Annotated in this window: 46 protein-coding genes and 1 tRNA gene (1 of these 47 running past the window's edge); 22 read left to right on the top strand and 25 right to left on the bottom strand. The window is 67.6% G+C overall.

The features are described 5' to 3' along the window. The 4 genes from DU478_RS12800 to DU478_RS12785 form a co-directional block, all read right to left on the bottom strand. Positions 1–484 carry the beginning of an FAD-binding protein gene (locus DU478_RS12800; RefSeq protein WP_114511360.1) on the bottom strand. 1,004 nt of this gene lie to the left of the window's left edge, so the window shows 484 of its 1,488 coding nt (coding positions 1–484); it begins with the start codon at positions 482–484; its stop codon lies off the left edge, out of view. Between the two features lie 309 nt (positions 485–793). Next, positions 794–1,858, bottom strand: coding sequence for a hybrid-cluster NAD(P)-dependent oxidoreductase (locus DU478_RS12795; RefSeq protein WP_233501231.1), 1,065 nt, complete (start codon positions 1,856–1,858; stop codon positions 794–796). A 13-nt stretch (positions 1,859–1,871) separates the two neighbouring features. Next, positions 1,872–3,107 (bottom strand): aromatic ring-hydroxylating oxygenase subunit alpha, encoded by a 1,236-nt coding sequence (locus DU478_RS12790; RefSeq protein WP_114511358.1) that lies wholly within the window; start codon positions 3,105–3,107, stop codon positions 1,872–1,874. Positions 3,108–3,242: 135 nt separating this feature from the next. Then, complete coding sequence (locus DU478_RS12785; protein ID WP_114511357.1) at positions 3,243–5,300, bottom strand: NADH:flavin oxidoreductase; 2,058 nt, start codon at positions 5,298–5,300, stop codon at positions 3,243–3,245. 156 nt (positions 5,301–5,456) lie between these two features. Here DU478_RS12785 and DU478_RS12780 point away from each other — a divergent pair, with 156 nt between their 5' ends. Beyond that, positions 5,457–6,344, top strand: coding sequence for a LysR substrate-binding domain-containing protein (locus DU478_RS12780; protein WP_114511356.1), 888 nt, complete (start codon positions 5,457–5,459; stop codon positions 6,342–6,344). Positions 6,345–6,416: 72 nt separating this feature from the next. Here the strand turns inward: DU478_RS12780 and DU478_RS12775 are convergent, their stop codons facing one another. Continuing rightward, positions 6,417–9,410, bottom strand: coding sequence for a cytochrome P460 family protein (locus DU478_RS12775; protein ID WP_199488338.1), 2,994 nt, complete (start codon positions 9,408–9,410; stop codon positions 6,417–6,419). 174 nt (positions 9,411–9,584) lie between these two features. Here DU478_RS12775 and DU478_RS12770 point away from each other — a divergent pair. The 5 genes from DU478_RS12770 (at position 9,585) to DU478_RS12735 (ending at position 16,415) form a co-directional block, all read left to right on the top strand. After that, positions 9,585–9,658: transfer RNA gene (locus DU478_RS12770), tRNA-Gly, on the top strand. A 142-nt stretch (positions 9,659–9,800) separates the two neighbouring features. Further along, a complete protein-coding gene (locus DU478_RS12765) occupies positions 9,801–10,100 on the top strand; it encodes a hypothetical protein (RefSeq protein WP_114511354.1) in 300 nt (99 codons plus the stop codon). Between the two features lie 139 nt (positions 10,101–10,239). Next, the gene (locus DU478_RS12760) at positions 10,240–12,039 is read left to right on the top strand and encodes an ABC transporter transmembrane domain-containing protein (protein ID WP_114511353.1); all 1,800 of its coding nucleotides are present in this window, start codon (positions 10,240–10,242) and stop codon (positions 12,037–12,039) included. 178 nt (positions 12,040–12,217) lie between these two features. Next, the gene (locus DU478_RS22900) at positions 12,218–14,362 is read left to right on the top strand and encodes a CAP domain-containing protein (protein ID WP_158545775.1); all 2,145 of its coding nucleotides are present in this window, start codon (positions 12,218–12,220) and stop codon (positions 14,360–14,362) included. 154 nt (positions 14,363–14,516) lie between these two features. Further along, positions 14,517–16,415: an acyl-CoA synthetase gene (locus tag DU478_RS12735; protein ID WP_114511352.1), complete on the top strand. Its 1,899-nt coding sequence runs from the start codon at positions 14,517–14,519 to the stop codon at positions 16,413–16,415. Positions 16,416–16,636: 221 nt separating this feature from the next. Here DU478_RS12735 and DU478_RS12730 read toward each other — a convergent pair whose 3' ends face one another. The 7 genes from DU478_RS12730 to pcaD form a co-directional block, all read right to left on the bottom strand. Further along, positions 16,637–16,930 (bottom strand): ArsR/SmtB family transcription factor, encoded by a 294-nt coding sequence (locus DU478_RS12730; RefSeq protein WP_114511457.1) that lies wholly within the window; start codon positions 16,928–16,930, stop codon positions 16,637–16,639. Positions 16,931–17,036: 106 nt separating this feature from the next. Further along, positions 17,037–18,269 carry a mandelate racemase/muconate lactonizing enzyme family protein gene (locus DU478_RS12725; RefSeq protein WP_114511351.1) on the bottom strand — a complete coding sequence of 411 codons (1,233 nt, stop codon included), beginning with the start codon at positions 18,267–18,269 and terminating at the stop codon, positions 17,037–17,039. A 113-nt stretch (positions 18,270–18,382) separates the two neighbouring features. Beyond that, positions 18,383–19,462, bottom strand: coding sequence for an alcohol dehydrogenase catalytic domain-containing protein (locus DU478_RS12720; RefSeq protein WP_114511350.1), 1,080 nt, complete (start codon positions 19,460–19,462; stop codon positions 18,383–18,385). Between the two features lie 80 nt (positions 19,463–19,542). Continuing rightward, positions 19,543–20,763, bottom strand: coding sequence for a TCR/Tet family MFS transporter (locus DU478_RS12715; protein ID WP_114511349.1), 1,221 nt, complete (start codon positions 20,761–20,763; stop codon positions 19,543–19,545). 4 nt (positions 20,764–20,767) lie between these two features. After that, positions 20,768–22,090 (bottom strand): lyase family protein, encoded by a 1,323-nt coding sequence (locus tag DU478_RS12710; protein ID WP_114511348.1) that lies wholly within the window; start codon positions 22,088–22,090, stop codon positions 20,768–20,770. Positions 22,091–22,373: 283 nt separating this feature from the next. Next, positions 22,374–23,108, bottom strand: a complete 735-nt coding sequence (locus DU478_RS12705) for an alpha/beta fold hydrolase (protein ID WP_114511347.1) — start codon at positions 23,106–23,108, stop codon at positions 22,374–22,376. Next, complete coding sequence (gene pcaD, locus DU478_RS12700; RefSeq protein ID WP_114511346.1) at positions 23,108–23,899, bottom strand: 3-oxoadipate enol-lactonase; 792 nt, start codon at positions 23,897–23,899, stop codon at positions 23,108–23,110. The genes DU478_RS12705 and pcaD overlap by 1 nt, the downstream gene beginning before the upstream one ends. 220 nt (positions 23,900–24,119) lie before the next feature. Here pcaD and DU478_RS12695 point away from each other — a divergent pair, with 220 nt between their 5' ends. The 10 genes from DU478_RS12695 (at position 24,120) to DU478_RS12650 (ending at position 35,757) form a co-directional block, all read left to right on the top strand. Further along, entirely contained in the window at positions 24,120–25,163 is a 1,044-nt protein-coding gene (locus DU478_RS12695) for a C4-dicarboxylate TRAP transporter substrate-binding protein (RefSeq protein ID WP_114511345.1), read from the top strand. Positions 25,164–25,343: 180 nt separating this feature from the next. Continuing rightward, complete coding sequence (locus tag DU478_RS12690; RefSeq protein WP_114511344.1) at positions 25,344–25,856, top strand: TRAP transporter small permease; 513 nt, start codon at positions 25,344–25,346, stop codon at positions 25,854–25,856. A gap of 3 nt (positions 25,857–25,859) precedes the next feature. Next, entirely contained in the window at positions 25,860–27,197 is a 1,338-nt protein-coding gene (locus DU478_RS12685; RefSeq protein WP_114511343.1) for a TRAP transporter large permease, read from the top strand. A 2-nt stretch (positions 27,198–27,199) separates the two neighbouring features. Then, complete coding sequence (locus DU478_RS12680) at positions 27,200–28,015, top strand: IclR family transcriptional regulator (protein ID WP_114511342.1); 816 nt, start codon at positions 27,200–27,202, stop codon at positions 28,013–28,015. A 19-nt stretch (positions 28,016–28,034) separates the two neighbouring features. Then, positions 28,035–30,122 carry a 3-hydroxyacyl-CoA dehydrogenase NAD-binding domain-containing protein gene (locus tag DU478_RS12675; protein WP_114511341.1) on the top strand — a complete coding sequence of 696 codons (2,088 nt, stop codon included), beginning with the start codon at positions 28,035–28,037 and terminating at the stop codon, positions 30,120–30,122. 14 nt (positions 30,123–30,136) lie between these two features. Continuing rightward, positions 30,137–31,312, top strand: coding sequence for an acetyl-CoA C-acyltransferase (locus tag DU478_RS12670; RefSeq protein WP_114511340.1), 1,176 nt, complete (start codon positions 30,137–30,139; stop codon positions 31,310–31,312). A 13-nt stretch (positions 31,313–31,325) separates the two neighbouring features. Then, a complete protein-coding gene (locus DU478_RS12665) occupies positions 31,326–32,522 on the top strand; it encodes an acyl-CoA dehydrogenase family protein (RefSeq protein ID WP_114511339.1) in 1,197 nt (398 codons plus the stop codon). A 57-nt stretch (positions 32,523–32,579) separates the two neighbouring features. Beyond that, positions 32,580–33,710: an acyl-CoA dehydrogenase family protein gene (locus DU478_RS12660; RefSeq protein ID WP_114511338.1), complete on the top strand. Its 1,131-nt coding sequence runs from the start codon at positions 32,580–32,582 to the stop codon at positions 33,708–33,710. Further along, complete coding sequence (locus DU478_RS12655; RefSeq protein ID WP_233501227.1) at positions 33,664–34,137, top strand: PaaI family thioesterase; 474 nt, start codon at positions 33,664–33,666, stop codon at positions 34,135–34,137. The genes DU478_RS12660 and DU478_RS12655 overlap by 47 nt, the downstream gene beginning before the upstream one ends. 126 nt (positions 34,138–34,263) lie before the next feature. Continuing rightward, entirely contained in the window at positions 34,264–35,757 is a 1,494-nt protein-coding gene (locus DU478_RS12650) for a class I adenylate-forming enzyme family protein (RefSeq protein ID WP_114511336.1), read from the top strand. A 492-nt stretch (positions 35,758–36,249) separates the two neighbouring features. Here the strand turns inward: DU478_RS12650 and DU478_RS12645 are convergent, their stop codons facing one another. Next, entirely contained in the window at positions 36,250–36,960 is a 711-nt protein-coding gene (locus DU478_RS12645; RefSeq protein WP_114511335.1) for a ThuA domain-containing protein, read from the bottom strand. Beyond that, positions 36,957–37,823 (bottom strand): NAD(P)-dependent oxidoreductase, encoded by an 867-nt coding sequence (locus DU478_RS12640; RefSeq protein ID WP_114511456.1) that lies wholly within the window; start codon positions 37,821–37,823, stop codon positions 36,957–36,959. The genes DU478_RS12645 and DU478_RS12640 overlap by 4 nt, the downstream gene beginning before the upstream one ends. A 594-nt stretch (positions 37,824–38,417) precedes the next feature. On the opposite strand from DU478_RS12640, the gene DU478_RS12635 reads away from it, so the two are divergent. Next, positions 38,418–41,222 (top strand): Rne/Rng family ribonuclease, encoded by a 2,805-nt coding sequence (locus DU478_RS12635; protein ID WP_114511334.1) that lies wholly within the window; start codon positions 38,418–38,420, stop codon positions 41,220–41,222. A gap of 159 nt (positions 41,223–41,381) precedes the next feature. On the opposite strand, the gene DU478_RS12630 is transcribed toward DU478_RS12635, so the two are convergent. The 7 genes from DU478_RS12630 to DU478_RS12600 all read right to left on the bottom strand — a co-directional run bounded on the left by DU478_RS12630 (position 41,382) and on the right by DU478_RS12600 (position 49,159). Next, positions 41,382–42,797 carry a 3'-5' exonuclease gene (locus tag DU478_RS12630; RefSeq protein WP_114511333.1) on the bottom strand — a complete coding sequence of 472 codons (1,416 nt, stop codon included), beginning with the start codon at positions 42,795–42,797 and terminating at the stop codon, positions 41,382–41,384. Positions 42,798–42,801: 4 nt separating this feature from the next. Further along, positions 42,802–43,299, bottom strand: coding sequence for a hypothetical protein (locus tag DU478_RS12625; protein WP_114511332.1), 498 nt, complete (start codon positions 43,297–43,299; stop codon positions 42,802–42,804). Between the two features lie 26 nt (positions 43,300–43,325). Further along, complete coding sequence (locus tag DU478_RS12620; protein WP_114511331.1) at positions 43,326–45,134, bottom strand: DUF294 nucleotidyltransferase-like domain-containing protein; 1,809 nt, start codon at positions 45,132–45,134, stop codon at positions 43,326–43,328. Positions 45,135–45,215: 81 nt separating this feature from the next. Further along, positions 45,216–46,808, bottom strand: a complete 1,593-nt coding sequence (locus DU478_RS12615; RefSeq protein WP_114511330.1) for an ATP-dependent DNA ligase — start codon at positions 46,806–46,808, stop codon at positions 45,216–45,218. Further along, a complete protein-coding gene (locus DU478_RS12610) occupies positions 46,805–47,815 on the bottom strand; it encodes a ligase-associated DNA damage response exonuclease (protein ID WP_114511329.1) in 1,011 nt (336 codons plus the stop codon). The genes DU478_RS12615 and DU478_RS12610 overlap by 4 nt, the downstream gene beginning before the upstream one ends. A 91-nt stretch (positions 47,816–47,906) precedes the next feature. Further along, positions 47,907–48,869, bottom strand: a complete 963-nt coding sequence (locus tag DU478_RS12605; protein WP_114511328.1) for an alpha/beta fold hydrolase — start codon at positions 48,867–48,869, stop codon at positions 47,907–47,909. Continuing rightward, positions 48,869–49,159: an SCP2 sterol-binding domain-containing protein gene (locus DU478_RS12600; RefSeq protein WP_114511327.1), complete on the bottom strand. Its 291-nt coding sequence runs from the start codon at positions 49,157–49,159 to the stop codon at positions 48,869–48,871. The genes DU478_RS12605 and DU478_RS12600 overlap by 1 nt, the downstream gene beginning before the upstream one ends. Before the next feature lie 108 nt (positions 49,160–49,267). Here DU478_RS12600 and DU478_RS12595 point away from each other — a divergent pair, with 108 nt between their 5' ends. The 5 genes from DU478_RS12595 (at position 49,268) to DU478_RS12575 (ending at position 54,436) form a co-directional block, all read left to right on the top strand. Continuing rightward, positions 49,268–49,846 (top strand): tetratricopeptide repeat protein, encoded by a 579-nt coding sequence (locus DU478_RS12595; protein ID WP_233501225.1) that lies wholly within the window; start codon positions 49,268–49,270, stop codon positions 49,844–49,846. Between the two features lie 21 nt (positions 49,847–49,867). Continuing rightward, positions 49,868–52,867 (top strand): helicase-related protein, encoded by a 3,000-nt coding sequence (locus DU478_RS12590; protein ID WP_114511326.1) that lies wholly within the window; start codon positions 49,868–49,870, stop codon positions 52,865–52,867. Next, positions 52,868–53,257 carry an RNA-binding S4 domain-containing protein gene (locus tag DU478_RS12585; RefSeq protein ID WP_114511325.1) on the top strand — a complete coding sequence of 130 codons (390 nt, stop codon included), beginning with the start codon at positions 52,868–52,870 and terminating at the stop codon, positions 53,255–53,257. It abuts the gene before it with no gap. Positions 53,258–53,306: 49 nt separating this feature from the next. After that, positions 53,307–53,642 carry a ferredoxin FdxA gene (gene fdxA / locus DU478_RS12580; RefSeq protein ID WP_114511324.1) on the top strand — a complete coding sequence of 112 codons (336 nt, stop codon included), beginning with the start codon at positions 53,307–53,309 and terminating at the stop codon, positions 53,640–53,642. Between the two features lie 284 nt (positions 53,643–53,926). Further along, complete coding sequence (locus DU478_RS12575; protein WP_114511323.1) at positions 53,927–54,436, top strand: CarD family transcriptional regulator; 510 nt, start codon at positions 53,927–53,929, stop codon at positions 54,434–54,436. 140 nt (positions 54,437–54,576) lie between these two features. Here DU478_RS12575 and DU478_RS12570 read toward each other — a convergent pair whose 3' ends face one another. The 4 genes from DU478_RS12570 to DU478_RS12555 form a co-directional block, all read right to left on the bottom strand. After that, a complete protein-coding gene (locus DU478_RS12570; protein ID WP_114511322.1) occupies positions 54,577–56,361 on the bottom strand; it encodes a sodium:solute symporter family protein in 1,785 nt (594 codons plus the stop codon). A 3-nt stretch (positions 56,362–56,364) separates the two neighbouring features. Further along, entirely contained in the window at positions 56,365–56,652 is a 288-nt protein-coding gene (locus DU478_RS12565; RefSeq protein WP_114511321.1) for a DUF4212 domain-containing protein, read from the bottom strand. A gap of 37 nt (positions 56,653–56,689) precedes the next feature. Further along, complete coding sequence (locus tag DU478_RS12560) at positions 56,690–57,376, bottom strand: adenylate kinase (RefSeq protein ID WP_114511320.1); 687 nt, start codon at positions 57,374–57,376, stop codon at positions 56,690–56,692. Between the two features lie 5 nt (positions 57,377–57,381). Further along, the coding region (locus DU478_RS12555; protein WP_407703162.1) for an AMP-binding enzyme at positions 57,382–57,671 on the bottom strand (290 nt) is incomplete at its 5' end.

The raw sequence follows: 57,671 nt of genomic DNA, 5'->3' as shown, positions 1-57,671 counted from the left end.
CGGCGACGCCGAAATCGTTGTTGGATTGCATGACCTTGGGGCCGAACCCCTGCGGATCGAGCGCCGCGATCACCTGTGCCCAGCGCGCGCCGGCGCTCACCTGCATCGTCTCTGCGGCGCTGTCCAATTCGACGAAACCGTTGTCGACGGTGATCGCATGGCCGTTCCGGGGGATCGACTGCCCGCCCATGGAATGCCGCGCCGCCGACAGCGCCACGGGGCGGCCCGCGGTGCGCGCTTCGGCAATCTCAACCCGCAGGGCGGCGATCAGGGCGTCGTCGGGATCGTCCGTGCGGGTGATGTGGCGGAAGATCGGTGTCTGGCTGAGCCCCGAGGCGTCGTTCAGCGTGCGCCCGGTGCCGGTGGGCTTGAGGCTGCGCGTCCCGGCGAGCGTCGGGTTCGCGGCGGAATAGCGGTGCGTGAGGTAGCCGCCGATCAGGGCGCCGGTGCCCAGCAGAGCGGCACGTCGGGTAAAGGTCTTCATGCTCTGGAACTGCGCTTGTTCTTGTTGGCGGCAGTCTGGCGAGGTTGGATGGCCGGCGCAAGACGGGGCGTGGTGGGGTATTCCTGACCGAGGGGTGCGCCGGGCTTTTTCCGGGCACGGACTCAAGGCCGCTTGCGGCCGCCGTGCGGGCATCATGCCCAAGGCATGCCTTTGGCGTGGTGGGCGGCGCTTTGGCCGGTCTTGGTGCAAAGCTGAGGCGGCGTGCGGGTGTGGCGGGCATAAAGTGCCAAGCACGACCGGCGGGATGGGCCACCCCGCGGGTCGGCGCTGGCACGGGAAACCTCGCCCCTAGACCGCCACCTCGACCTTGCCCACGGGCTTGGAGCAGCAGGCGAGGATGTAGCCCTCGGCGATGTCGTCCTCGGTGATGCCGCCGTTGTGGACCATGTGCACCTCTCCGGCGGTTTTCCGCACCTTGCAGGTGCCGCAGACGCCGAAATTGCAGCCCGACGGAATGTTGAGCCCCGAGGACTTGGCGATCGCCAGCACCGTGTCGGTCTCCAGGCAGGTGGCCGAGACGCCGGAATTGGCAAAGACGATCTCGGCCTTGGCCTCGTCGCCCGGTACGTAATCCTCGAGCTCCGGCACCTCGTCGATGGTGGTGGCGGCGGCGTGGAAATTCTCCTGGTGGTAGTTCTCCATGTCGTAGCCGAGCGAGATCAGCATCTCGCGCACCGAATCCATGAAGCTCTCCGGCCCGCAGCAATAGACCTCGCGTTCGAGGTAGTCGGGCGCCATCAGGCCCAGCATCAGCTGGTTGAAGCGGCCGCGATAGCCGGTCCAGGCGTCGAACGGGTCCTCGTCCTTGACCACGAAGGCCAGCTTCAGCCCAGGCGAGCGGCTGGCCATGTATTCCAACCGCCGCCGGAAGATCAGCTCGGACGGACGCCGCGCCACCGAGATGAAGGTGATGTCCGGCATCTCGCCACGTTCCCAGAGGAAGTTGGTCATCGAATGCAACGGCGTCACCCCGGACCCGGCGCCGATGAAGAGGTACTTGCCATCGGGCTGCGGCGGCAGGTGAAACACGCCCGCCGGCCCGTGCGCAGTGATGCGCGTGCCGATGGTCAGGTGGTCCAGCATCCAGCGCACGCCGATGCTGCCCTCCTGCACCTTGACGGTAATCGACACGTAGGCGGTCGAGGTGGGCGAGGACGAGATGGTGAAGGTCCGGCTGACCGGGTTGCCCGGCACCGGCAGGTCGAGGGTCAGGAACTGGCCCGCGCGAAAGTGGAACCGTGCGCCCGACGGGGGGCGGAAGCTGAAGGTCATCACCCCCGGCGCCTCGGGAATCACCGAGACGCATTCCAGCACCTCGGTGTCCTTCCAGACCGGAGCGTCGTCGCGCGGCATCGGGATCATCGGCTTACTCCGCCGCCATCATCCGGCGGCCGGTCAGGCGGCGCTGCATGGTGCGCGCGTACCAGTCGACGAACTGGATCACGCCCGATTCCTGCACGCGGCTGTAGGGGCCGGGTTCGTAGGCGGGCGAATTGACGCCCTTCTGGTTTTCCTCGACCACGGCGCGGTCCTCGGCATTGGTGTTCTCCCAGACCTCGGTCAGGCGCTGCAGGTCGTAATCCTGCCCCTCGACCGCGTCTTTGTGCACCAGCCAGGTGGTCGTCACCTCGGTCTGGGTGTCGCTGATCGGCAGCATCCGGAAGATCATGTTCTGGTCAGACAGGAAGTGGTTCCACGAGTTCGGGTAGTGGAAGAAAAGCAGCGACCCGGCGTTGTCGAAGGGCACGTCGCCGACGCGTTTCGACACCGCCGGTTTGCCGTCCATCGTGTAGGAACAGGCGTTGCCCAGGAACGGGATGCGGATGAAACGCCACTGCTCGTCATGGGCGATGGTGAATTTCGACGGCAGCCCGGCATCCTCGCAGCGGGCGATATGCGCCTCAAGCTGCGGAGCGCCCTTGCCGTCGGCGCCGCCAAAGAGGTTGGGGTCTTCCGGGAAGGTGCGGCAGAGCGACGGATGCGAGCCCGCGCAGTGATAGCATTCGCGGTTGTTCTCCATCACCAGCTTCCAGTTGCCCTGTTCGACGATGGTGGACTGGTGCGCGACCTTGCAGTCGTTGAGCTTGTGTGGCGCCAGGTACTTTTCGGCCACCGCGCGGAAGGGCGCGAAATCCGGCGCTTCCTCGGCGAGGCAGATGAAGACCATGCCCGCGACTTCCTCGCAATGCACGGATTTCAGGGGGAAATCCGCGGGCTTGAAGTCCGGCCCCATCTCGCGCGCGAACAAGAGCGTGCCGTCCAGTTCATAGGTCCACTGGTGGTAGGGGCAGACCAGCTTGGGCGCGGTGCCGCGGGCGGCGGAGCAGATGCGGCTGCCGCGGTGACGGCAGGAGTTGTGGAAGGCGCGGATCTTGCCGTCGCCACCGCGCACGATGATCACGCCATAGGCGCCGATCTGCAGCGTGACGTAGCTGCCGGTCTTGGGCATCTCGACCGCGGCGCCCGCCACCAGCCACTCCCTGTACCAGATCTTGGCCAGGTCGATCTGGTAGAGATCGGGATCGGTATAGAACGGCTGATCCAGCGAGAAGTCGGGCTGGCGGGCCATCAGCATGGAAAGGACGTCGGCGTCACGGATCATGGGAAGTGTCCTTGTTGAGTCCCCCTCGGGGACGTGTCGGGGCCAGATGTACGGCGCGCCGCGCCGGCGCTCTGGCGAAAATGCGGCGGGTGTCGCGATCTTTCCGACATCGGACGGATCACGCCCCGCCGCGGTTCAGATATCCTTCATCAGCCGCAGCGCGTCATAGACCGCGGCATGGGTGTTGCGGGCGCTGACCGCGTCGCCGATGCGGTAAAGCGCAAAGCTGCCGTCGTGCTGTCCTGCGGGCTGCGGGCGGGCGGCGACCATGGCGTCCTGGTCCACCGCGCCGCGGTTGGTGCTGAGCGGCTTGAGGTCGAAATACAGCTCGTCCAGCGGGATCGTGCCATGGTTGACGACGATCTGGTCGAAGTCGCGCTCTTCGCGGTGCTTCGAATAGTCGGTGCCGATCACCGCCGTCAGCATGTTGCCGTTGCGGCGCACGTCCATGAGCCGGTAGGTCACGGTGAACTTGACGTCCTTGTCCTGCAGTCTGCGCATGTAGGGCACGAGGTTCATCGCCATCACGTCGGGCGCAAAGCTGCGGTCGGGGGTCATGACCTCGACATGCGCGCCGGTTTTGGCAATCTTCTCGGCGGCTTGCAGGGCAGGGTGATCGCCCGCGTCGTCGTAGACCAGCACCCGGGTTCCCGGCTTCACATCGCCCGAGATGATGTCCCAGCTCGACACCACGAGGTCGTTGCCGGTCTCCAGCACCTCGGTATGCGGCATGCCGCCGGTGGCGACGATCACCACGTCGGGGTTCAGCGCGGTGACGTCGTCGGCCTCGGCATAGGTGTTGAAGTGGAAGGCCACGTCGCGCGCCGCGCATTGCGCCATGCGCCAGTCGATGATGCCGATCATCTCGCGCCGCCGCTCGGACTGGGCGGTCAGGCGGATCTGGCCGCCGGGGTTGGGGGCGGCTTCGAACACCGTCACGTCGTGGCCACGCTCTGCGGCGACGCGCGCCGCTTCGAGCCCGGCGGGGCCGGTGCCGATAATGACAACCTTCTTTTTCACATCCGCGGGCGCGATCTCGTGCGGCATGGTCAATTCGCGGCCCGTCGCGGCATTGTGGGTGCAAAGCGCGTCGCCCGCCTGGTAGATCCGGTCGAGGCAGTAGTTGGCGCCGACGCAGGGGCGGATGTCGTCCTCGCGGCCCTCCATGATCTTCTTGACCACCATCGGATCCGCCATGTGCGCGCGGGTCATGCCGACCATGTCGAGCTGACCCGAGGCGATTGCGTGACGGGCGGTGGCCACGTCCGGGATGCGCGCGGCGTGGAAGGTGGGCAGGCCGACCTCGGCCCGGACACGGCCCGCAAAGTCGAGATGCGGCGCGGATGTCATGCCCTGCACCGGGATCACGTTCGTGAGCGCCGCATCGGTGTGTATCTGGCCGCGCACGACGTTCAGGAAATCGACGCCCGCCGCCTTGAACATCTGGCCGATGCGCAGGCCCTCCTCGGGGCCGATGCCGCCGGCGGCGGTCTCGTCGGCGGTGTAGCGCATCCCCAGCAGGAATCCGTCGCCCACCCGCTTGCGGCAGGCGCGATAGACCTCGAGCGCAAAGCGCGCCCGGTTCTCCAGGCTGCCGCCCCAGGGCGCGTCGAGCGCGTTGGTCAGCGGCGACATGAATTGGTCCATCAGATGGCCGTAGCATTCGAATTCGACCCCATCGAGGCCGGCGGCCTGCATCCGCTCTGCCGCATCGGCATAGTCGGTGATGATGCGGTCGATCTCCCAGTCCTCGATGATCTTGGGAAAGGCCCGGTGCGCCGGTTCGCGTTCGGGACCGGCGGCGACGATGGGCAGCCAGTCGCCCTTGTTCCAATGCGTCCGGCGGCCCAGATGGGTGAGCTGGATCATCACCGCACAGCCGTGTTCGTGGCAGTCATCGGTCAGCGCCTTCATCCACGGCACCACCTCGTCGCGGTACGCGAGGATGTTGTTGAACACGGGCGGAGAGTTGCGTGACACCGCCGCCGACCCCGCGGTCATGGTCAAGGCCACGCCGGCCCGGGCACGGGTGGCGTGGTAAAGCCGGTAACGGTCCTTGGGCATACCGTCCTCGGGATAGGCCGGTTCATGGCTGGTGGTCATGATCCGGTTCTTCAGCGTCAGGTGCTTGAGCTGGTAGGGCTGCAGCAGCGGATCGCGGGAGGGGACGGCGGCAAGGGCTGGCTGGGACATGAGTGGCTCCGCGTGAGGTGTTTCGCCCTCTCTGCGGTTTCGGGGCCGAGTCGCACAATGTCGAAAAAATTCATGGAGGCTTAGGCAGGCTAATGCCTCCGTGCCGGGGCCTGTGCTATAGGCATGGGGTTCGGGATCCATGGCGAAGGATAACTAATGGGGCGACGGCCATACGACCTGCCTTCCCTGAGCGCGCTCACCGCCTTCGAGGCGGCGGCGCGGCACGTCAGTTTCAAGCGTGCGGCGGTCGAGCTGAACGTGACTCCCGCCGCCGTCAGCCACCAGATCAAGGCGCTGGAGGCCGAGCTGGACCGCGTGCTCTTTCAGCGCAACCCGCGCGGGGTGGACCTGACCGAGGCGGGCGCGGTGCTGCTGGTCGCGCTGCAGCGCGGATTCGAGCAGATGTCGGACGGCATCGCGCAGATCCGCCTGCAACCGGACGCGGAGGCGGTGAGCATTCAGGTCACCACCGCGGTATCGTCGCTCTGGCTGACGCCGCGGCTGTCGCAATTCTGGAAAAGCCACGGCAACATCCCCGTGTCGCAGAACGTCACCGACACGCCGGGCGCGTCGATCCGCACGGATCTCACCATCGTCTACGGTGACATCGTCGACGACGCGGCAGACCGGCGGCTGCTGTTCAAGGACCGGATCTCGGCCATGGCGAGCCCTGACTTTGCCGACAGCGCAGGGATCACCGGCCTGCCGGACCTCGCGCGGCAGCCGCTCATCCATCTCAGCGCCGAGAACCGGACCTGGACCGGCTGGAACGGCTGGGCGGCGGCGCTGGGCTATGACGGTCATCTGGGCGGCGGCCTGCGGGTGAACAACTACTTCACCGCCCTGCAGGCCGCCTGCGACGGCATGGGCGTGGTGCTGGGATGGGAGATGATGACCCGCAGCATGATCGACAGCGGCAAGCTGGTGCGGGTGCTGCCGGACGTGGTGGATGCGCCGCTGGACTATTATATCGAGGCCCGCCGCGGCGCCCCCGCCCGGGCGCTGCAACTGCGCGACTGGCTGGTGGCCTCGGCGCGGGACTGACCGGGGCGGCGTGGTGGGTTGGAAACCCACCCTAAGCGATCTTCCGCCCGGCCTGGCGGGCCAGGACCGACGTCAGTCCACCGTCGCGCTGGCCGCCACCGTGCGCAGTTTCCAGCCCTCGATCAGCGTACCCCCGGTCTTGAGCCGCGAGGCGAGGTAGTAGAGCCGCTGCGTCGCCGGGCCGTTCGGGGCCGTCTCGAACCGCTGCTTGAGGTAGTAGGGCGGGATCGCCTGCGAATAGAGCGTTGCCGTCACCGTGACCCCGGATGGATCGGTGCCGTCTGGCAGGGCGATCTGGTAGCGCGTCACGTCCGAACCGGGCCGGAAATCCGGGTCGGTCGCGGCGCCGCCCTCGGGCAGGGTCGCCTTCATGAAGGCCGCCGTCACGGCGCTGTCGCCGAACTTCGCGGCAAAATCCGGCGTGCCGGGTGTGAGCGTGCCGTGCGGGGTCAGGCGGTTGTCCTTGGGGTGGAAATCGCGGTGCACGAAGCTCGAGGTGAAGACGCGCTCGGCATTCTGGCTCAGCTCCTCGTAAATCTGCACCTGCGTCTGGTCGGTGATCACCTCGTGATGCGGCTGGTAGAGCGCCTCTGTCGCGCCCTCGGGCACATGATCGAGAAATTCGGTCAGTAGCGGCTGCCCGTCCGGCCCGACGATGACGCCGGCGTCGTTGGAACAGCCCGAACACCAGAGCAGGCTGCCGTCCGCCGCCTCGGCCCGGACCTCCAGGAACGCCCGGCGGAAGCCCACGCCCGAGGGCAGGCGGTGGCCGGTCTTGTTGGTCAGCGACACCTCGGCGGTGACCTGCGCGCCTGTCCGAGACACCGTCAATGCGATCTCGGCGGTCTCGTTGCGGGCTTGCAATTCCATCGTGTCGAGCGACAGCTGTGCGCCGTTGGTGGCCGAGGTCATCGGGTCGGTGCGGCTCATCCCCATCTCGGTCGGGAACTGGCGGATCATCTCGATCATGAAGGCGTTCAGCCCGACGAAATTGTGCCGCTTGTAGCCTTCCCGGAACGGCACCGTCACGTCCTCGGTGGGCAGCAGGTTCTCCACCTCCGGCAGGGTCGCGTCCTGGATCGAGGCGATCTGCGTGGTCAGGCTGTCGAGCTTGATCTTGCCGTCCACGCTCTCGAAATTACCCTTCATGTGGCAATCCTGGCAGGACTGCGCGGTGCCGTCCTCGTTGTAGATCGAATTGACCCATTCCAGATAGGTCGCCTGTTCCACCGAATGCTGGAAGTCGAGCAATCCTTCGGGGAAGGTCACGCCGTATTCCGCGTTGAGGAAGGCGGCGCCGTTGCGGGCCGCATCGTTGAACACCTTTTGCTCGGCCTCCGTATACGGCTCGAGCGGTCTGTCCGTGGGCGCGTCGACATTGGGCAGGTTGATCGTGTGGCAGGCACCGCAGAGCTGGCTGTCGGTGATGTAGTCCGACTGTACCGGCGTGATGCCCATGGCGTTCTGCATCGGCTTCACTGCCACGTCCGCGAACGGCCCCTGCAGCTCGTCCGCCGGGTTCAGACGAAAGACGCCGGTCGTGCCGTTCATCAGGTAGGTGTCGAGCGTGTTGTACTCGGGCTGACCCTCGGCCCTTTCCGGCGGGGCGATGTGGTGGCAGACGGCGCAGGAGATGCCCTCACGCGCGAGGTTGCCGTATTCGTGGTAGTCGTATGTGCCGTCGGCGATCTGCTTGTCCAGTTCGTCCAGCGTCAGCGGGTCGTGCAGCAGGGTGTAGGACAGCTTGAAGTCGTTGGGGTCGAGCCCCTTCTCCGGTGCGGCATGAGCGTCGATCTGCAACTGCCGCTGGCCCATGGCGCCGTGGCACGAGAGGCACGTGGTGCCGAGGTTCGACGACAGCTCGGGCGTGCCGGCCTGTTCCAGCAGGGCGAACTCCGATTCGAGCTGGGCGAAGAAGATCGGGTCGCGCCCGGCCAGCCCCATTGGCGACCAGCGCCATTCGCCGTATTCCGAGATGTTGTAGCCGTCGCCGTAGTCGGGTCCGTCCTGCAGGAACATCGTGGTGCCGTAGGGCGGGCCGCCAAGCCCGCCGTGACAGCCCAGGCAGTTGTCCGAGGTCAGGAAATGCTGGGTGTCGTTCGGGCGCGCGGCGACATGGTCGAGCCACTGGCTGGGCAGGCGCTGCACCAGATCGGCTGACACGTCGATGCCTCCGGTCGGCGGAAACATCTCGGTGAAGACCGGGTTCACCGGCTCCGGGCTGGCCTTGGCCTTCAGGTCCGAATCCGCCAGCGGGTTGGCGTCGTGGAAGTAATCCTCGATCAGCTGCGCCTCGGTCTCGCCCATGGCGGGGCGCTGCCAGGGCGGCAGGTTGAAAGGGCCGGTGGGAAACTCCGACAGGTTTCGCCAGCTTTCGTCGACGCGAAAGATCAGCGGCTCGCCCGGGTAACCCTCGACGTTCGACAGCGCCGAAAAGATCAGCTCTTCGGCCGCGGAGGCATGGCACCGCATGCAGGTGCCCGCCGCGACCTGGCCCGTGGGCGGCGTGTACGGCGGCTCGAAACTGTCGAGCGTGGCGCCCTGGTTCACCGAGGCGAAGAACCAGCCGCCGTGGCTGAGGCTGCTGTCCTTGACCATCACGGTCCAGTTCAGGTTGTCGTCCTTGCGCAGGTAGGCCAACATCTCTTCCTCGACCTTTTCGGGGTCGTCGGGGTTCAGATGCTCCAGCATGGCGCGGTATTCGTTGTACCGGGCCGAAGGCGGCGTCACCATTTCCTTGACCACCATGGCGCCGTCGGGGATGGCGCCGGTGCGCCCGGCCTCGAGCCAGGCGAGCACTTCGGGCGAGTAGTAGATCCGCACTGCCGGATGTACGCCGTAGGAGGTGCTCAGGACGAAGGGCCCGGTGTCGCGCCAGCTCTTGTCGCGGGTCCAGTCCAGGTCGGCGAATTCACGGTCGGCGATGAACGGGTAGAGCGCGCGTTCGTAATCCAGCAGGGGCAGGGCAGAGGGCAGGGGCAGCCCGCCCGCACCGGTGGGGGTCTGCGCGGCAAGGGGCGCGGCGAGGACCAGGGACAGGGTGGCGGCAAGACCATGGCGCAGCATCGGAAATCTCCTCAATCAATGCCGTCAGCATGCGGGAGAAGGAGGTGCGGCACAACTTTAAATTGTCCCGAACCCGTGCCGAAGGCGAGTGGAAACAAACTGTTCAGACCTGGCGGATCGCCGGTGTCGAAGGCTTGACCTTCAAATTCCGATGGCCTACTTCTCGGCCACGACGCGGGCGTTGTGTAATGGTAAGACCTCAGCCTTCCAAGCTGATGATACGGGTTCGATTCCCGTCGCCCGCTCCATTCCTTCTTCTTTTACTGGATCCGTGACGCGCCTCCGCGGCGTACCGGGCGATCGTGCCGTGTCCTCCGAACAGGGGAGAGACAGCGCCGCCGCGACCGGCAATAAGCTTGGTGCAAGTCAATGGTTCAGAAAGACAATTCCATGAATATGAACTCTTTTGCGGCGTGCGCCCTGGCGCTCGGTCTGCTCAATTCTTTGTCCGGTTGCGGCACGGCGGCGGGTGCGGCGGGGACGGCCATCGCCAGTTCGGCGGCCAGCGGCGCCATGGCCAGCGGCAGCAACCGCGCGCGGTTCATGCGCCAGGATTGCGACCAGCTCGCAGCGGAGATCGCCAGCGCCAAACGGGCGATGATCAACCCGGTGGCGATCCCCTCGACCCGGGCCTACATCCGCGACGCCCGTGCAGTGGCCGACGAAAAAGGCTGCCCGCCGGACGCCTGAGCGAAGCCGTCCGGCGGCGCTCGAGGCGCACCGCCGGACGCCGTGGCGGCGGTGACGCCGCCCGGCCCGCGGCGACAGGGTGCTTGACCCCTGCCACCGGCGTGTTCAAAACACCCGGACACAGTCAGCAGGAGGGCGCATGGCCCGAGAGACCGCCCCGGCCAAAAGCCAGGAAGACCGCGAAAAATCGAAACGTCTGGGATCGCTGGCGGCGCTGGCGCCGTTCCTGACGCCCTACAAGACGCTTCTGACCGCGGCCCTGGTGGCGCTTGTCGCCACCGCCTGCATCTCTTTGATCCTGCCACTTGCAGTGCGCCGCGTGGTCGACACGTTCGAGGACGGCTCGGGCGTGCTGCTGAACCAGTATTTCGCCGCCGCCTTCGGCATCGCGGCGCTGCTCGCCATCGGCACGGCGCTACGCTACGCGCTGGTGACGCGGCTTGGCGAACGGGTGGTGGCCGACATCCGCATGGCGGTCTTCGACCGGGTCATCGGCCTGTCGCCCGTCTTCTACGAAAAGATCATGACCGGCGAAGTGCTGAGCCGCATCACCACCGACACCACGCTGATCCTGTCGGTGATCGGCTCGTCGATCTCCATCGCCCTGCGCAACGCGCTGATCTTCGTGGGCGGGCTGGTGCTGATGCTCTTCACCTCGTGGAAGCTGACGCTCATGGTGCTCCTGATCGTGCCCGCGGTGATCGTGCCGATCCTGACGCTGGGCCGCCGCCTGCGGGTGCTGAGCCGCGAGAACCAGGACTGGATCGCGGCCTCTTCGGGCAACGCCTCGGAATCGCTGGGGGCGGTGCAGACCGTTCAGGCGTTCACCCACGAGGCGATTTCGCGCAGCGCCTTTGCCGATGTCACCGAGAAAAGCTTTGACGCCGCGCGCCGCCGCATCTGGACCCGCGCGCTGATGACGGCCATCGTGATCATGCTGGTCTTTGCGGGTATCGTCGGCGTGCTCTGGATCGGCGCCTGGGACGTGCGCGCGGGCGACATGTCGCCGGGGTCGCTGGTGCAGTTCGTGATCTACGCGGTGATGGTCGCGGGATCGGTCGCGGCCCTCTCGGAGGTGATCGGCGAGTTGCAGCGCGCCGCCGGCGCCACCGAACGGCTGGTGGAGCTTCTGCACACCGACGATCTGGTGCGCGACCCGGAAACGCCGCAACCGCCGCCCAGCCCGGTCCGCGGCGCCATCGCCTTCGACGATGTGAGCTTCGCCTATCCCTCGCGCCCCGATACGGCGGCGCTGGACCACGTGAGCCTGAGCGTGGCTCCCGGCGAAACCGTGGCGCTGGTCGGTCCCTCGGGCGCGGGCAAGACCACGATCATCCAGCTGATCCAGCGTTTCTACGATCCCGACGAAGGCCAGATCACGCTCGACGGCGTGCCGCTGAACGGCATGGCGCGCAACGATTTCCGCCGCCACATCGCGCTGGTGCCGCAGGACCCGGTAATCTTTGCCGCCAGCGCCCGCGAGAACATCCGCTTCGGCCGGCCCGACGCCACCGATGCCGAGATCGAGGCGGCGGCGCAGGCGGCGGCGGCGCATGACTTCATCGAACGGCTGCCCGAAGGCTACGACAGCTGGCTGGGCGAACGCGGCGTGATGCTGTCGGGCGGGCAGAAACAGCGCATCGCGATCGCCCGCGCGATCCTGCGCGACGCGCCGGTGCTGCTTCTGGACGAGGCCACCAGCGCGCTCGATGCCGAAAGCGAACGGCTGGTGCAGACTGCTGTGGACCGCTTGGCCGAGACCCGCACGACGATCATCGTGGCGCACCGCCTGGCGACCGTGAAGAAGGCCGACCGCATCGTGGTCATGGATCAGGGCCGCATCGTCGCCACCGGCGCGCATGATGCGCTGGTGGCCGAAGGCGGGCTCTACGCGCGTCTTGCGCGGCTGCAATTCACCGACGGCATGGCGGCCGAGTGACGCAGGCGGGCCGGGCGGCAGGCGCGTCGTAACCGCACGCAGGCCGCCATGCCCGCGCCCCGGCGCAGACCACATTCCCGCCAGAAAGGATCACGCTTCCGCCCGGTTCGGTCCTTACTGGCGCCGTATCGCCTGCGCAGGCTAAGCTTTGTCCTGGGTCTGCAAGAGGTATGCGGTTTTGTCATTTTCAATTCGAGAGCAGCTTGCGGTCGAGTTGCTGAACCGGGCGCGGCTGGATCCCGCCGGGGAAGCCGCGCGCCTGGGGATCACCGATCGCGCCGAGGTGGCCGCGCTGTCGCTGCCCGACGGCCCGTTCCAGCCGCTTGCTCCGATTGCGGAACTGCGGGCCTCGGGCATCGCGCATTCACAGTGGATGCTCGACACGGACACCTTCAGCCACACCGGCGCGGGCGGCAGCAGCGCGGGTGACCGCATGGCCGAAGCCGGGTACGAATTTCGCGGCAGCTGGTCCTGGGGCGAAAACATTGCTTATCGCGGCTCCACCGGGGCGCTGAACCTCGACGAGGCGGTGTATTTCCTGCACGGCGCCCTGTTTCGCAGCGACGGCCATCGCGCCAACATCCTCAACGACACCTTCCGCGAGATCGGCGTGGGCTTCGTCGTGGGGGACTTCCGCGGCTACAACACGGCGATGGAGACACAGAATTTCGCCACCACCGCCGGGCGCAGTTTCCTGACCGGCGTGGCCTTCGAGGATGCAAATGGCGACGGGGTCTACTCGATCGGAGAGGGGCTGTCGGGGGTGCGCTTTGCCATCGGCGGCCAGTCCCAGACCAGCGCCGCGGCGGGAGGCTATGCGACGCGACTCGACGTGTCTGGACGCCAGGTGGCGACGGTCACCACCGCCGCATCCGTGATGCGGGTAGAGCTCGACCTCACCGGCGGCAACGTCAAGCTGGACGTGGTGGGTGAACGGCTGCTCTCCGCCTCGGCCGACATGTCGCTGTTGGGGACGGCGCCGCTCGACGGGCGATTGCTGGGCATCGGCGATCTGGCGCTGACCGGCAACGGCGCCGCCAACCGCCTGACGGGGAACGCCGGGGACAACCGGCTCGAGGGCGGCGCGGGCGACGATACGATTCTGGGTGGCGATGGCCAGGACAGCGCATATATCGACGCGGGCCTGTCCGGCATCACCGTGGAGGAAACCGCGGACGGCGTGTTCATCACCTCGTCCCAGGGGCGGGATTTCTATCAATCGGTGGAACGTTTCGTCTTCAACGACGCCGCGCTGTCGCGCGACGAGCTTGCCGCTGCGGCGGCCCAGGCGGCCCCGCCGCCCGAGCCTGTCTTCGTGCCGCCGGAGCCAGCACCTGCACCCGAGCCCGGGCCGACGCCCGAGCCAACGCCACCGGAACCGGAACCCGCACCCGAGCCGACGCCACCGGAGCCCGCGCCGGAACCGGCCCCGCAAGACAACCCGTCCGACCAGCAGGGGCAGGGCGACGAGGCGGACGGCCCGCCCCTCGCCACCGATCCGGTGCCGGTCCCGCTCGATACGCCGGGGCTGCAGCTGGGCACCGGCGGGCCGGACGGTCTGCGCGGCACCGACGGCGACGACGTGCTGGTCGGTCTGGACGGCGACGACAGGCTGCCGGGCGGCGTCGGCAACGACACGATCTACGGCGGCAGCGGCGACGACCGGCTGGGCGGCGGCGATGGCAACGATCTGATGGTCGGTGGCGCCGGCAATGATCGTGGCGGCGCGGGGTTCGGCGACGACACCATCGACGCCGGCGACGGCGACGACATCTTTTCCGGCGGCGCGGGGCACGACCACCTGACGGGCGGCGACGGCAATGACCGACTGGCAGGCAGCTGGGGCGTCGACACCATCTACGCGGGCGCCGGCAACGACAAGATCGGCGGCGGCCACGGTTGGGACGTCATCGACGCCGGAGACGGGAACGACACCGTCGGCGCGGGCGAGCACGATGACACCGTTCACGGCGGGTCCGGTCATGACCGCCTGGGCGGCGGCAGCGGCAACGATCTGCTCTTCGGCGGCACCGGCGACGACTCGCTCAACGGCGGACCCGGCGACGACACGCTCGAAGGCGGGGCGGGGGCCGATACCTTCGTGTTCAACGCGCTTTCGTCCGATGGCAACGATGTCATCCGCGACTTCGTCCATGGCGAGGACGTGCTGCGCCTGATCGGCCGCCCGGCGGTCGATCACATCGACAAGGTGACCATGATCCAGATGGCCCAGGGCACGCTGATCGACTTTGCCGATCACCGAATCCTGGTCGAAGGCGCGCAGATGGCCGATTTCGGCGCCGACGACTTCCTCTTCGGCTGACGGCGGGCGGCCCCTGGCCGTCCGCGCGCATCCGACGTTGCGTCAGAGCCGATGTGCCGCCGCGTCCACCGGCCTTGCGCCGGGCGCGTTTCCTTTCCACAGTGCCCGGGGAATGCCCGGACGACGCGGGCAGGGAGATCTGGGAGGACCCGCGATGACCTATGCGTCCATCGACGACCGCAATCGCATCGAAAACGAAATGCCCTGGGCCGAACGCGACCTGCCGCGCACGCTCTACGGCCTGCTGAGCCGCACCGCCGCAGCCTTTCCGGACCGTCCAGCGGTCAGCTACCAGCTGCTTTCTGGGCCCAAGGACAAGGCCGAGACGCTGAGCTGGGGCGCGCTGCGCGACAAGGTGGCCCAGGCCGCCAACCTCTTCCGCAGCCTCGGCATCGGCGAAACCGACGTGGTGGCCTACGTGCTGCCCAATGCCAACGAGACCATCCATACGCTGCTGGGCGGGGCGGTCGCGGGCATCGTCAACCCGATCAACCCGCTGCTGGAGCCCGAGCAGATCGGCGCCATCCTGCGCGAGACCGGGGCCAAGGTCGTGGTGACGCTGAAACCCTTCCCCAAGACCGACCTCGCGCAGAAGGTCTCCGAGGCTTGCCGCCATGCGCCCAATGTCCAGACCGTGCTCGAGGTCGATCTCAACCGCTATCTCACGCCGCCGAAATCCTGGATCGTGCCGCTGATCCGGCCCAAGGTCGCGGGTCAGCGCCACACCGACCTCAAGGATTTCAACAAGGAACTGGCGAAGCAGCCCAAGACCCTGCAATTCGAGGACAGCGGCACCGACCGCGTCGCCGCCTATTTCCACACCGGCGGCACCACAGGCATGCCCAAGGTGGCGCAGCACACCTACGACGGCATGATCTACAACGGCTGGCTCGGGCATGAACTTCTGTTCTCGGAACAGGACAGCATCATGTGCCCGCTGCCGCTGTTCCACGTCTTTGCCTGCCACGTTATTCTGATGGCGGCCATCGCCTCGGGCGCGCATGTGGTGTTTCCGACCCCGCAGGGCTACCGCGGCGAGGGCGTGTTCGACAATTTCTGGAAGCTCTGCGAGCGCTGGAAGACGACCTTCGTCATTACCGTGCCGACCGCCATCTCGGCGATGATGCAGCGCCCGGTCGATGCCGACATCTCGGCGGTCAAGACCGCTTTTTCCGGCTCCGCCCCGCTGCCGCTCGAGCTTTTCAAGCGGTTCGAGAAGGCCTGCGGCGTCACCATCTGCGAAGGCTACGGCCTGACCGAGGCCACCTGCCTCGTGTCGGTGAACCCGGTCGACGGCATGAAAAAGGTGGGCTCCATCGGCGTGCCGTTCCCGTACACGGACGTAAAGATCGTCAAGAAATCCGGCAACGGCCCCGAGGAATGCGGTATCGATGAAATCGGCGAGATCTGCGTCAGCAACCCCGGGGTCTACGCGGGCCACACCTATACGGAGGCCGACAAGAACGTCGACCTCTACTACTGGGACACGCATCTGCGCACCGGCGATCTGGGTCGCAAGGACAGCGACGGTTACCTCTGGATCACCGGGCGGGCCAAGGACCTCATCATCCGCGGCGGCCACAACATCGACCCCGCCGAGATCGAGGAAGCGCTGCAGGCACATCCGGCGGTGGCCTTCGCCGGCGCCATCGGCCAGCCCGACGCGCATTCGGGCGAGCTGCCCTGCGCCTTCGTCGAACTGGTGGACGGGGCCACGGTGACCGAAGAGGAATTGCTGGAGCACTGCCGCATCCATGTCCACGAACGCGCGGCACAGCCCAAGCACATGACCATCCTGACCGAGCTGCCCAAAACGGCGGTCGGCAAGGTCTTCAAGCCCGACCTGCGCAAGCACGCGATCACGCGGGTTTACAACGGCGCGCTGGAAAAGGCCGGCGTCGAGGCGCGCGTGGTTTCGGTGATCGACGACAAGAAACGCGGCCTGGTGGCGCAGCTGCAGGCCAACGGCGCCTCCGAGGCGCAGGTCTCGGATGTGCTGGGCGCCTTCACGCGGCCCTGGGAATGGGCCGAGGCGGCCAAAACCGCCGCCTGAGGCGCTTCGTTCCGTCGCGGCCGTGCGCAACGGCCGCGACACGTCCCGTCCACCAAGACGTTGTGGCCCCCATGCGCCGCGCTCCACCTACTCGGACCCCGTGCCCCTCGGAGCGTACGAGAAGCCCGGCTGCCCTCGCGCAACGCCCCTCGTTCTCCGGTTCCAAAAACCTCAGAGAGCAGGAGAGACGGCGTCTCTCGTATGGCGCAGCAATTTCGGCGTTAACGCGTCGCCTTGGCGCCGCAGAAGATGTCGTAAAGCAGCCCGATCACCCGCTGCGTCTGCGCGTCGGCGAGGCTGTAGTAGATCGTCTTGCCGTGGCGGCGGGGCCGGACCAGCCCTTCCTCGCGCAGGCGGGCGAGCATCTGGCTCACCGCGGCCTGGCGCATGTTCAGAAGCTCCTCGAGCTCGCCCACCGACTTTTCCCCGTCGCCGAGGTGGCACAGGATCATCAGCCGCCCCTCGTGCGCCAGCGTCTTGAGGTAGGCGGCGGCTGTGGCGGCGTTCTCTGCCATCTCCTCCCGGCTCCGGGCATCGGAGGTCGGGGCGATGGGGGTCTGGTCGGTCACGGCCCTGGTCCTTCTGGGGGTCGTTGCATAGTGAAGCGCGGGCCGCTCAAGATCAAGACTCGGGCGGCGGCGCGCCTCCGGCAAAGCTGTTGCCGTTCCGGTAGTCGCAGGGCGCCTCCTGCATCTCGAGGTGAAGGCCAGTACCGGTGTAGGGATGCGCGCGGGCAAGGTCCTCGTCCACCTCGATGCCGAGCCCGGGCGCGTCGGGCGGGACGATGAAGCCGTCCTCGACCCGGAGGCCGTTCCGGATGAGCGCGCTGTGGAAGGGTGTCTCGATGGTTTCGGCCATCAGCAGGTTCGGGATCGACGCGGCAAGCTGCACGTTGGCGGCCCATTCGACCGGACCCGCGTAGAGATGCGGCGCCATCTGGGCGTTGTAGACCTCGGCCATGGCGGCGATCTTCCGGGCCTCCCAGATGCCGCCGACGCGGCCCAGGGCGGGCTGCAGGATGCTCGCCGCGCCCTCGCGGAGGATCGGCGCGAACTCGGCCTTGGTGGTGAGCCGCTCGCCGGTGGCCACGGGCACCGGCTGGGCGCCGGCGACGCGGGCCATTTGCGCCACGGAATCGGGCGGCACCGGTTCCTCGAACCAGAGCGGCTGGTAGGGGGCGATGGCCTGCCCCAGCCGGATCGCACCGGCGGTGGTGAATTGGCCATGGGTGCCGAAGAGCAGGTCCGCCTTCGTGCCCACGGCCTCCCGGATCGCCCTGCAGAAGGCGACGGAGAGGTCGATATCGGTCATCGCAGGCATGTGCCCGCCGCGCATCGTGTAGGGCCCGGCGGGGTCGAACTTCACCGCAGTATAGCCGCGCCCCACGAGATCGAGCGCCGACTCGGCGGCCATCTCCGGGCTGGTCCAGAACTCCGCCATCCGGTGATGCGGCAGCGGATAGAGATAGGAATAGGCGCGGATCCGTTCGTTCATCATCCCGCCCAAAAGCGCCCAGACCGGACGGTCGCGGGCTTTGCCGAGGATATCCCAGCAGGCGATTTCAAGCCCCGAAAAGGCGCCCATGACGGTGAGGTCGGGCCGCTGGGTGAAGCCCGAGGAATAGGCGCGGCGAAACATGCGTTCGATGTTCTCGGGCGACTCGCCCTGCATGTGGCGTTCGAAGACGTCTTGGATCACCGCGCGCATGGCTTTCGGGCCGACCGAGGCGGCGTAGCATTCGCCCCAGCCGGCGATGCCGGTGTCGGTGGTGAGCTTCACCAGAATCCAGTAGCGCCCGCCCCAGCCCGGTGCGGGTGGAGCGGTGACGATGATGTCGAGGTCCCGGAGTTTCATCGTGGCGTTTCCTTTCCTGGGATCGGATCGCCGTTGGCGATCCGACCGGTGGGGGGCGCTGCCCCCCGCACCCCCCGGAGTTTACCGGCAAGATGAAGAGGGATCGGGGCGGTTTAGAACAGGATGACGTTGCGCTTGGCACCGCCGGTTTTCGTGTCGGCGATGGCGTCGTTGATCTGATCGAGGCTCCAGCGGCCCGAGACCAGTTCGTCGAGCTTGAGCCGGCCCTGGCGGTAGAGATCGGCCATCCAGGGGATGTCGCGGCGCAGCACCACGTCGCCCATCTTGGACCCGGTCATGCCCTGGCTCATGTAGGCCAGCATCACCGGTTCGTATTCGGCCATGGCGCCGGAATGCGGCATCCCGACCATGATCATCCGGCCGCCCCAGCCCAGGTAGCGCGGCGCGTCGTTATAGGCGGGGATGGCGCCCACGGTGACGATCACCGCATCGGCGCCGCGGCCCAGGGCCTTGTGCGCCTGCCGCCAGGGTGACTTGGCGCTGGCCAGCACCCCGTCGGTGGCGCCGAACTCCTTGGCGATGGCCAGTTTCTCGTCGGACATGTCGACGGCGACGATGCGGCGGGCGCCGGCGATGCGCGCGCCCTGGATCGCGTTGAGGCCGACACCGCCGGCGCCGATCACCACCACGTCCTCTCCGGCGCGGAGCTTCGCGGCGTTGACCACCGCGCCGATGCCGGTGATGACGCCGCAGGCCAGCAGCGCCACCGCCTCGGCGGGCATGTCCTCGGGCAGGGGGACGACCTGGCTCTGGTCCACCACCACCCGTTCGGCGAAGGCGCCGCAGTTCATCGCCTGCACCACCGACGTGCCATCGGCGCGGCTGAGCGGCGAGGGGCCGGGATTGGGCGTGTCGCAGATCGTCGGCCGCCCGCCGGCGCAGTTGGCGCAGGTGCCGCAGGCGCGGATGAGGGTGACCACCACGCGGTTGCCGAGCGCCAGACCCGCGACGCCGTCGCCCAGTGCGGTGATGCGGCCCGCGGCCTCGTGGCCGTAGACCGCCGGCAGGTCGCCGCCCCAGCCGCCCTCGGCGAAGTGGATGTCGGAATGGCAGATCGCGACGGCGTCGAGCGTGACCTCGATCTCGCCCGCCAGCGGCGCGCGCAGGTCGAGGGTTTCGATGGCGAGCGGGTCGTTGAAGCCGGTGCAGACGGCGGCCTTGATCTGGGGCATTTTGGCTCCTTGCGGGTTTGTGTCAGCCTGCGCTGCGGGCCGAGACGGCTCAAGCCGGAATGCGACGCGGGAGGGACGGTTTACGCAACGTCCGTATCGGGCGGTGCGGGCCGGCGCGCGGCGCTGAGGAAGACACCGAGCGCCAGCACGATGAGGCCCGCGGAGAGGACGAATGGCGCGCCGGGGAAGTAGAGCGTGGCCTCGGGTCGGGTGAAGGCGGCGAAGGTGGCGGTCATCAGCATCGGCGACAGGATCATCGCCACGGCGCCCGCCGAGGTCACGGCGCCCTGCAACTCGCCCTGCCGGTCCGGGCCGACCCGGTCGCTCATCAGCGCCTGAATGGCAGGCGTGATGACCGCGCCGAGCGCCGCTAGCGGGGTCAGGATCAGCGCGACGGTGCCGGAGGTGACGAAGGCGAGGGCGAGAAAGGCGGCGATGTCGAAGACAAGCCCGTAGATCAACGTGCCGCGGGTGCCGAGCGCGCGCAGGATGCGGCGGATGAGCCAGCCCTGGACCACCGCCATCATCACCCCGAAGAGGCCCAGCGACAGGCCGATCATGCCCGCGTCCCAGCCAAAGCGCGCCTGGCCGAAATAGGCCCAGATCGCCGGGTAGACGAAGAACGCCACCTGGTAAAGGAAATAGACCGTCAGCATCCGTCCGACGCCGGGTAGGCGGCCCAGGGCGCGGAAGGCCGAGAAGGGATTGGCACGGCGCCAGTCGAAGCTCCGGCGGATGCGGTCGGTCACGGTTTCGGGCAGGACGTAGTAGCCCAGCAGGCCGTTTGCAGCGGCGAGCAGGGCCGCGGCGACAAAAGGCGCGCGGGTGCCCCATTCGCCCAGCAGCCCGCCGATCAGCGGGCCGATGACGAAGCCGATCCCGAAGGCCGCACCGATCAGGCCGAAGTTCTGCGCCTTTTGCGCCGGTTCCGAGAGGTCGGCCATGGCAGCGGTGGCGGTGCTTTGCGTGGCCGCCGTGATGCCCCCCACCACGCGGCCCAGAAGCAGCAGCCAGATCGAGCCGGCCACCGCCATCACCAGGTAATCGGCGGCCATCACGCCCAGCGAGATCAGCAGCACGGGCCGCCGCCCGTAACGGTCCGACAGGTTGCCCACCAGCGGCCCGCATGCGAATTGCATCACCGCGAAGACCGTCGAGAGCACGCCGCCCCAAAGCGCCGCCTCGGCCAGGGTGCCGCCCGAGACCTCGCGCAGCAGGTCCGGCATCACCGGGATGATGAGGCCGACACCCATGGCGTCGATCATCACGGTGAGCATCAGGAAGGCGACTGGCAGGCGCATCGGCTCAGCCCGGCACGGCGTCGGCAAAGGCGCGGGCTTCGGCCGGGGCGGTGCCCAGTTGCAGGCGCGGCTCGAAGAGCCCCGCGTCCAGGTCGGGCCATTTCGCCAGCGCGGCGTCGCGCAGGTGGGTGCCGGAGGCCAGTGCCTCCTTGCAGAGCGCCTTGACCGCCGCCTGCGCCTCGGGGCGGGACATGCGGTCGGTCAGGGCGAAGGAGAGCGCCTCGGCGGCGAGCAGGCCCTGCGACGCGGCGAGCGTGCGCGCCATCGCATCGGTGTCGGGGGCCAGCGTCTCGGCCAGCGCATGGGCCTGGGTGAGACCGGCGGAGAGCGAAAGGCAGAGCGGCGGCAGGCTCATCCATTCGGTGAACCAGGCCGCCCCGTCGCGCTGCTGTCGGTGCAGGGCGGCGCTTTGCAACATGCCGTTCAGACCCTGCGCCTGCGCGGCCAGCGCCACCAGCACCGAAGGACCGACCGGGTTCTGTTTCTGTGGCATGGTCGAGGAGGCGCCAGCGCCGCCCAGCCGCACCTCGGCGATGCCGGACTGGGTGAGCAGGATCAGGTCTTCGCCGAACTTGCCGAGGGCGGTGGCGGCGCGGGTGATCCAGGCGGCGATCTGCGTGACGAGGCTGCGGTCGCTGTGCCAGGAGTGGCCGGGATCACGCAGCCCCAGCGCCGCGGCCAGGGCGGCGCGCAGGGCGGCGGGGTCCGGGCCGAGTGCTGTGGCGGTGCCCGCCGCACCGGACAGAGACACCGGCAGGCCCGCGTCGCGCATCTGCCGCAGTTCGGTGTGCAGCGTCAGCAGCGGACGACCCCATTGCGCGACCTGCGCGCCGAAACTGGTGGGGGTGGCGTGCTGGCCGTAGGTGCGCGCGGCCATGGGCGTCTCTGAATGGTCGCGGGCGAGGCGGGCGAGGGCATGCAACAAGGACCCAAGGGCATCGTCGTACTGCGCGAGGACCTGGCGCAGGCGCAGCATCAGCGCCGTGTCCTGGATGTCCTGGCTGGTGGCGCCCCAGTGCAGGTATTGCGCATGCTCGGGCGCCTGCATCAGGTCGCGGAAGGCCGCGACCAGGGCCGGCACCGGCACGCCGTTCTGCCCCGTCGCCTCGGCAAGGCCCGCGGGGTCGATCTGCAACTCGAGGCTGGCGCGGTGGATGGCGGCGGCGCTGAGTTCGGGGATGATGCCGGCGGCGCCCTGCGTCTTTGCCAGCGCGCCTTCGACCAGCATCATGGCGCGCACCTCGGCGGTGTCGGTGAAGAGCCGCCCGGCCTCGCCGGTGGGCAGCAGTCTGGCGTAGAGCTGGCTGTCGAAGAGGGAGGCGGTCATGGCGGCGTCCTTGGAGTGCTTTGGGGGTTCTATACGCGCAGGGGACGGGCGGGGCCAGATGGCGGATCCTGCGGTGCCCTGCATGAGCGGGCGGCGGACCCCGCCTGCACACCGCACTTTGAAGTGGGGGGSCAGCCCCCCMCACCCCCCSGRGGKTTATCGGCAAGATGAAGAAAGGAKCGGGKGGCGRGGCTGCGATCTGTCGCTGATGTTGCGGGGGAGGCGGGKCGGGGGTGGGATCTTCCGTTGATGCGGGTCGGAGCCGTGCCTGCGGTGGTGGCTTTCAGGATGCAGGCGGCCCGGGCGGGTCATGGCGCGCCAGGGTGTCGATGTGGCGGGCGAGGGCGGCGGGAGCTGCGAAGAACGGGGAATGGGAGGTTGGCATGTGCCGCACTTGGTCGGGCGAGAAATCAGCGGCCATGGTGGCCTGGAATTCCGGCGGGATGGCACTGTCGGCTTCGCAGCGGATATAGCTGCGCGGGACGCTTTCGTAATTGGCTCCCAGCGTGACCTTCGTGGCCTGCGGCCGGATCGGCTGCGGGCAGAGGTTGGCGAGCGCGAAGGCGACGGCCTCGTCCGGACAATCGTGGTAGAAGACCTCGCGCGCGTGCTCGGGGATCACCGAAAAGCTCTGGCCGTCGGCGGATTTCTCCAGCGCCTTGAGGATCGGCTGGCGCGGGGCGCGCAGGCGCATCTCCACCAGGCTGTGGTCGTCCCAGGGCACGTAGGCGCAGAGGTAGACGAGGCGGGCAATATTGGCGGGGCGGAGGTCGGCGGCGCGGCTGATCGGGTAGCCCGCCATGGAATGCCCGACGACGATGGTGGGGCCGTCGAGCGCGTCGAGGATCGCCTGCGCGTATAGATCGAGCGTCACCTCGGCCATGGGCGTGGTGTCAGTGCCGTGCGACGGCAGGTCGATGGCAAAAGCGTCATGGCCCAGGGCGGTGAGCTCGGGGATCAGGTCACGCCAGCACCAGGCGCCGTGACAGGAGCCGTGCACCAGCAGGATGCGCGCCATTAGGCGGTGCCCGCGTGGCGGCTCAGGAAATCGCCCAGGACCTGCGCGTATTCCTCGGGCTTCTCGACGCAGGGCAGGTGGCCCGCGCCGCGGATGAGGTGGAATTCGGAGCCGGGCACCAGGTCGACGGTTTCGCGCACGAGATCGGGCGGGGTCGAGCCGTCCTCGGACCCGGCGATGCCCAGCGTCGGCAGGCGCAGTGCGGCGGTGGTGGTCATGAAGTCGCTGCCCGCGATGGCTGCTCCGCAGCCGGTCCAGCCCTCTGCCGGGCAGCGCAGGAACATGGTGCGCCAGGCGTGGAAATCCGGTGTGTCGTGGAAGGGTTTCGCGAACCAGCGCTGCATCGTGGCGTCGACCACTGCCGCCGTGCCGCCCGCGTTCACCGCGTCGATCCGCTCGGCCCAGATGTCGCGGGTGCCGATCTTGGCGCCGGTGTTGCTGAGCACCATGGCGCGCACCAGGTCCAGCCGCTTGGCCGCCAGCCCCTGCGCGATCAGACCGCCGATCGAGAGCCCCACGAAGACCGCGCCGGTGACGCCCAGGTGATCCATCAGCCGTTCGGCATCGGTCACCAGCGCACCCATCGCATAGGGCGCGGGCGGACAGTCGGTCAGCCCGTGCCCGCGCTTGTCGTAGCGGATGAACTTCAGCCCCTCGGGCAGCAGGGGAATCACCTGGTCCCAGAGCCGCAGGTCGGTCCCCAGTGAATTGGCGAACACGACCGGCGCGCCGTCCGGGTCGCCGTCGATGCGGTAGTGAACGGCAAGGTCGTCAAGACGGGCAATCTGCATGGAATCCTCCGGGGCGTTGCGGGTTTGTCGAGCCTGCCCAAAGCTCTAGCGCGGATCGGCGCGGAAAGGAACGGGCGCGGGCGGGCGGAATGCCGCGCGCGGTTCACAAGGTGCTTGATATCACGGCATCGGGCGGCTACCAACGTGCATAGTGGAAAATAATTCTGCATAGTAGAATTAGCTCCAAAATTGAAGTGTCGAAATTCTGGGAGGAGTGGACATGCAAGGATTTCTGAAAGCGGCGGCGCTGGGCGCGGCCATCTGCGGCGCCGGCAGCGCCGGAGCGCAGACCCTGTTCGTGGGCGAGGCCGGCCCCAATCGCGGGGCCCGTGCCGATGCGTTGCAGTGGTTTGCCGATACCGCGACCGAGATGGCCGATGGCCTGACGCTCGACATCCAGTGGGGCGGGGCGCTGTTCAAGGCCGGCGCCGCGCTCAACGGCATCGCCGACGGCGTCGCCGACATGGGCACGATCATCGCGGTCTATTTCCCGCAAGAGATGGTCGCCTACGGCATCGCCGACCTGCCGTTGCAGAACCCCGACGCCTGGGTCGGCATGAAGGCCACCGACGCGCTCATGCGGTCGAGCGAGGCGATCCAGCAGAATCTCGCATCGATGAACCTGGTCTACCTCGGCACCTTCACCACCTCTGCGGTCCATATCGGCTGCAAGGGCACGGCGATCCGCACGGTCGAAGATATCGAGGGCCTGAAGGTCCGCGGCGTGGGCGCCTATGGCGATACCTTCCGCGATTTCGGTGCCAACATGGTCTCGATGTCGATCTACGACGCCTACCAGGGCCTCGACACCGGGCTCTTGGATTGCAGCCAGGGCTATTCCTACGCCACCGCGGCGCTCAAGCAGCAGGAGGTCATCGACAGCTACACGCTGCTGAACTGGGGCCAGGTGGGGGCGCTGGGCGTCTTCGCCAACAAGCAGTCCTTCGATGCGCTGGACCCGGCCACGCAAGAGGCGCTGATGACCGCCGGCGAAGGCATGGCCGACGAGCTGGGCCGTCTCATCACCGCCGACAACGAACGCGCGGTCGAGACCATGCGCGAAGCGGGCGTCGAGATCATCGAACTGCCCGAGGACGAGCGGATGAAGCTGGTCGAGAAGGGCGCGGGTTATATCGACGAATGGACCGAACGCGCCGCGTCTGCGGGCCTCGACGGCGAGGCGTTGCTCGAGGAGTACCGCGCGCTGATCGAGAAATACACCGCCGAGCGCGACGAACAGGGCTACCCCTGGGAGCGCGGCTGATCCCGCGCTGACCGGTCCGGCGCCGCGCCGGGCCGGGTTCCGACGAGGCCGGGGTCCGCCCCGGCACCCCCGCGTTCCGGGGCCGGACCGACACGGCGTGCCACCACTCGCGGAGGCCGTGACGGGGACCTGCGCCCCGCGGTCCCGGAACACCGAAACTCCTAGCCGAAAGGGCATCCCATGCTGCGCCGCATAGAAATGCTCCTGCTCGACCTCGCGGTCTTTGCCGTGGCGGCTCTGGGCCTGCTGATCACCGCCAGCGTCGTGCTGCGGGTGACGGTGAATTCCGGCGTGCCGGACACCATTGTCATGGTCCGCGAACTGATGGTCGCGGCCATCGTGCTGCCGCTCGCGGTCACCACGGCGCAGCGCGCGCATATCGTGGTGGAGTTCCTGTCGAATCGGCTGCCGCGCCGGGGGCAGGAGGCGCTGATCGTCTTCGGCTCCGTCTTCGGCCTTTTGGCGCTGGCGCCGCTGATCTGGGCGGGCTGGCGCGAGGCGACGCATGCGCTGACTTCGGGCGGGTTCTTCTTCGGCGATCTGCAACTGCCGAAATGGCCCGGGCGGATCCTGTTCCTGCTGGGTATCTCCATGTGCTGGCTGCGGCTTCTGGTGATGGTCGTCACGGACCTGCGCGACCTGCGCGCCGGCCGGCCGCTGGCCGAAACCGCCTATCTGCGCGGGGAGGGCTGAGCCATGGATGGCACGCTGATCGGTCTTGTCGCCTTTGCCGCCGTCATCGGGCTCCTGGCGATCCGGGTGCCCATCGCCTTTGCGCTGGCGGGTGTGGCCACCGTGGGCACCTTTGTCATCTTCGCCTTCCGCACCGGGGTCTTCATGCCCGACCGGGCGATCCGGCCGACGTCGAGCCTGGTGTTCTCGAACTCCTTCGACCTCATCCATTCCTACGATCTGTCGATGATCCCGCTCTTCGTGGCGCTGGGACACATCGCCTACAGGGCCGAGATCACCACCAAGATCTACCACGCCGCGCGGGTCTGGCTGGCGCATGTGCCGGGCGGCGTCGCCATGGCGTCAGTGGTGGGCTGCGGCGGGTTTTCCGCGATCACCGGCTCGTCCATCGCCTGTGCCTCCACCATGGGCCGCATCTGCTCGCCCGAGATGCTGCGCATGGGCTATGACAAGCGTCTCGCCACCGCCTCGGTCGCGGCGGGCGGCACACTGGGGTCGCTCATTCCGCCGTCGGTTCTGTTCATCATCTACGGCATCTTCACCGAAACCTCGATCTCCAAGCTCTTTCTCGCCGGCATCCTGCCCGGGCTGCTGAGCCTTGCGGGGTTCCTGCTGGTGATCTGGTTCTGGGTCTGGCGCGACCCGGCGGCTGCGCCGAAATACGCCGAGACCATCACCTTCGGCGACAAATGGCGCGCAGGCCTTGCGGCCTGGCCGGCGGCGGCGCTCTTCGTCATCATCGTGGGCGGCATCTACGGCGGGTTCTTCACCGCGACCGAAGCGGCGGCGATCTGCGTCAGCGCCGCGGTGCTGATCGGCTTCGCGCAGCGAAAGCTCAGCTTCCGCGACATCGTAGAGGCTTTGCGCGAGACCTGCATCCAGACCACCAGCATCTTTCTCATCGCGGCGGGGGCCAAAATCTTCGTGGCCTTCATCGCGCTCACGGGAGTGGCACCCTCCATCGTGCAAGTGGTGACCGACGCGCAGCTGTCGGTGGTGCTGCTGATGCTGGCCATCGCCGCGATCTACCTGCTTCTGGGCATGTTCCTCGACCCCATCGGGATCATGGTGCTGACCCTGCCGTTGATGGTGCCGCTGGTCGAAGGCTACGGGCTCGACCTCATCTGGTTCGGCGTCGTGGTAATCAAGCTGCTGGAAATCGGGCTGATCACGCCGCCGGTGGGGCTCAACGTCTTCGTCATCGCGGGCGTCGTGGGCAAGGATGTGCCCATCGACCGGATATTCTCGGGCATCCTGCGGTTCCTGACCGTGGACGTGCTGGTCTTGATCCTGATCATGGCTTTCCCGATCCTGTCGCTGCTGATCCCGGGGAGCATGTGAGCATGACCGATCCTGTGACCGCGCCCGAGGCCGACCGCCGCTTTGCCACCACGCTGGCCCGCGGCCTGTCGGTGCTGCGCGCCTTCCGGCCGTCGGACGACGGGCTGGGCAATGCCGAGATCGCCGAGCGCACGGGGCTGCCCAAAAGCACCGTGTCGAGGCTGACCTTCACGCTGCAGGCGCTGGGGTATCTGACCCATGCCCGCCGCCACGACCGCTACCGCCCGGGTCCGGCGCTGCTGGCGCTCGGCAACGTCGCGGCCTCATCGATCTCTTTCGTGGAGCTGGCGGGCGTGATCATGCAGCGGCTGGCGGACGAAACGCGCACGCTGGCGTTGCTGCTGGTGCGCGACGAGAACAAGATGCTGATCGCCAAGACGTGGCGGCCGCGCGGCGTCGCGTCGCTCTGGCTCGAGGTCGGGCACCGGTTGCCGTTCAACGGCTCGTCTTCGGGTCACGCGTTCCTCGGTGCGCATAGCGACGATGGTTTTGCGCGCACGGTCGCGGCGGCACAGGGCGACCGCGGCCTGACGCCGGAGCGCGCCAACACCGTGCGCAAGTCCGCCTATGGTCAACTTGTCGGCCAGGGCTTCGTCATCGCCCCCCCCGACGAATATTTCGCCGCCAACATCCACGCCGTCGCGACGCCCTTCCATTCCCGCGACCTGGGCGAGCCGGTGATCTTCACCTGCGGCGCCATGCCCGCCGATCTGAGCGTCGAACGCATGCAGACCGACGTCGGCCCGAAGCTGCACGCCGCCGTTCAGGAACTCGAGCGGATGATGGGCCAGGGCTCTGCCATCGCCATGCGCAATTGAAACGAGAGGGAGTCCAGACGTGACCGATCCAGTGACCTACGAGCTGACCGAAGGCGGAATCGCCGTCGTCACCATCGCCAACCCGCCGGTGAACGCGCTGGGGCAGGCGGTGCGCGCGGGGCTCGACGCGGCCTTTGAACGCTTCGCGTCCGACAGCGCCGCCGAGATCGCGGTGATCGTCGGCGCCGGCAAGCTCTTCATCGGCGGCGCGGATATCTCGGAATTCGGCAAGCCGCTCAAGGACCCGTGGCTGCCCGCCGTCATCAACCGGATCGAAGCCTGCCCCAAGCCGGTCGTCGCCGCGATCCACGGCGCGGCCCTGGGCGGCGGGCTGGAGGTGGCACTTGGCTGCCACTACCGGCTGGCGCTGCCCGGCACGACGCTGGGCCTGCCCGAGGTCAAGCTGGGCGTCATCCCCGGCGCCGGCGGCACCCAGCGCGCGCCGCGCCTGATGGGGCTGGCGGCGGCGCTCGACATGATCCCGGCGGGCGGCACGCTGACCGCCGACAAGGCGCTCGAGGCCGGTCTGATCGACGTTCTGGGCGAAGGCGACGACCCGCGCGCCGCGGGCCTCGCCTACGCGCGCGACCTGCTGGATCAGGGCGCCAAACCGCGCCCCACCGGCGAGATGCCCATGCCCGAAGCCGAACCCGACGCCATCGAGGCGGCCCGCGCGACATGGACGAAAAAGGCCCGCGGCGAGGTCGCACCGCTGGCCTCCATCGACGCGGTCGAGGCCTCTACCCGGCTCGACATCATGGACGGGCTGGACGAAGAGCGCCGCATCTTCCGCGAGATGATGGAGACGCCGCAGCGCGCCGGCCTGATCCACGCCTTCTTCAACGACCGCAAGGTGGCGAAGCTGCCCGAGATCGAGGGCGTCATCCCCCGCGATGTGGGCACGATCGGAGTGATCGGCGGCGGCACCATGGGCGCGGGCATCGCCACGGCGGCGCTGCTGCGCGGCCTGCCGGTGACGCTGATCGAGCGCGACGACGCGGCGGCCGCCAAGGCGCGCGAGACCATCGCGGGCAACCTCGCCGCCGCCGTCAAGCGCGGCAAGCTGACCGAGGCCAGGCGCGACGCGGCGCTGGATGCGCTGACCGCCGCCACCGGCTACGATGCGCTGTCGGACGCCGATCTGGTGATCGAGGCGGTGTTCGAGGACATGGACGTCAAGAAGGCGGTATTTGCCGAACTGGACCGCGTGGCGAAACCCGGCGCAGTGCTGGCCACCAACACCTCGTATCTGGATATCGACGCCATCGCCGCCAGCATCTCGCGCCCAGGCGACGTGATCGGGCTGCACTTCTTCTCACCCGCCCATGTGATGAAGCTGCTCGAGGTGGTCGTGGCCGAGAAGACCGCGCCCGAAGTGACGGCGACGGCCTTTGCCCTGGCCAAGCGGCTGGGCAAGACCGCCGTACGCGCGGGCGTCTGCGACGGCTTCATCGGCAACCGCATCCTGTCGCACTACCGCGCCGCCGCCGATGGTATGGTTCTGGCCGGTGCCAGCCCGTTCCAGATTGACCGCGCGATGAAGGATTTCGGTTTCGCCATGGGCCCTTACGAGGTCGCAGACCTGGCCGGGCTCGACATCGGCTACATGACGCGGCAGCGCAAGGCCGCAGACCGGCACCCGCGCGACGTGGTACCAACCTGGGCCGATGCGCTCTTTAACAAGGGGCGGCTGGGCCAGAAGACGGGCCGTGGCTACTACGTGTACGAAGGCCGCAAAGGCACCCCCGACCCGGAGGTCGAGGAACTGGTGGCCGAGGCGCGCACCGAGGCCGGTGTGACCCCGCGCGAATTCTCCGATGCAGAGATCCAGCGCCGCTACATGGCCGCCATGGTGAACGAGGCCGCGCGCGTAGTGGACGAAGGCATCGCCGCCCGCCCGCTCGATGTCGATGTGACGCTGCTCTACGGCTACGGTTTCCCGCGCTGGCGCGGCGGGCCGATGCACTGGGCCGACACCGTGGGCTTGCCCAAGCTGGTCTCTGATATCGAAAGCTATGCCGCCGAGGACGATCATTTCTGGCAGGTGGCCCCGCTCTTGCGGCGCTTGGCCAAGGACAACCAGACATTCAGCAGCCTCAACGGCTGAGAAAGGACCGCAGCATGACCAAGGCCGTCATCGTCTCTGTCGCGCGCACGCCCATCGGCAAGGCCGGGCGGGGCGCGTTCAACATCACCCACGGCGTCACCATGTCGGGCCATGCCGCGAAACACGCGGTGGACCGCGCCGGCATCGACCCCGCGCTGATCGAGGACAGCATCTGGGGCTGCGGCTACCCGGAGTACGTCACCGGGCGCAACGTCGCGCGGCAGGCGGTGATCCGCGCCGGGCTGCCGGTCAGCATCGCCGGAACCACCGTGAACCGCTTCTGCGCCAGCGGCCTGCAGGCCATCGCCATGGGCGGGCACATGATCGACTGCGAAGGCGCGCGCGCGGTGCTGGTGGGCGGGGTCGAGAGCATCAGCCTCGTGCAGCCGCCCGCGCGGGCCGAACACGACCAGTGGATCAAGGAGAATAAGCCCGAGCTTTACCTCACCATGATCGAAACCGCCGACATCGTCGCCGAACGCTACGGCGTCAGCCGCGAGGCGCAGGACGCGCTGGCGGTGCAAAGCCAGGCGCGCACGGCGGCGGCACAGGAGGCCGGGCGCTTCGACCAGGAAATCGCGCCGATCGAGGTCACCAAGGCCGTCAAGGACAAGGCCACCGGCGAGGTCAGCCACGAGACGCTGACCTTTGCGCAGGACGAATGCAACCGCCCGGGCACGCAGTTGGAAAATCTGCAAAAGCTCGAACCGGTGCGGGGCGCGGGCCACTACGTCACCGCGGGCAACGCGTCGCAGCTGTCGGACGGCGCCGCGGCGCTGGTGATGATGCACGAGGACGAAGCGGTACGGCAGGGCCTCACCCCGCTGGGCCGGTTCCGGGGCTACGCTGTGGCGGGCTGCGAGCCGGACGAGATGGGCATCGGCCCGGTCTATGCCGTGCCGCGCCTGCTGGACCGGCAGGGCGTCCGTGTCGAGGACGTAGACCTGTGGGAGCTGAACGAGGCTTTCGCCTCTCAGGCGCTTTACTGCCGCGACACCCTGGGCATCGACGACGCGAAACTCAACGTCAACGGCGGCTCGATTTCCGTGGGCCATCCCTTCGGCATGACCGGCGCGCGGATGACCGGGCACCTGATGGTCGAAGGCGCGCGCCGCGGCGCCAAGCTGGGCGTCGTCACCATGTGCATCGGCGGCGGCCAAGGGGCGGCGGGCCTCTTCGAGATATTCTGAGAAAGGACCGGATATGGACCTGAATTACACCGACGAGCAAAAGGCCTTTCGCGACGACGTGCGCGCCTTTCTGGAGGCAAAGCTGCCCAAGCGGCTGTCGGACAAGGTCGCGGGCGGCAAGCGCCTGACCAAGGCCGATTACGAGGAATGGCACGCGATTCTGAACGAAAAGGGCTGGCTCGGCGTGACCTGGCCCAAGGAGCACGGCGGCACCGGCTGGGACGCGGTCGAACGGCATATCTTCGAGGAAGAGACCACCGCCGCCCATGCACCGCGCATCGTGCCCTTCGGGCTCAACATGCTGGGGCCGGTGCTGATGAAATTCGGCTCCGACGCGCAGAAAGCGCATTACCTGCCGCGCATCCTCAATGGTGACGACTGGTGGTGCCAGGGCTATTCCGAACCGGGCGCCGGGTCGGATCTGGCGTCGGTCAAGACCACGGCGGTGCGCGACGGCGACCACTACATTGTCAACGGCCAGAAGACCTGGACCACGCTGGGCCAGCACGCCAACATGATCTTCTGCCTTGTCCGCACCTCGAAAGAGGGCAAGCGGCAGGAGGGCATTTCCTTCCTGCTGATCGACATGGACATCCCCGGCGTCGAGGTCCGGCCCATCGTGCTGCTCGATGGCGAGGCCGAGGTCAACGAGGTCTGGTTCAACGACGTGAAGGTGCCGGTCGAGAACCTCGTGGGCGAGGAGAACAAGGGCTGGACCTATGCCAAGTACCTGCTGACCCACGAGCGCACCAACATCGCCGGCGTGGGCTTCGCCAACGCGGGACTCGCGGCGCTGAAACGCATCGCGGGGCTCGAGAACGACGGCGACCGCAAGCTGATCGACAACCCGTTCTTCGCCGCCAAGATCGCGCAGGTGGAGATCGACCTCATGGCCATGGCCACCACCAACCTGCGGACCATCGCCGCCGCCGCGGCGGGGCAGGCGCCGGGGGCGGAATCCTCCATGCTCAAGGTCAAGGGCACGCTGATCCGGCAGGAGATCAACGCGCTGACGCGGCAGGCGGCGGGCCCCTATGCCATGCCCTTCGTCTCGGAAGCCTTGGACGAGGGCAGCAACGAAGGCCCCGTCGGCCCGGACTACGCCATGCCCGCGACGCAGGCCTATTTCAACAATCGCAAGCTGTCGATTTACGGCGGCTCGAACGAGGTGCAGCGGCAGATCGTCTCGAAGATGATCCTGGAGCTATAGGGCCACGGCCCACGCTCCCGCCCGGCGCCCGCGCCCCGATGACCAAGAGGACACCCGATGAATTTCACCCTGACCGAAGAACGCCAGATGCTGCAGGACGGCCTGCGCCGTTACCTGCGCGACACCGTGACGCCCGACCTGCTTGAAGATGCGACCGAAAGCGCCTCCGGCCATTCCGAAACGCTCTGGCAGGGGCTGGCCGAGATGGGCGTGATCGGGGCGCTGTTTTCCGAGGAGGACGGCGGTTTCGGCGGCGCGGGCTTCGACATCGCACTCACCTTCGAAGAGATGGGCCGCGCCGGGGCGTTCGAGCCATTGCTCGAGACAGGCATCCTCGCCGGCGGCCTGATCGCGGCGCTGGGGTCCGACGAACAGAAGGCCCGGATCGAAGCGATCATCGGCGGGGACATCCTGACCTACGCCCACGCGGAACCGGGCAGCCGCTACGACCTGTCCCGCGTCACCACCAGGGCGGCGAAATCCGGCGAGGGCTGGACGCTCACCGGCCTCAAATCCGTCGTGCCTCATGCCCCCGCAGCGACCCACGCCGTCGTCAGCGCCCGCACCTCCGGCGCGGTGGCGGACCGCGACGGGTTGTCGCTCTTCCTCGTACCGCTCGACGTCACTGGCCTTTCGGCCCGCGACTACACCGTCAACGGCGGCGGGCGTGCCGCGGAGCTGAGCCTCGTCGACGTGGACCTGCCCGCCGACGCGCTGATCGGACCCGAAGGCGGCGCGTTCGATGCCATCGAGACCGCCCACGCCCGCGCCACCTGCGCCGTCTGCGCCGAGGCGCTGGGGCTGATGGAATCGATCCGCGCGCTCACCACCGAGTACCTGCAGACCCGCAAGCAGTTCGGCCAGCCCATCGGCAAGTTCCAGGCGTTGCAGCATCGCATGGCCGACGTGCTGATCGAGATCGAACAGGCGCGCTCTGCCGTCATCAACCTCGCCGGGCATCTCGAGGCCGATCGGACCATTCGCGAACGCCACGTCAGCGCCGCCAAGAACCTGATCGGGCGGGTGGGCAAACTGGTGGTCGAGGAATCGATCCAGATGCACGGCGGCATCGGCATGACACGCGAATACGCTCTGGCGCATCTGGCCAAGCGGCTGATGATGATCGACCACCGCTTCGGTGATGCCGACTACCACCTCGAACGCTTCATCCGCCTCGCCGCCGCCTGAGATGGAGACGATCCGCGACGAAACCGGCACCCAGCGCAGCATCGGCTACGTGATCGAGGTGACGGGGCAGGGCGGCTCGGCCCGCTGCTGGCTCGACGTGACGGAGGCGCATGTGAACCGGCACAACGTGCTGCACGGCGGCATCGCGGGGCTGCTGCTCGATTCCGCCATGGGGGCGACGGGGTCGCTGACCGTGGATGCCACGGGCCGCGCGCCGTTTCTGACCGTGCAGCTATCGACGCAATTCGTTGCCGCCGCGCATTCAGGCAGCCGGGTAACCGCCACGGGTCGGGTCACGGGGGGCGGGCGGTCGCTGCTCTTCATCGCCGGAGAGCTGCGCGACGACACCGACCGGCTCATCGCCAGCGCCACCGGCGTCTTCAAGCGCGTGCCGCAGGACAAGCTGGCCACGGGGGGCGACGCATGACCGATGTCCTGTCCCGGCGAGGTTCGCACAGCGCGGTGCCGCGCCGGGCCATGCGGCCAGTCCAGTGCCGACGCTGGCCCGGCTGCGGCTCCAGACTTTACCAGAAGCATGAAAGACGCCACGCAAATGAATGATTTCACACGGATTCACCGGATGCTCGACCGGCAGGCAGAGCAGCGGCCCGACGCGGTTGCGGTGATCGACGGCGACGGGCGCGCGGTCACCTGGGCAGAGTATGCCACGCTCAGCCATAGCAAGGCCAACCAGTTGGCCGAGGCCGGGATCGCTGCCGGGGACCGGGTGATGATCGTGGCAGAGAACTGCCTCGAAGTGGCGGTCGTGCTGATGGCGTGCAGTCGCATCGGTGCCATCGCCGTGCCGGTGAACGCGCGCATGTCCGCCGTCGAACTGGCACGCATCCAGGCCCATGCCGATCCGAAACTTGTGCTCTACACCATCGGCGCCTCGAAAGAGGCCGCCGCCCATGCCGATGCCGCCGGCGCCGGGCCCGAGCTTTGCGGCTGTGACGCGCTTTACGGGCAGCGCTTCGCGGCGGGCGCGGCAGAGCCGTTGGCGGGTACGGCGGTGCTGCTCTACACCACCGGCACCACCGGCGATCCCAAGGGCGTCATGCTGAGCCACGGCAACCTGATCTTCGCCGCCCGTGCTTCGGCCACCCTGCGCGATCTGACCCCGGCGGATCAAGTCTACGGCGCGCTGCCGCTCACCCATGTCTTCGGGCTTGCCTCGATGCTCATGGCGTCGGCTTTCGCCGGGGCAACCGTGCAACTGGCCGCGCGCTTCTCTGCGGAAGCGCTCTATGAGGCGCTGCGCGCCGGGGCGACGGTGGTCCCTGCGGTGCCGCAGATGCATGCACTGCTCATGGCTTATGCCGCCGAACACGGGCACACCCGGCTCGACTCCGCGCGGCTGCGCTATGTCTCCTCCGGTGCGGCACCCCTTGATCCGGCCTGGAAGCGCAAGGCCGAAGCCTTCTACGGCATCCCGCTTCAGAACGGCTACGGCATGACCGAAAGCACCGCCGGGGTCAGCGGCACGCGCAACGCCATCGGCGATCCCGACACCAGCGTCGGCCCGCCGCTGCCGGGGGTCGAGGTGCGGCTCGACACCTCGGTCGGCACTGCCGAGGGCGTGGGCGAGGTGCAGACCCGCGGTCCGCATGTCATGCAAGGCTATTTCCGCAACCCGCAGGCCACCGCCCAGGCGATGACCGGCGACGGCTTTCTGCGCACCGGCGATCTGGGGCGCATCGACGACGTCGGGCGGCTGCACATCGTCGGGCGCGCGAAGGAGCTGATCATCCGCGGCGGCTTCAACGTCTATCCACCCGAGGTCGAAGCGGCGCTGAACGATCACCCGGCGGTGGTGCAATGCGCGGTGATCGGGCGGGCCCGGGACGGCAACGAGGACGTGCTGGCTTTCGTCCAGTGTCGCGGCACCGTGACACCCGACGAGCTGCGCGATTTCGCCGCCCGGACGCTGTCGGCCTACAAGCGCCCCAGCCGCATCTACATCGTCGACGTGCTGCCGGCCGCCGCAACGGGCAAGATCCTCAAGCACAAGCTGCTGAGCCATTTCGCGGGTCTTCTGAGCGACTAAGCCGCCGAAAATCATCCCGAAGGTGGGGTCGCGTCGGTGCCGCGCCGGGGGGCGAATCGGACCTGTCCGCGCAAGCGCTTTATCGCAGCCCGATCCGTTCGCGGTTTCGGCTGCGTGCCTGGCGAAACCCGAACGCCGCATTCGGGTGCGGGGCTGGCACGGCGCCTGCGACGTGTCGTGCGGCTTTCGATGTTCGTCTGCGACGATCGAGCCGGTGCCTGCCCAGCCCGGGCGTTCTGTAGACGGTGCGACAGCCCCGCCAAATCGCCGTGCCGTGGTTCGGCCTTGCCGCTCCCGGCAGGAGGGGTGGCAAGGCCGAACCCGGTCGCCGGGCATTGGATGCGCGGCTGCAGGCGCGCATGATGACGCGCGGCGCAGCCAGAGCGTTTTGCGTTTGACGTGAATCGAGATGCATCACCTGACGCGTTGATACCTTTAAGTTCAGGCGGCGTTGGTGATCCAGATTTTACGCGAAACGCCATAAGCCTCCCTTCAGGCCGTTCTGCCCTTCGCCGCCCAGAGCGCGCCGCGGCGGATGATCTCGGTCACCTGCGGCACCTTCAGGTCGTCGAGCTCGTGCCCGATGGAGCAGTAGAATACCCGGCCTTTGTCCCAGCGGCGTTTCCAGACCACCGGGATCACCGTGCCCTCGATCCACCACAGGTGATCGCCGGAAAAGGTCGTCGTCGCCAGCACCTCGTTCGACGGATCGACCAGCATGTAATACTGCTCGGTGGTCAGGCGGAAGCTGCGGATGCCCTGCACGATGGGATCGTCCGGTTTGCAGATCGTCACGTCGTAGTCGATGTAATCCTCGCGCGGCTGCAGGTTGTCGGGCCAGCCCGGCGGATGCGCCACGAACTGACCGCCGATCAGGAAATGATAGGTCGGCCGGTCGCGGAAGGCGTCGCCCATGTGCCCGTGCCAGCCCGCCAGACCGCAGCCATTGCCGATGAGTTGCAACAGCCCGTCTTCCTGTGGCTTGGTCATGTTACCGAACTCTTCCTGGTGGCCGGACCGGGCCGAGGACCAGATCGGCGTGATCAGGTCGACGTCGGCCATCCCTTCGGGCCGCTCCAGCGGCTCCAGCGTGTCGTAGACATCGACCTCGAACCCGTTCGCGGTCAGCAGGTCGCGGTACCAGTCGGCGAAATGGGTGGGGGTGTGGCCTTCCCATCCACCGACGAACAATGCGGCTTTCATGAGATCTCCTTTCGCATGTAGGTCAGGATCGCGGCCATGTCGCGGGCGCCGTATCCCTGCGCCTCGGCCTGTCTGAGGGTGTCGAGCGTGATGAGCCCTTGCGGCATCGCGGTGCCCAGAGCCTCTGCCAGCTCCGCCGTCACCTCCATGTCCTTGCGCGCCAGCGCCACGGTGAAGGTCACCTCGTGCGCGGCCTCGTCCAGATAAAGCGGCCGGCGGTAGCTCAGCATCGGGGCGGCGGCGGCGCTGGCTTCGATCACGTCAAAGGCGGCGTCGGGGGCGATGCCCGCGGCCTGCGCGAGGCTCATCGCCTCGGCCAGGGTCTGGTTAAGCCCGTGGATCAGGGAATTGACCGCCAGCTTCATAACCGCGCCGCTGCCCGCGGACCCGAGACACAGCGTCTTGCGGCCAAGGGCATCGAAAAGCGGGGCGAGGGGTGTCGCCTCCTCGGGCGTGCAGCCCGCCATGATCAGCAGTTGCGCATCGGCGGCGGCCTGCGTGGCCCCCGAGACCGGCGCGTCGATCACCCGCGCACCGGTTGGGGCGTCGGCCACCAGCCGGGCGATGTGGCCGGGGCTCATGGTGCCCATCTCGACGAAGAGACGCGCGGCCCCGGCGAAAAGCCCGTCGGTCCCGCCGTGCACCGCCTCGGAGGACGGATCGTCGGCCAGCATCGTGACCACCACGTCGGCACTGTCCGACAGGGCCCGCGGCGTCGCGGCAACGGCGCAGCCAATCTCAACGCCGAGGGCATGGGCCTTGTGCGCGGACCGGTTCCACAGCGTCAATTCGTGCCCGGCGCCGGCGAGGTTGCGCGCCATGTGCGCGCCCATCCGTCCCAGCCCAACAAACCCCACCCGCATCAGCGCACCGCCCGCCGGGAATCGTCGCAAGGTGAATGTCGCATGTCTGGTCTCCTCCGTTGGCCGATTAGAAACCCTGCCGCGGCAGCGGCAACGCGCGAGTTGTCCATTCTGGTAGAACCGCATGTCCAATCTGAGGAATCGGCGCCACGCAGCCGGTGTCCGCCCGCATCCCCGACCTGTCGCGCATTGGCGTCAGGTTGTCGTCGATTGCCCATTGTCATTTCGCATCCGCTGGCATTATGCTGTCTGTCAGGCTGCGCTCCGTCCCGAACGGAGGCGCCACACGAGAGTTTCGCTGGACAGACGGTTTCAGGGCACAGCCCCGATCTCTGGACAGACCGATCAGGCCCCAGGGCCAGCAAGTCCGCCCGGACGCGACAGCGACGGGCTTATAATGGGCGCAGCCGGGCTCACACCCCGCGACATGCGTCGGAGAAGAACCGCGATGAAGCGCGCGACGACAGTGAGGCACATGGCAGACCCGTCAAGGTCCGTGCCCGTCTGCGCGCATCCCCTCGCTCAGACAAGACACCACCCGCATGCGCTGCCCTCACGGGGGCCGGGCGCCATATGGGTGTGCAATTGGATCATATGGCTAAGAAAATGCTTATCGACGCCACCCACGCGGAGGAAACCCGCGTCGTGGTGGTGGACGGAAACAAGGTCGAGGAATTCGATTTTGAATCCGAGAACAAACGCCAGCTTGCTGGCAACATCTATCTCGCAAAGGTAACCCGGGTCGAACCGTCGCTACAGGCGGCCTTCGTCGATTACGGCGGCAACCGCCATGGGTTCCTGGCGTTCTCCGAAATTCATCCGGATTACTACCAGATCCCCATCGCCGACCGTCAGGCGCTGATGGAGGAAGAGCAGGCGCTGGCCGACGCGCAGCGCCGCGAGGACGAGGACGAGAAGCCCAAGCGCTCCCCGCGCAGCCGCTCGCGGTCGCGCAGTGCCACCAAGGCCGAAAAGTCGACGTCGCAGGACGAAACCGCGACGCAGGACATCGCCGGGATGGAAACCATCGACCTTGGCGAGGACGAGATCTCGGAGACCGAGGCATCCGAGGATGCCGAAGGCCTGTCGCCGATGGAGACCGTGGCCGAAACGCCGGTGGAAGAGCCCGCCGACGACCAGTCCGACGACGGCGACGATGCCGAGGACGACGACGCCCCGAGCGCGTCCGACAAGGACAGCGACATCGAAAGCGTCGCCGACGACGACACCGAGGAAGACCTGCGCCCGGTCCGCAAGCCGCGTGCCCGCCGCTACAAGATCCAGGAAGTCATCAAGGTCCGGCAGATCCTGCTGGTACAGGTCGTCAAGGAAGAGCGCGGCAACAAGGGGGCGGCGCTCACCACCTACCTGAGCCTTGCCGGGCGCTACTGCGTCCTGATGCCCAACACCGCCCGCGGCGGCGGCATCAGCCGCAAGATCACCAACGCCGCCGACCGCTCCAAGCTCAAGGCCACCGCGAGCGAGATCGACGTGCCGAAGGGCGCGGGTCTGATCATCCGCACCGCCGGCGCCAAGCGCACCAAGACCGAGATCAAGCGCGATTACGAATACCTGCAGCGCCTGTGGGAGCAGATCCGCGAGCTGACGCTGAAATCCATCGCGCCCGCAAAGATCTACGAAGAGGGCGACCTGATCAAACGCTCGATCCGCGACCTCTACAATCGCGAGATCGACGAGGTCTTCGTGGAGGGCGAGCGCGGTTACCGCATCGCCAAGGACTTCATGAAGATGATCATGCCGTCCCACGCCAAGAACGTGAAGCATTACGCCGACGCCATGCCGCTTTTCGCGCGCTACCAGGTCGAATCGTACCTCAGCTCGATGTTCAACCCGACGGTGCAGCTGAAATCCGGCGGCTACATCGTCATCGGCGTGACCGAGGCGCTGGTCGCCATCGACGTGAACTCCGGGCGTGCCACCAAGGAAGGCTCGATCGAGGAAACGGCGACCAAGACCAACCTCGAGGCCGCCGAGGAAGTGGCGCGTCAGCTGCGCCTGCGCGACCTTGCGGGCCTGATCGTGATCGACTTCATCGACATGGACGAGCGCAAGAACAACGCCGCCGTGGAGAAGAAGCTCAAGGACAAGCTCAAGACCGACCGCGCCCGCATCCAGGTGGGGCGGATCAGCGGGTTCGGCCTGCTCGAAATGAGCCGTCAGCGCCTGCGCCCCGGCATGATCGAGGCGACGACGGCGCCGTGCCCGTCCTGCCATGGCACCGGCCTCATCCGGTCCGACGACAACCTCGCCCTGCAGGTGCTGCGCCAGATCGAAGAGGAAGGCGTGCGCAAACGCTCGCGCGAGGTGCTGGTGAAATGCCCGGTGGGCATCGCCAACTACCTGATGAACCAGAAACGCGAACACATCGCCCAGATCGAGCTGCGCTACGGCATGGCGGTGCGGATCGAAGGCGACGCGCATCTGGTCAGCCCGGATTTCTCCATGGAGAAATTCAAGACCGCGACCCGCTCCGTGCCCGAGGCCATCGGCCAGGTGGTGTCGGTCGACACCTCGCTGATGGATCAGGTGGACGAGGACCAGGGATCGGCCTGGGACGATGACGAAGCCGAGGCCGCCGCCGAAGAGGCGGCCGAAGCCGCCGCCGCGAATGCCCAGAAAGACAAGGCGCAGAGCCCGTCCGACACCGGCGAGAACGGCCAGGAAGACGGCAAGCCGAAGAAGCGACGCCGCCGCCGCCGCCGCAGCCGCAGCAAATCCTCGGATAACGGGGACAACGGCGAGAACGGGAACACGCAGGACTCCGGTGCGGAGCAGGAGAGCGAGGCACAGCCGGAAACCGCCGAGGCCGACTCCGGGCAGTCCGAGGCCGCCCAGTCCGAAACCGTCGCGGGGGAAACGCCTGCCGAGGACGCGCCGAAGCCCAAGCGCAGCCGCTCGCGGTCCCGGTCGAAGAAGACCGAGGAGGCCGCACTGGCCGAGGAGGCCCCCGCCGAGGAGGCCGCCCCCGCCGCCGAGGAGGCCGTGGCCGCGGAGGCGCCCAAGCCCAAGCGCTCGCGCAGCCGCAAGAAGGCCCCGGCGCCCGAACCGGTCGCTGAAGAGCCGCAGCCCGCAGAGGAGGCGCCCGCGCCGGTGGATGCGGCGCTCGACCAGGGCGCGCTGGCCGAACCCGAGGCCATCGAGCAGCCCGACGAAGGCACCGCCGCCCCGGTGGCGCCGCCGGTCGAGGAAGAGCTCAACGTGGTGAGCGAAGAAGCGCCCGAGCCCGCGCCGATGCCGGAGCCCGCGCCGATGCCGGAGCCCACGCCGACGCCGGAGCCGGCTGCGGCAGAGGACAAGCCGCTGGAACCCGCAGAGGCCGGCAGCGACGAGGGTGACGCCAAGCCGAAGAAGCGCGGCTGGTGGTCGATCGGTCGCTGACCCGGTCCGCAGACATGAAAAACGCCCCGGGCCAGTGGTCCGGGGCGATTCTGTTTCCTGGACGTCAGCTTGAATCAGCCCGTCCGACGCTTTGGCATCGGTGATGTCGCGCGGCGGTCGGCGACCTGTTTCGGGGTGAGACGTTTCGCGTTTCCGGTGTCAGGCCTGCGGCGCGGCGTTGAGGTCCTGCAAGAGACGCCCGTGCTGGGTCGTCTCGCGGATCACCTTGCCGAAGGTGTCGAGCCCGCGCGCCTCGAGCATCGGCAGCATCCGCAGCAGCACCCGCGCCGTGGCCTCGGCATCGCCAAGCGCGGTGTGGCGCGCGCGGGCGGGGATCGTCACGTCGAGCCGCTCGCAGATCGCGTCCAGGGTATGCGGTGCCGCCGCCCCGAAAAGCACCGCCGACAGCAGCACCGTGTCGAGGATCGGATGATCCCAGGTCAGCCCGTTCTGCGCTGACCGGCGGCGCAGGAAGGCCATGTCGAACGGCGCGTTATGCGCGACGATGACCGCATCCTCGCAGAAATGGTGAAAGGCGCGCGCCGCCGCGTCCGGGTCCGGTTTGCCCGCCACCATGAAATCGCTGATCCCGTGCACCTTGGTCGCCGCCGGGGGAATCGGCCGCCCGGGATCGACCAGCATGTCCAGCACCTCGCCCTCGACCAGCCGACCGCCGAAGATGCGGCGCGCGGCGATCTGCACGATCTCGTCCTTGTGCGGCAGAAGCCCCGTGGTCTCGGTATCGAAGACCGCGAAACACAAGGCGCGCAGCGGCGTCTCGGCCAGAGCCAGGGCGGGGGCGCGGTCCAGCAGGTCGAAATCGAAGGTCAGCGGGCGGTTGCCCTCGGGCGCCAGCCGCACCGTCGCCGCGTCGATGATCAGCAGGTAGCCACCGCCGTCCATGTGCTTCATCTGCATCTCGAAGCTTTGCGCGCCGTCGATGCCCGAGGCGGCAAAACTCACGTCCTTGCCGCTGCGCGCCAGCTTGCCGCGCGCCGCCTGTATCGCGCGGGCATCGAAATAGGCGCCCAGCCGCGCCCCCAGCCGCGGCACGGCGATCTGCGCCAGCACCTGCGCCGCCTGTCCGTCGTAGAGAACGATCCGGTCGTCGGCGCTGCACAGGATCGTGGCCACCGGGATTTCCGTCAGGAGGGCGGTCAGCCGTTTCGCCTCGGCGCTGAGTCGCGCGGTCTCGGACGCGACCCTTTGCGCAGCGTCCACGGTGCTGGCGCTCAGCGCCCGGGTCATGGCGTCGGCGGCGGGGCCGAGGTCGCCAAGGTGCCTTGCGGTGGCGGGGTCGATCGGATGCGACAGACCCGCATGGGTGCGGCTGCGCAGGTCCGCGGCGATGCGGTCCACGGGTTTGGCGATGGTCTCATCGAACATCAGCCACACCCCGGCGATCATGCCCACAAGGCCGAAGCCGCCGAGGATGAAGGCGAAGAGATAGCCGTTGGCGCCCGTGGCCGCGCGGTTCTGCCCGCCCCAGAGTGCCAGCGCCAGCATCGCCAGCGCGGCCACGGCCAGCCCCGCGAAGGTCAGGAACACGCGTTGGCGGACCGAAAGGCGGGGCATGGCGCTATCCTCCGGAACAGACGGTGCGCACGATCGGATCTTCGCTGCCGACATCGCGCCAGACCGGATCCGAGCCGTCGCCCAGCGCCGGATCGGCCCGCCGGCCATCGGCGCAGTCGATCATCATCTGCACCGACTGCACCGGTTTCCATCGCCCGAAGAAGTAAAGGTCGGCCATGTAGAGCCCCTGTTCCTCGTTCTGCACCAGGTTTCCGGTGTCCACGGCGACAAAGCGGTCGGTGAGCGGCACGAGGTAGGTCCAGGGCCGCCAGGGCGCGGTATCGGTCACGCTGTCGGCCACCACCACGCCCTCGGGAAGGGCACCGGCGGTGCGCGAGAACCAGTTGTATTCGCTGCTGATGGTGGCGGCCAGCATGGCGAGGCCCGCGCCAACCGGGACCAGCCACCGCGGCAGCCGGTCGCCCAGCACCAGCCGCAGCGCCATGATCGCACCGGCCCCGGCAAACCCCGCGACCGCCACGGCGATCAGTTCCAGAAACATGGCCTCTCCTCCCTCGGCGGCGCGGCTCAGGTCCGCCGCGCGTGTCCCAGCGCCGATTGCAGCGATTTCACCACCACGAACGCGTTGCGCAGGTGCGCTCTTTCAAAATCCGAAAGCGTGCTCGGTGCAAGGAAATTATCCGGCGCCTCGCCCGCCTTGATCCGCGCGGCCTGGTGCTGCAGCCGCGTCTCGGCGATGACGTCATAGGCATCGAGCAGGTCCTGCCCGCCGCTTGCGCTGACCAGACCGGCGGCGCGCGCGGCCTCGATCCGGGCGCGGGTGTTGACCGGGCGCAGTTGCCCGCGCAGCGCGTAGATGCGGGCAAGGTCCGTCACCGGCACGACGCCGTTGTGCTTGAGGTCCACGGTGTTGCGATGCTCGCCCGACCGGATCGTGGCAAAGCCGCGCAGGAGCCCCAGCGGCGGCGTGTGGGTCAGCGAATTGTTGATCATGTGATTGACGAAGATCGAGTTCTTCGACGCCTTTTCCAGCGTGCCGCTTTGCAGCGCGTCGAACAGCGCCCGGGTGCCGCCGATGGGCCGCAGGTCGAACATGACCGAGGCCAGCATCTGCGCCTCGGGGCTGGGGGTGCGGATCCAGCCGTCGAAATAGCCGCGCCAGACCCGCAGCGGCTGGCACCAGCGCGGGTTCGTGGCCATCATGTCGCCGGGGCAGTAGACGTAGCCGCAGGCATTTAGCCCGTCGCTGACAAAGCGGGCGAGGTCGGCGAAATAGCCCATATGTGCGTCCGTCGCTTCGTCGCTCAGGATCAGGCAGTTGTCCTGGTCGGACACGCCGGTCTGGTCCTGCCGCCCCTGGCTACCGCAGGCGGCCCAGAGGTAGGGCACCGGCGGCGCGCCCAGCGTCTCTTCGGCCAGCTTCAGCAGACGGCGCGTGACCGCGTCGGCGATGTCGGTGATGAGCCGCGTGGTGATCTCGTGCCGCGTCGCCGCGGCGGCCAGTTGCACCAGCAGTGCCGGGATGCGCGCGGTGGCGGCGGCCATCCCGTCCACATCCTCGGCGCCGGCGATGTCGCGGATCAGGTGCCCCGAGGACAGCGCCTGGAACCGCGTGAGGTCGGTCTGTGTGACGATGCCTAGAAGCGTGCCGCCCTCGGTCACGGGGACATGGCCGATGCGGTGCTCCATCATCTGGTGCAGCACGTCGGACCCCACGGCGCCGGGCGGCAGGGTCATCGGGTCGGGCGTCATCACCGCGCTGACCCGCGTGCCCGCGTCGCGGCCTTCCGCCACCACCTTGTTGCCGAGGTCGCGCAGGGTGATGATGCCGGTCAGCCGCGCGCCCTCGGTCACGCAGATCGAAGACACGCGGGCGGCGCGCATGGCCTGCGCGGCCTCTTGCACCGTTGCATCGGGACCGCAGGTCAGCGGGTCGCGGGTCATCAGCGTGTCGATGCGGCTGGTGGCAAGCTCTGCCCGGGCGGGGCGTGCGGGCCGGGAGCGGTCGAAGAACCGTGCGGCGGGCGGCTGGGTTTCGATGAGCCGCAGGAAATCGGCCTTGGGCAGCACCAGCAGGTCGGTGTCCTCGGTCGCCCGCGCGGTGGTCGCGGCAAGGCCGTCGCGGGTCAGCCCGCGTTCCCCGAAGGAATTGCGCGCCGACAGAAGCGACACGGTGTTTCCCGCCTCGTCGGTGATCTCGACCGCGCCCGAACGGATCAGGTAGAGCCCTTCGAGCGGTTCACCGAAGTCGTAGATCGCGGCGCCTGCGGCGTAGGACCGGGTGCGGAAGGCAGGCAGGAAATTGTCCAGCGCCGCGGCGTCGATGGCGTTGTAGGGATGGACCGAGGCGAGGAAGGCCGCGAGGTCTTGGGTCATGGAGCGCTCCGCCGGTTGCGGGCCCGTGATAGCGGATCGGACGGGCAGGGTCATGCGGTTTGTGCGCGCAGGCGGCCCGGATCAGCCGTAGGCCGACAGGATCGCCTTGAGATCGTCCAGCGTGTTGGCCTCGGCCAGCGGCTTGTCGTGGCGCCAGCGGCTCATGCGAGGAAAGCGCAGGGCGACGCCGGACTTGTGGCGCGGGCTTTCCTGGATGCCTTCGAAGGCGATTTCGAAGACGTGGTGCGGCGTGACCTGCCGCACGGGGCCAAAGCGTTGTTGGGTGTTCTTCCGCACCCATGCGGTGATCTTGCCGAATTCCGCGTCCGTCAGGCCCGAGTAGGCCTTGGTGAAGGGCACCAGCGCATCGCCGTCCCAGACCGCGAAGGTGAAGTCGGTAAAGAGGTTGGCGCGCCGCCCGTGACCCTGCTGGGCATAGATCATCACCGCGTCGATGGTCAGCGGGTCTAGCTTCCATTTCCACCAGTCGCCCTTCTTGCGGCCCGCAAGGTAAGGGCTGTCGAGACGCTTCAGCATCAGCCCTTCTGCGCGCCGGTCGCGGGCGGTGGCGCGGGTCTGCGCCAACGCCTCCCAGTCGGCAAAGTCGATGGCTTCGGAGACGCGCAGCGGGGCGTCGGCGGGCAGGGGGTCGATCAGCTTTTTCAGGGCGGCGCGCCGGTCGCGCAGGGGCGTGTCGCGCAGATCCTTGCCGTCGGCTTCCAGCAGGTCGTAGGCCAGCAGGATCACCGGCGCCTCGGTCAGCAGCTTCTTCGGCACGGTCTTGCGCCCGATGCGCTTTTGCAGCGTGTTGAAGGGCAGCGGCTGGGTGCCGTCCCAGGCGACGATCTCGCCATCCAGAACCGTGCCGTCGGGCAGGAAATCCCGCGCCCGGGCCAGTTCGGGGAATCGGTCGGTCATCAGTTCCTCGCCGCGCGACCAGACGTGGTGTTCGCCCATGCGCAGGATCAGCTGGCCGCGGATGCCGTCCCATTTCCACTCCGCCTGCCAGTCGCCCGGATCGCCCAGCGGGTCGGGTCCGTCGGCCAGCTGGTAGGCCAGGTAGAAGGGATAGGGCCGGCTGAGGTCGGCGGCCTTGTCCTCGGCCTCGATCAGGTTGTGATAGCTCACGTCGTCCGGCGTCCAGCCGCCCATCAGCCGGTGCGCGAGGCTCGCCTCGTCCTGCCCGGTGGCCTCCGCGAGCGCGCGGGTCATCAGCTTCTGGCTCACCCCGATGCGCCAGCCGCCGGTGATGAGCTTGTTGAAGAGAAACCGCTCGGTGTCGTCCAACTCGTCCCAGGCGGCAAGGATCTGCGGCTTGCGGTCTTCCTGCGGCGCCTGAGACAGGGCGCGCAAGAAGTTGATCCAATGGGTCAAAGAGCGGTCAGAGGACCCCTCCGCTTTGGGCAGGATCAGCGCGATGGTCTCGGCCAGGTCGCCGACGATGGGATAGCTTTCCTCGAGCAGCCACAGGGGCAGGCCCGCGCGCTCCGCCGCCCATTCGCGCAACTGCGTGGTGTTGACTGCACGTTTCGGGCGGCGGCCCGAGAACAGCGCGATGGTCCAGAGCTTGTCGTCGTCCGGCGCGCGGGTGAAATATTCGGCCAAAGCCTTTGTTTTCAGGCTGGTTTTCGTGGTCTGGTCGATGGTGGTGATGAGCTGGGCAAAGTCCTTCATGCGGCGGCCTCTGCCTCGTCCTCGTCACCGCCGAATTCGGTTGGCAGAACTTTCGCGTTCCAGCCCCGGTCGTTCAGCCAGCGGGCGAAGATGTCCGTGTAACCATGCGTGACATAGACATTTTCCGCGCCGGTATCAGTGATCGCCTGCAGGAGGCCCGGCCAGTCCGCATGGTCCGAGATGACAAATCCGCGGTCCGCCGCGCGCCGCCGCCGCACGCCGCGCAGCCGCATCCAGCCCGAGGCAAAGCCGGTCGAGGCGGGGCCGAAGCGCCGCGCCCAGGCCGAGCCAAGGGCCGCGGGCGGTGCCAGCACCAGCGCGCCGGGGTGATCCTTGATCTTCGTTTCGGGCGTCACGGGCACGGTGTCGGGCAGGGAAAGCCCCTGGTCGCGCAGTACCCGGTTTGTGCCCTCCACGGCACCATGGGTCAGGATCGGGCCGATCTCCGCATCCAGCATTCGCATCAGCCTTTGCGCCTTGCCCAGCGAATAGGCGCCGAGGATCGCGGTACGTCCTTCAGCCACGCAGCCGCGCCACCAGTCGTTGAGGTCTCGGGCCACCACTTCCTGCGCGGTCCACTTGAAGACCGGCAGGCCGAAGGTGCATTCGCTGATGAAGGTGTGGCAGCGGACCGGCTCGAACGGTTCGGACAGGCCGTCGTCCAGCAGCTTGTAATCGCCAGAGACAACCCAGACCTCGCCGCCCACCTCGACCCGGATCTGCGCCGATCCGGGGATGTGGCCGGCGGGATGGAACGACACGATCGCGTCGCCCAGCCGCAGCGTTTCGCCGTAATCGGCGCCCTCGATCACGATCTCGCCCAGCCGGTGGCGCATCACCGGACCGGCGGCATGGGTGGCGAGGTAACGGGCATGGCCGGACCGCGCGTGATCGGCATGGCCATGGGTGATCAACGCCCGGTCGACGGGACGCCAGGGGTCGATGAAGAAGTCGCCTGCGGGGCAGTAGATGCCCCGGTCGGTGAAGGTGAGGACCGGATCGCGCATAAGCCAAGAATAGGCCCGCAGGCGGCGTCGGACAGGGGGCGCGCGCGGAATTCGGTGTCCGGTGGTGTCCGGTGGGCCAAGGCGCCGGGGGTCAGGCCGATCTTGCCGCAGGATGCCCTGCGCCGTCGAAGAGGTCGAGGATCGCGTCGGTCACCTTGCGGCGCAGGGCGGCGGATTCCATCAACACCTCGTGTTCCGCGCCCGCCACCATCTCGAGCCGGCCGCCGGGCCAGCGCGCCATGCGATCCTGGATGCGGGCCAGGTCGACAATGCGTTCGTTGGTGCCGCAGAAGGCGATGCAGGGCAGGGTCGGCGAGGGCCGCCGCGCGAGGTCGCGGCATTCGGCCAGCGCCTGGTGCAGCCAGCGCAGCGACGGGCCGCCCAGGCCGAAGCCCGGCTCGGCCTGCACCTGGCGGCGCATGTAGTCGAACATCTCGGCATCGGTGGTCAGCTGGTTGTCATCGAAGGGCTGCGCCAGCACGTAGCTTTCGGACTTGGTGCCCGGCGCGACCATATGGCCGAGCCCCAGATGTCCCAGCCCCCAGCTCAGCGCCCAGGCGGCGGGGCGCATTGCGCCCGAGATGCGGATGCCCCACATCGGGCCGGTAAAGGCGCAGGAGGCCACAGGCAGCCCGTCCATCGCGGCGCGCAGGCCGATGCAGCCGCCCATGGAATGCGCAATGAGGTGCCAGGGGCGCGGCAGGTCCAGCGCACGTGCGGTGTCGACCATGGCGGCGACATCGCGCTGGTAATCCTCGAACACATGCACGTGCCCGGTGCGCACGTCCTCGAGCAGGCGGTCGGCCAGCCCCTGGCCGCGCCAGTCGATGCAGAGCGTGTCATAGCCGCCCGCCGCCAGGTCCGACGCGGTGCGACCGTATTTCTCGATATACTCCGTGCGGCCCGGGAACAGCAGCACCGTTCCGCGCGGCTCTTCCGCCGGGAAATGGCCCAGCCGGATGCGCAGGCCGTCCGAGGTGTGCACCCAGTGTGCACGGGCGCCCGCCGGACCTTCGGCCAGGTCGGCGTGGAAGGGGGCGGGCGCCAGATCCATCAGTTCAGCACCTGCGCCAGCTGCATCGCCTTGCCCATGTCGCCGTCGATGGCAAGCTTGCCGGACATGAAGGCCGAGGTCGGGTCGAGGTCGCCGTCGAGAATCGACTTGAAGGTCTCCGCATCGGCGGAAAGCGTCACCTCGGCATCCTCGTCGCCGGCATGCGCGCCGTTCTGGTCGACGATGAAGCTGCCTTCGCCGGCGATCTCGAATTTCGCCGTACCGTCAAAGCCCTGGCCGTCCATCTTTTCGTTCATCGCCTTGACGGCTTCGGTCACGTAATCGCTCATGCGGGGTCTCCCTGGATTGTCATCTGCGTGTCGTGTGTTTTGCCTTTTCGGATGCTGGCAATTCCCAGCACAGACGCTACACTCAGAGGTGTTATGAGCATGGGTGCGATGAAATTCAAATCTACCGTCACGGCATTTGCCGTTCTAGTCACGATTTCCCTACTTCTGCCGCAGGACCTCTCCGCGCAGCAGGTCGGGGAGCCGGCAGAGTCGGACCGTGCGGCGGAGCTGCTGATGCAGCTGCGCGACGCGGACGAGGCCGAGGCCGCGCGGCTGGAACGGGAATTGCAACTGGAGTGGTCCAAGTCCGGCTCTGCCGCGATGGACTTTCTGCTGAAGCGCGGGCGCGATGCGCTGGAGGTTTCCGACACCCACGCCGCGATCGAGCATTTCACCGCGCTGACCGATCACGCGCCGGAGTTTGCCGAGGGCTGGCAGGGCCTTGCCCGTGCGTATTACGCAGAAGACCTGTACGGCCCTGCGGCGGATGCGTTGGAGCATGTGCTGGCGCTCAACCCCGCGCATTTCGGCGCGCTGCGCGGCCTCGGCGCGATTTTCGAACAGACCGAGCGCCCGGCGCTGGCGCACCAGGTCTATGAACGGGTTCTGGAACTGCGGCCGCATGATCCCGAAGTGACCGAGGCGATGCAGCGCCTCGCCGCGCAAATCGACGGCACGGCTCTCTGACAGGGCCAGCAAGGGGCGGTGATGTCCACACGCGCGCGGATCGCGGCCGTTCTCGGCCCGACCAATACCGGCAAGACCCATTACGCGATCGACCGGATGCTCGGCTACCGCACCGGCATGATCGGCCTGCCTTTGCGGCTTCTGGCGCGCGAGGTTTATGACAAGGTCGTCATGGCCCGTGGCCCGGGCGTGGTGGCGCTTGTCACCGGCGAGGAACGCATCGTGCCGCCGCGCGCGACCTACTGGATCTGCACGGTCGAGGCGATGCCCGAGGGCATGGGCACCGACTTCGTCGCCGTTGACGAAATCCAGCTTTGCGCCGATCCCGAGCGCGGCCATGTCTTCACCGACCGGCTGCTCCGGATGCGCGGCCAGCACGAGACGCTGTTCCTCGGCTCTGACACCATGCGCGGGCCGATTGCCGAACTGGTGCCGGGGGTGGAGTTCGTGCGTCGCGAGCGGATGAGCCAACTGGGCTATACCGGCTCGAAGAAGATCAGCCGCTTGCAGGCGCGCACCGCCATCGTCGGCTTCTCGGTCGAGAACGTCTATGCCATCGCCGAGCTTTTGCGCCGTCAGAAGGGCGGGGCGGCGGTGGTGATGGGCGCGCTCAGCCCGCGGACCCGCAACGCGCAGGTGGACCTCTACCAGAACGGCGACGTGGATTACCTTGTCGCGACCGATGCCATCGGAATGGGGCTCAACCTCGACATCAACCACGTCGCCTTTTCGGCGCTGACGAAATTCGACGGGCGGCGGATGCGGCCGCTGCAACCGAACGAACTGGCGCAGATCGCGGGCCGGGCCGGGCGCGGCATGAGCCACGGCACCTTTGGCGTGACGGGCGAGGCGGGGCCGATCCCCGATGAGTGGGCCGAGGCGATCTGCAACCACCGCTTCACCCCGCTGCGCAAGCTCAACTGGCGCAACGCCGACCTGCGCTTCGGCAGCATCGACACGCTGATCGCCTCGCTCGAGGAGTCGCCGAAGGACGACCGGCTCGTCAAGGCGCGCGAGGCGGATGACCTGCAGGCGCTGAAGGCGCTGAGCGCCCAGGCCGAGGTGGCCGCACGGGCGTCCGACCCGGCGTCGGTCAAGCTCTTGTGGGACGTCTGCCGCATCCCCGATTTCCGCGGCATCAGCCATGCGGAACATGCGGGCCTGCTGGACGTTATCTTTGGTCATTTGCACCAGAGGGGGGTGATCCCCGACGATTTCCTGGCACGACAGATCAACCGGATCGACCGGACCGAGGGGGACATCGACACCCTGTCGCGGCGGTTGGCGTTTATCCGCACATGGACCTACGTGGCGCAACGCCGGGAATGGGTGAATGACGAAAGCCATTGGCGCGACCGTGCGCGCGCTGTAGAAGACAGGCTGTCGGATGCGCTGCACGACCGTCTGACGCAAAGATTTGTAGACCGGCGGACCAGCGTGCTGCTTCGCCGGTTGAAGCAGAAGGAGGCCCTTTTGGCCGAAGTGAATGACAAGGGTGAGGTGACCGTCGAAGGCGAATTCGTCGGTAAGCTCGAAGGGTTCCGGTTCCGCCAGGACAAGGAGGCGTCCGGACAGGAGGCCAAGACGCTCAAGACCGCGTCGATCCAGGCGCTGGCGCCGCATTTCCATCTGCGCGCCGACCGGTTCTACAATGCGCCCGATACCGAGATCGACTTTACCGAACAGGGTGGCCTGATGTGGGGCACCGAAGCGGTTGGCAAGCTCGAGGCCGGGGACGATGCGCTGAAGCCGCGGGTCAAGGCCTTTGTCGACGACGAGGCAGGGCCGGACGTGGCGCAGAAGGTGCAGCGCCGGTTGCAGCATTTCATCGACCGCAAGATCGCCGCGCTGTTCGAGCCGCTCTTGAACATCCAGCACGACGAGACGTTGACGGGTCTCGCCCGCGGTTTCGGCTTCCGAATGGTCGAGGCGATGGGCATCCTGTCGCGCGCCGAGGTGGCCGACGAGGTCAAGGCGCTGGACCAGGACGCCCGGTCGAGCCTGCGCAAGCACGGTATCCGCTTCGGACAATACACGATCTTCATGCCGCTGCTGCTGAAACCCGCGCCGACGCGGCTGCGTCTGGTGCTCTGGAGCCTCGCGCGCGGGCTCGACCATTTCCCCGAAGCGCCGCCGCCGGGGCTGGTGACCGTGCCGAATATCGACGGCATCCCGGCTGAACACTACTTGATCGCGGGCTACCGCAAGTCCGGGCAGCGCGCCATCCGGATCGACATGCTGGAGCGACTGGCGGATCTCCTGCGTGCCGAGGACAGCCGCGGCGGGTTCGAGGCCAAGGCCGACATGCTGTCGATCACGGGCCTGACGCTGGAACAGTTCGCGGACCTGATGCAGGGGCTGGGCTACAAGGCCGAGGCCGGCGAGCGGATCAAGGTCAAGCCCGTCGATGCGGTCGTGCCCAAAGACGCCGAGGCCGAGGTCGCGCGTCCGGTCGAAGAGACCCCCGCCGAGGAGAATGCCGACACGCCGGTTTTCGACGAGGGACAGAGCGCCGAGGCCGGAGCCGTCGTGGCGCCGCCCGAGGTCGACGACGCAGCCCCGGAAGCACCCGAAGAGGTCACCGCGATCCCCGATGCGGGCGAAGCGCCGATCTCGGAGGAGCCGGCGGAACCCGCGCCCGAGGATCCGGTCGCGGACGTGTCTGCCGAAGACGTTCCCCCCGGCACGGCCCCCGATGCCGAAATCGAAGCGCCCGAGATGGAAAGCTTCTACACCTTCACCTGGGGTGGCAACCGGGGCGGCAATCGCGGCCCGCGCCGCGAAGGCGGCGGTGGACGCCGGCAAGGCCAAGGACCAGGACAGGGTAGGGGTCAGACCCAGGACGGCAAGCCGCGCGGGAAATCCGCGGGCGGTCCGAAGGGCAAGGGCAAGCCGCGCGGCAAGGACGGCGGCAAGCCGGGGCCGAAGAATTTCGAGGCGCGTCCGCCGCGCAAGGAAAAGCCGATCGACCCGGACAATCCCTTTGCCGCAGCTCTGATGGGGCTCAAGGACAAGTCGTAATTGGCGGACCCGGCGGGCAAGCTTCGGCTGGACAAGTGGCTTTGGCAGGCGCGGTTCTTCAAGACCCGCAGCCTCGCCGCCAAGGCCGTGACTTCCGGGATCCGCGTCAACGGCCAGCGGATTTCGAAACCGGCGTTCTGCGTGGCGCCGGGCGATGTGCTGACCTTCTCCAAGGAACGTGATGTCCGCGTGATCCGGGTCGAGGCGTTGGGAACCCGCCGCGGCCCGGCATCAGAGGCGCAGGCGCTTTATACCGACCTGGACCCGCCGCAGCCCCGCGACGCGGCGGATCCCGGGCAAGCCGCCGCGCCGAAATACGATGGCGGAGGCCGCCCCACCAAGCGCGACCGCAGGCGCCTCGATCAAACCCGCGGGCAGGCGCTTGAATGATCCCGCGCACTGTTCTAGCTAGGCGGTCAAACGGATTACGGAACGCCCAATGACCTATATCGTCAACGATGCCTGCATCGCCTGCAAATACACCGACTGCGTCGAGGTCTGCCCCGTGGATTGTTTCTACGAGGGCGAGAACATGCTGGTGATCCACCCCGATGAATGCATCGACTGCGGCGTCTGCGAACCGGAATGCCCCGCCGATGCGATCCGGCCCGACACCGAGCCGGACATGGAAAAATGGGTTGAATTCAACCGGAAGTACTCCGAGATGTGGCCCGTGATCATCACCAAGAAGGACCCGCTGCCCACCGCCGAGGAAATGGACGGCAAACCCGGCAAGATGGAGCTCTTTTCCGAGGCGCCGGGCGAGGGCGGCTGAGCTTGATTCGAGCGGCACGCCCGTCTTGCCGCCGTTTTGCGGTAATGTCCGGCGGCAAGCCGTTGTAAAACTGTCATATTTCGCCAGCATCGCATGCTGCTAGGAAGTATGCGAAATTTGTGGTATGATCATATCACAAATGACAACACCACGCGCTGCGAACCGGGTCTGTCTGCCCCCGGTGACATAACCAACGTCCATGATCCAAGGTGAACGGAGATATACGTGTTTCCGGTCGCCTTTCTTGTCGCCTGTGCGCGGGTGAGCCTGTGAGGAACCACTCTATGACCAAGTCGAAGAAATCCGAATTCCGCCCCAACGATTACGTCGTCTATCCCGCCCATGGCGTCGGACAGATCGTGTCGATCGAGGAGCAGGATATCGCCGGCATCTCGCTGGAACTCTTCGTCATTTCCTTTGAAAAAGACAAGATGACCTTGCGGGTCCCGACCCACAAGGCGTCCGAGATCGGCATGCGTTCGCTGTCTTCGCCCGACGTCGTGAACCAGGCGATGAAGACTCTGAAGGGCAAGGCCAAGGTCAAGCGGGCGATGTGGTCGCGCCGCGCGCAGGAATATGAGCAAAAAATCAACTCCGGCGATCTGATCGCCATCGCGGAGGTGGTGCGCGACCTGCACCGCGCCGACGACCAGCGCGAGCAGAGCTATTCCGAGCGTCAGCTTTACGAGGCGGCGCTGGAGCGTCTGACCCGTGAAGTGGCCGCCGTTTCCGGCGGCGACGAACTGGCCGCGGCCAAGCAGGTGGACGAGGTCCTGGTCGGTCGCGCCGCCTGATCCAGCCATACGAAGACAGAGAAAACCGCGCCTTCGGGCGCGGTTTTTTCATGCGCGTGCGGCAGATGAAAATGTCCCGGCATCGCACGAAAAAAGGGCCGCTCCGAAGAGCGGCCCTTTGCCTTTGTCAGGGGAGGGGCTCAGTGGTCCTGAGCCGCCCCGGCGCCGCGCGGGATCCGCACGCTTTCCACCAGTTCCTGGATGTGCTGCGGAACCGGCTTGGTCATGCCCGACACGATGTAGGCCACGGCAAAGTTGATCGCCGCACCGACCGCGCCGAACGAGGTGGACTTGATCGTGCCCAGCAGCGGGTCCGCATCCGTGAAGGAGTTTGTGTCCGGGATGAAGAACCAGCCCTTGTGCAGGAAGATGTAGACCAGCGTCACGATCAGGCCGGCGAGCATGCCCGCCACCGCGCCGCGGTTGTTCACCTTGGTCGAAAAGATCCCCATCATCAGCGCCGGGAAGATCGACGCCGCCGCAAGGCCGAAGGCCAGCGCCACGGTTTGCGCGGCAAAGCCCGGCGGGTTCAGGCCCAGGTACGTGGCCACGACGATCGCGATCGCCATGGCGATACGTGCGGACAGCAGCTCTCCCTTTTCCGAGATATCGGGCTTGAACCGTCCCTTGATGAGGTCGTGGCTGACCGCCGACGAAATCGCCAGCAACAGGCCCGCCGCCGTCGACAGCGCCGCCGCGATGCCGCCCGCCGCGACAAGACCGATCACCCAGCCCGGAAGGTTGGCGATTTCGGGGTTTGCCAGAACGAGGATGTCGTTGTTGAAGTTGGTCAGCTCGTTGCCGCTCCAGCCTTCGCCCGCAGCCTTCTCCTGCATCGCGGGCGAGGCGTCGTTGTAGTACTGGATACGGCCGTCGCCGTTCTTGTCTTCCCAGCCCAGAAGGCCGGTCTGCTGCCAGGTCGCCATCCAGTCATAGGCCGGATCGTCCGCGATGGTCTCGAGGCTCACAGCTTCGCCGTCCGTCCCGTTCGGCCAGAACTGCTCGGTGATGTTGAGCCGTGCCATGGCACCCACCGCCGGAGCCGTGAGGTACAGAAGCGCGATGAACACCAGCGCCCAGCCCGCGGACCAGCGTGCGTCGGCGACGCGCGGCACGGTGAAGAAGCGCATGATGACGTGCGGCAAACCGGCGGTCCCGATCATCAGCGACAGGGTGAAAAGCATCATGTTGAACGTATCGCCATTGTGGGCGGTATATTCGTTGAAGCCCAGCTCGCGCACGATCTGGTCGAGACGCGCCAGCAGCGGCTCGCCGCTTGCCTGGTCGGTGCCGAAGAGGCCCAGACCCGGAATCGGGTTGCCGGTCAGCTGCAGGGAGATGAAGACGGCCGGGATCGTGTAGGCCATGATCAGCACCACGTACTGCGCCACCTGCGTGTAAGTCACGCCCTTCATGCCGCCGAAGACCGCGTAAGCAAAGACGACGACAGCGCCGATCAGGAGGCCGGTGGTGTTGTCCACCTCGAGGAAGCGGCCAAAGGCCACGCCCACGCCGGTCATCTGGCCGATGACGTAGGTCAGGCTGGCCACGATCAGGCAGATCACCGCCACCAGGCGCGCGGTCGGGCTGTAGAACCGGTCGCCGATGAACTCGGACACGGTGAACTTGCCGAACTTGCGCAGGTAGGGTGCCAGTAGCAGCGCCAGCAGGACGTAGCCGCCGGTCCAGCCCATGAGGTAGGTGGAGTTGTCGTAGCCGGTAAAGGCGATGAGCCCCGCCATCGAGATGAACGACGCCGCCGACATCCAGTCCGCCGCAGTCGCCATGCCGTTGGTGACGGGGTGCACGCCGCGTCCGGCGGCGTAGAATTCCGACGTGGAGCCCGCGCGGGCCCAGATCGCGATGCCGATGTAGAGCGCGAAACTTGCGCCCACGAACAGCAGGTTGATGGTAAACTGATCCATTGGTTATTCCTCCTCGACGCCGAATTCACGGTCGAGCTTGTTCATCCGCCAGGCGTAGAAAAAGATCAGCGCCAGGAAGACCAGGATCGACCCTTGCTGGGCGAACCAGAAGCCAAGGTCGGTGCCGCCGACGCTGATGCCCGAAAGCATCGGACGCAGCAGGATGCCGAAGCCGAAGCTGACCAGCGCCCAGATCACGAGGCTGATGAGAATGATCCGCACGTTGGATTTCCAGTAGGCCTTGTCGGCCTCCGAAATCTCCAGCGCGGACCGTTGCGGTTTGTCCGTCATGAGGTGTCCTCCTCCTCTTGATGCCCCCGGACGGGGGTTATTGGATGGTATCCTTGACAAGCGACCGCAGCCGCTTGGCGATCGTGTCGATGGCGCCCATGGCGGGCACGCGGGTCAGCGCGCCCTGGCCGTCGTAATAAGAGATCAGCGGCGCGGTCTGGGCGTGATAGGCCTCGAGCCGGCTCGACACGGTTTCCGCGGTGTCGTCGGCGCGCCGGGTCATCTCGGTGCTGCCGCAGGCGTCGCAGGTGTTCGCGACGCGGGTCGGCTTGAAGCGGTCGTGGTAGCCCTCGCCGCAGTCCGCGCAGGTAAAGCGGCCCGAAACGCGCGTGACCATCTCGTCGTCATCCACTTCGAGGCTGATCGCGGCGTCGATCTTCTGGCCGTTCTCAGACAGCAGCCGGTCGAGCGCCTCTGCCTGCTTGGTGGTGCGGGGAAAGCCGTCGAGGATAACGCCGCGCGCCGTGTCGGGCTGCGCCAGCCGGTCGCGCAGGATGGCGATGACGATGTCGTCGCTGACCAGCGCGCCGGCCTCCATCACCGCCTTGGCGCGTTTTCCGGCCTCGGTGCCCGCCTTGACGGCGGCGCGCAGCAGGTCACCGGTGGAAAGCTGCACGAAGCCGAAATCCTGTTCGAGCATCCGCGCCTGGGTGCCTTTCCCGGCCCCCGGGGGGCCGAGAAGGATGAAGACCGGCGGGGTTTTCAAGGTTTTGCTACCGTCCATCGCCCTCACCCCCGGTTCATGCGGTTTTCGATGAGGTTGTCGACGACATCGGGGTCGGCGAGGGTGGAGGTGTCGCCCAAGGAGCCGTAGTCGTTTTCGGCGATCTTGCGCAGGATGCGGCGCATGATCTTGCCGGAGCGGGTTTTCGGCAGGCCTGGGGCCCACTGGATGAGGTCCGGGCTGGCGATCGGGCCGATCTCCTGGCGCACCCAGGTGCGCAGTTCCTTGGTGAGCTCGTCCGAAGGCTCGACCCCGTTCATCAGGGTCACGTAGCAGTAGATGCCCTGGCCCTTGA

Origin of the sequence: Thalassococcus profundi (assembly GCF_003344785.1) — a bacterium.
Lineage (GTDB): Bacteria > Pseudomonadota > Alphaproteobacteria > Rhodobacterales > Rhodobacteraceae > Puniceibacterium > Puniceibacterium profundi.
This window is presented reverse-complemented; position numbering and strand designations above follow the sequence as displayed.

Excerpts from the sequence above, each read along its gene's own strand:
- DU478_RS12690 (WP_114511344.1), top strand. The coding sequence starts at position 25,344 with ATGCTGCGCCGCATAGAAATGCTCCTGCTCGACCTCGCGGTCTTTGCC.
- DU478_RS12695 (WP_114511345.1), top strand. The coding sequence starts at position 24,120 with ATGCAAGGATTTCTGAAAGCGGCGGCGCTGGGCGCGGCCATCTGCGGC.
- DU478_RS12680 (WP_114511342.1), top strand. The coding sequence starts at position 27,200 with ATGACCGATCCTGTGACCGCGCCCGAGGCCGACCGCCGCTTTGCCACC.
- DU478_RS12705 (WP_114511347.1), bottom strand. The coding sequence starts at position 23,108 with ATGGCGCGCATCCTGCTGGTGCACGGCTCCTGTCACGGCGCCTGGTGC.
- DU478_RS12630 (WP_114511333.1), bottom strand. The coding sequence starts at position 42,797 with ATGCCCCGCCTTTCGGTCCGCCAACGCGTGTTCCTGACCTTCGCGGGG.
- DU478_RS12760 (WP_114511353.1), top strand. The coding sequence starts at position 10,240 with ATGGCCCGAGAGACCGCCCCGGCCAAAAGCCAGGAAGACCGCGAAAAA.
- DU478_RS12560 (WP_114511320.1), bottom strand. The coding sequence starts at position 57,376 with ATGGACGGTAGCAAAACCTTGAAAACCCCGCCGGTCTTCATCCTTCTC.
- DU478_RS12570 (WP_114511322.1), bottom strand. The coding sequence starts at position 56,361 with ATGGATCAGTTTACCATCAACCTGCTGTTCGTGGGCGCAAGTTTCGCG.
- DU478_RS12685 (WP_114511343.1), top strand. The coding sequence starts at position 25,860 with ATGGATGGCACGCTGATCGGTCTTGTCGCCTTTGCCGCCGTCATCGGG.
- pcaD (WP_114511346.1), bottom strand. The coding sequence starts at position 23,899 with ATGCAGATTGCCCGTCTTGACGACCTTGCCGTTCACTACCGCATCGAC.
- DU478_RS12660 (WP_114511338.1), top strand. The coding sequence starts at position 32,580 with ATGAATTTCACCCTGACCGAAGAACGCCAGATGCTGCAGGACGGCCTG.
- DU478_RS12665 (WP_114511339.1), top strand. The coding sequence starts at position 31,326 with ATGGACCTGAATTACACCGACGAGCAAAAGGCCTTTCGCGACGACGTG.
- DU478_RS12640 (WP_114511456.1), bottom strand. The coding sequence starts at position 37,823 with ATGCGGGTGGGGTTTGTTGGGCTGGGACGGATGGGCGCGCACATGGCG.
- DU478_RS12780 (WP_114511356.1), top strand. The coding sequence starts at position 5,457 with ATGGGGCGACGGCCATACGACCTGCCTTCCCTGAGCGCGCTCACCGCC.
- DU478_RS12790 (WP_114511358.1), bottom strand. The coding sequence starts at position 3,107 with ATGATCCGTGACGCCGACGTCCTTTCCATGCTGATGGCCCGCCAGCCC.
- DU478_RS12590 (WP_114511326.1), top strand. The coding sequence starts at position 49,868 with ATGTCCACACGCGCGCGGATCGCGGCCGTTCTCGGCCCGACCAATACC.
- DU478_RS12620 (WP_114511331.1), bottom strand. The coding sequence starts at position 45,134 with ATGACCCAAGACCTCGCGGCCTTCCTCGCCTCGGTCCATCCCTACAAC.
- DU478_RS12720 (WP_114511350.1), bottom strand. The coding sequence starts at position 19,462 with ATGCCCCAGATCAAGGCCGCCGTCTGCACCGGCTTCAACGACCCGCTC.
- DU478_RS12785 (WP_114511357.1), bottom strand. The coding sequence starts at position 5,300 with ATGTCCCAGCCAGCCCTTGCCGCCGTCCCCTCCCGCGATCCGCTGCTG.
- DU478_RS12670 (WP_114511340.1), top strand. The coding sequence starts at position 30,137 with ATGACCAAGGCCGTCATCGTCTCTGTCGCGCGCACGCCCATCGGCAAG.
- DU478_RS12795 (WP_233501231.1), bottom strand. The coding sequence starts at position 1,858 with ATGCCGCGCGACGACGCTCCGGTCTGGAAGGACACCGAGGTGCTGGAA.
- fdxA (WP_114511324.1), top strand. The coding sequence starts at position 53,307 with ATGACCTATATCGTCAACGATGCCTGCATCGCCTGCAAATACACCGAC.
- DU478_RS12715 (WP_114511349.1), bottom strand. The coding sequence starts at position 20,763 with ATGCGCCTGCCAGTCGCCTTCCTGATGCTCACCGTGATGATCGACGCC.
- DU478_RS12650 (WP_114511336.1), top strand. The coding sequence starts at position 34,264 with ATGAATGATTTCACACGGATTCACCGGATGCTCGACCGGCAGGCAGAG.
- DU478_RS12710 (WP_114511348.1), bottom strand. The coding sequence starts at position 22,090 with ATGACCGCCTCCCTCTTCGACAGCCAGCTCTACGCCAGACTGCTGCCC.
- DU478_RS12655 (WP_233501227.1), top strand. The coding sequence starts at position 33,664 with ATGCCGACTACCACCTCGAACGCTTCATCCGCCTCGCCGCCGCCTGAG.
- DU478_RS12635 (WP_114511334.1), top strand. The coding sequence starts at position 38,418 with ATGGCTAAGAAAATGCTTATCGACGCCACCCACGCGGAGGAAACCCGC.
- DU478_RS12645 (WP_114511335.1), bottom strand. The coding sequence starts at position 36,960 with ATGAAAGCCGCATTGTTCGTCGGTGGATGGGAAGGCCACACCCCCACC.
- DU478_RS12730 (WP_114511457.1), bottom strand. The coding sequence starts at position 16,930 with ATGGCAGAGAACGCCGCCACAGCCGCCGCCTACCTCAAGACGCTGGCG.
- DU478_RS12725 (WP_114511351.1), bottom strand. The coding sequence starts at position 18,269 with ATGAAACTCCGGGACCTCGACATCATCGTCACCGCTCCACCCGCACCG.
- DU478_RS12765 (WP_114511354.1), top strand. The coding sequence starts at position 9,801 with ATGAATATGAACTCTTTTGCGGCGTGCGCCCTGGCGCTCGGTCTGCTC.
- DU478_RS12775 (WP_199488338.1), bottom strand. The coding sequence starts at position 9,410 with ATGCTGCGCCATGGTCTTGCCGCCACCCTGTCCCTGGTCCTCGCCGCG.
- DU478_RS12625 (WP_114511332.1), bottom strand. The coding sequence starts at position 43,299 with ATGTTTCTGGAACTGATCGCCGTGGCGGTCGCGGGGTTTGCCGGGGCC.
- DU478_RS12605 (WP_114511328.1), bottom strand. The coding sequence starts at position 48,869 with ATGGATCTGGCGCCCGCCCCCTTCCACGCCGACCTGGCCGAAGGTCCG.
- DU478_RS12600 (WP_114511327.1), bottom strand. The coding sequence starts at position 49,159 with ATGAGCGATTACGTGACCGAAGCCGTCAAGGCGATGAACGAAAAGATG.
- DU478_RS12610 (WP_114511329.1), bottom strand. The coding sequence starts at position 47,815 with ATGCGCGATCCGGTCCTCACCTTCACCGACCGGGGCATCTACTGCCCC.
- DU478_RS12595 (WP_233501225.1), top strand. The coding sequence starts at position 49,268 with ATGAAATTCAAATCTACCGTCACGGCATTTGCCGTTCTAGTCACGATT.
- DU478_RS12615 (WP_114511330.1), bottom strand. The coding sequence starts at position 46,808 with ATGAAGGACTTTGCCCAGCTCATCACCACCATCGACCAGACCACGAAA.
- DU478_RS12575 (WP_114511323.1), top strand. The coding sequence starts at position 53,927 with ATGACCAAGTCGAAGAAATCCGAATTCCGCCCCAACGATTACGTCGTC.
- DU478_RS12735 (WP_114511352.1), top strand. The coding sequence starts at position 14,517 with ATGACCTATGCGTCCATCGACGACCGCAATCGCATCGAAAACGAAATG.
- DU478_RS12565 (WP_114511321.1), bottom strand. The coding sequence starts at position 56,652 with ATGACGGACAAACCGCAACGGTCCGCGCTGGAGATTTCGGAGGCCGAC.